The sequence below is a fragment of the Flexivirga sp. genome, from assembly GCF_051955415.1.
GTDB lineage: Bacteria > Actinomycetota > Actinomycetes > Actinomycetales > Dermatophilaceae > Flexivirga.
In genome coordinates this window covers 1-51,182 of record NZ_JBQCGS010000077.1, presented here as the reverse complement: position 1 = coordinate 51,182, position 51,182 = coordinate 1, and the positions used below count along the sequence as shown (strand labels likewise).

Sequence of the window (51,182 nt, the reverse complement as noted above, 5' to 3'; positions counted from 1 at the left end):
CACGATCGCGATGTTGTGACCGCCGAAACCGAAAGCGTTGCTCATGCCGGCCAGGTCACCCTCGGGCAACTCGCGGTTGGCGTCGATCACCAGGTCGGCATCGATCTGCGGGTCGACCTCGGTGGTGTTGATCGTCCGCGGCACCTTCCGGTAGTGCAGTGTCTGGGCCAGAATGACCGCCTCGATCGCACCGGCGGCGCCGAGCAGGTGGCCGGTCATCGACTTGGTGCCGGTCAGGCACACGTCGTCCATGGCGGCGCCGAGCGCGCGCTTCAGCGAGATGATCTCCGCGGCGTCACCGACCGGCGTCGACGTCGCATGCGCGTTGACGTGGACGATGTCGGAGGTGCTGAGCCCGGCCGCCTCGATCGCTTCGTTCATGGCACGCGCCTGGCTCGCGCCCTCGGGGTCGCCGGCGGTGATGTGGTAAGCGTCGGCCGACATCCCCAGCCCGGCGAACTCGGCATAGATCGTCGCGCCGCGCGCCGTCGCATGCTCGTAGGACTCCAGGATCACCACACCGGCGCCCTCGCCGAGCAGGAATCCATCCCGGTCCACGGCCCAGGGCCGGGACGCCGCCTGCGGGTCGTCGTTGCGCCGGGACAGCGCCTGGGAGGCGGCGAACCCGGCGATCGGCAGCGGGTGGATGGCCGCTTCGGTGCCGCCGGCGATGGCAACGTCGGCGCGGCCCTCACGGATCATGTTGGCCGCCATACCCATCGACTCGGCGCCGGAGGCGCAGGCCGACACCGCGGTGTGTGCGCCGGCCCGGGCCTTGAACTCCAGGGACACGTTGCCCGACGCCGCGTTGGGCATCAGCATCGGCACGGTCAGCGGGTAGACCCGCCGCGGGCCCTTCTCCTTCAGAACGTCGTACTGCGCGAGCAGCGTGTGAACGCCGCCGATGCCGGTGCCGATGGCGGCCAGCAGCCGCTCGGGTTCGACCTCGGGGGAGCCCGCGTCCGCCCATGCCTCGCGCGCCGCGATCATGGCGTACTGGGCGAACGGGTCGGCCCGGCGGATCTCGACCTTCGAAAGCACCTCGCTCGGGTCCTGCTTCAGGTTGGCGGCGAAGGTGACGGGGAGTTCGTAGCGGTCCAGCCACTCCTGGGGCAGCGGACGGGCGCCGGGCTCACCGGCCAGCAGGGCGTCCCAGGTCTCGGGTGCCGTGCCGCCGACCGGCGTGGTGGCGCCGAGACCGGTGATGACGACGCGCTTGTCTGCGGTCATGAAACTTCTGGCTCCTTGACGAGGCGGGGTGACGAGTGGAGAAGGTATGGCGACAGCGGCCCCACCTGGTGGGTGAGGCCGCTGCCGTCATGCGCAGCAGGCCTCAGGCCTGCGCCTTCTGGATGTAGGAGACGGCGTCGCCGACGGTCGAGAGGTTCTTGACGTCGTCGTCGGGGATGCGCACGCCGAACTTCTCCTCGGCGTTGACGACGATCGTCATCATGGACAGCGAGTCGATGTCGAGGTCCTCGGTGAACGACTTGTCCAGCTGCACGTCGGCAGCGTCGACACCGGTCTCCTCGTTCACGATGTCGGCAAGGCCCTGCAGGATCTCCTGCTCGCTCTGCGCCATGTCTGGTCTCCTTCTTGCGTTGCTGATGGTGGTTTTCACCTTCGGGCTGACCCGGATTGCCCGCCGGATCGCGGGAATTCTCTGGCTTCGACCTTAGCGGGGCGGCTCAGGGAAGTTCGACAACCTGGGCGGCATACACCAGGCCGGCGCCGAAGCCGATCTGCAGCGCGAGTCCGCCGTGCGGCGCCTCTCCCTCGCGCAGCATGCGCTCGGTGGCCAGCGGGATGGACGCCGCGGAGGTGTTGCCGGTCTCGGCGATGTCGCGGGCGACCGGGATGTCCTCGGGCAATTTCAACTGCTTGATCATCGCGTCGATGATCCGCATGTTGGCTTGGTGCGGGATGAACGCGTCGAGGTCGGCGGCGGTGATGCCGGCCTTGTCCAGCGCCTGCTGGGCGACCGGCGCCATACCCCACACGGCCCACCGGAAGACCGACTGGCCGGCCATCGCCATGGTGGAGGCCTCCGCGATGTTCTCGACCTCGAATTTGCTGTAGTCCGGCTCCTCGCCGGTCGCCTCGACGTGCTCCCAGATGCGCCGGATCTCGTCCCAGCCGACGCGCTGCTGGATCGTCGACCACTTGTCGCCCTCCGAACCCCACACGGTCGGGCCGATCCGCGGCACGTCCGACGGGCCGACGACGGCGGCTCCGGCACCGTCGGCCAGGATGAACGAGGTGCCGCGGTCGTGCCGGTAGGTCCACTGCGACAACTTCTCGACGCCGACCACCAGCACGTAGTCGGCGCTGCCGGCACGCACCATGTCGCTGGCCACCGAGATGGCGTAGCAGTAGCCGGCGCACGCCGCGGAGATGTCGAACGCCGGCACGTTGCCCGCACCCAGCCGGGTCGCCAGCAGCGGCGCCGCCGCCGGGGTCTGGAAGGGGTGGCTGATCGTGGCCATCACGATGGCGCCGATCTGGTCGGGCGTGATACCGGCCATCTCCAGCGCCGGACGAGCGGCCTCCTCGGACATGTCCACCACGGACTCGTCCTCGCGGGCGAAGCGGCGGGTCACGATGCCGGACCGCTCGCGGATCCACTGGTCGGAGGAGTCGATCCAGGTGCAGACCTCTTCGTTGGTCACCACGCGCTCGGGGCGGTAACCACCGACGCCGAGGATGCGTGAGTGCCGGTCACCGCCGATGGCGGCGATGGTGCCGGTGTTCTTCGGCTGGACGGTCATAAATCAGCTCCCTTGGGACGTGCCGGTGGTGTGGTTGCTGGGCGCGGGGTCAGCCCGCGTGCTCTCGGATCAGCTCGCGCGCCGCGTCGAGGTCGTCGGGCGTCTTGAGGGCGACCGCCGCGACACCGCGCATGCCGCGCTTGGCCAGGCCGACCAGCGTGCCGGCCGGGGAGAGCTCGATCAGGCCGGTGACACCGAGGTCCAGCATGGTCTGCATGGTGGTGTCCCAGCGCACCGGTCCGGCGACCTGCGTCACCAGCCGGTCGACGAACTCGTTGCCGCTGTCCACCGCGGCACCGTCCCGGTTGGACAGTAGGGTCACCTGCGGGTCCTGCGGGCTGAGCTTCTCGGCCTCGGTGCGCAGGCCGTCGACCGCTCCGGCCATGTGCATGGTGTGGAAGGCGCCGGCGACCTGCAGCGGTATGACGCGGGCCTTCGCCGGCGGGTTGTCCTGCAGAGTGGCCAGTTGCTCCAGGGTGCCGGCAGCGACGATCTGCCCGGCACAGTTGCGGTTGGCCGGGGTCAGCTCGTGCTCGGCGAGGACGGCCAGGACGTCGTCCTCGGATCCGCCCAGCACCGCGTACATGCCGGTGCGCTTGGCGGCTGCGGCGCGCGCCATACCCCGTCCGCGCTCGCGGACGAAGGCCAGCGCGTCGGTCTCGGACAGGACGCCCGCCGCGGCAGCGGCAGTGATCTCACCGACGGAGTGACCGGCCAGCACACCCGCGCTGTCGCCGATCGGCGCGCCGTCGGTCAGCACGCGCAGCGTCGCCAGGCCGGCACCGACGATCAGCGGCTGTGCGACGGCGGTGTCCTTGATGGTCTCGGCGTCGGAGGTGGTGCCGTGTGCGACCAGGTCGGAGTCGGCCGCCTCCGACAGGCTGCGCAGGTGGTCGGCGAACCCGGGCACCTCCATCCACGGCTGTAGGAATCCGGGGGCCTGGGAGCCCTGTCCAGGGCAGACGATCGCTAGCACAGGTCCACTGTGACGGATCGGAGGATGGAATGGCGTCACCGAATCCGACGAAGCTGCTGCTCGTGCTTTGGAGGAAACCTCCAAAGCCGGCGTCGGTGGGGTCAGACGCGGGAGAGCGCGAGAGCCAGCCGCACGGTGAACGCGTCGCGGCTGTCGGTCAGGTCGAAGCCGGTCAACTCGGCGATGCGTCCGAGGCGGTAACGGACGGTGTTGGGGTGGACGAACAGCACCCGCGCCGCGGCCTCCAGGCCGCCCTCGTCGAGGTATGCCGGGACGGTGTCCCGCAGCGCCGGACGGTCCCGCAGCGGCCGGGTGACCTTGTCGACCAGTGCGCGCCGCGCGCGGGTGTCGCCGGTCAGCGCCCGCTCGGGCAGTAACTCGCTCGCCGGGCACGGCCGCGGTGCCTGCGGCCAGGCCGGTGCCGAGGTGTAGCCGGACAACGCTGCCCGGGCGCTGCGGCCGGCGGCATACAGGTGGGGGACCCGTGGACCGACCACGACCGGACCCTCGCCCCACAGGTGCTCGAAGTCCGCGGCGACTGCCGGACCGTCGTCCACACCACCGAGGACGGCGATCAGCAGACTGCGCTGGACGGAGCCGAGGGCGACCAGGCCAGCGTGAGTCGCCTTGCGGCGCAACGCATCCAGCGCCTCGGTGCCCGGTCCGGGCGGAGCGGCGCCGGCGATCACGACCACGCCGCGCACCTCGTCCCAGCCCAGCGCGGCGACCCGGGAGCTGAGCGCTTCGTCGGCCTCTGCACGCAGCACCGCGTCCACGACCAGCGCCTCCAGACGGGCGTCCCAAGCACCGCGCGACTCGGCCGCCTGGGCGTAGACGTGCGCGGCGGCGAAGGCGATCTCCCGCGAATAGGTCAGCACCGCCTCGCGCAGGTGGTGTTCGTCGCCGGCAGCGGCCAGCTGCGGCACGTGCTCCTCGACGACGTCGATGGCGGTGCGCACCATCTGCAGCGTCTGCTGCAGGGCGATCGTGCGGGTCAGCTCCCGGGGCGCGGTGGCGAACACGTCGATCGGCATCGGCGGGCTGGTCCGCGGGTCGCGGTACCAGGCGATGAACGCGCCGATCCCGGCCTGGGCGACCAGGCCGACCCAGGACCGCTCGTCCGCCGACAGCCGGCCGTACCACTCGTAGCTGGTCTCCAGCCGGGTGATCGCGGCGGTCGAGAGCAGGTCGGCGCTGCGTTCCAGCTGCTGGCCGGTGGTGGTCGACATACGGCCAGCCTATTTGTATGGCGCCACAGTGCCGACCGCGGAGAAGCACGTCGTTCCATGCGAACGACCGAACGACCGAACGACCGAACGGCCGGACCCGAGAGCCCGGCCGTTCCGTCGTGAGGTGGTGCCGCTGCCGTCAGGCGTCCCCGCCGGCGTTGCCGCTGGTGCCGGCCTGCGGGTTGAGCAGGTCGTACTTGGCGGCCGCATCGACGGCAGCCTGCGGGTCGATCTCGCCCCGGGCTGCCAGCTGCTGCAGCGTGCGCACGACCATCGCCGGACCGTCGATGTGGAAGACGCGCCGCGCCGCAGCGCGGGTGTCGCTGAAGCCGAACCCGTCGGCGCCGAGGGTGACGTAATCGCCCGGGACCCAGGGGCGGATCTGCTCCTGCACCGAGCGCATCCAGTCGGACACGGCCACCACGGGACCGGGACGGCCCTGCAGTTGCTGGGTGACGAACGGCACCTGCTGCTCGGCGTCCGGATGCAGGAAGCGCAACTCGTCCGACGCCTCGCCGTCGCGGCGCAGCTCGTTCCACGAGGTCACCGACCACACGTCGGCCACCACGCCCCAGTCGTCCTTGAGCAGGGCCTGCGCCTCGAGCGCCCACGGCACGCCCACGCCGGAGGCGAGCAACTGTGCGCGGGGTGCGTCCGAGGCGTCCGCGGTGTCGCCCTCGGACACCAGGTGCATGCCGCGCAGGATGCCCTCGACATCGACGTTGTCCGGTTCGGCCGGCTGCTGCATCGGCTCGTTGTAGACGGTCAGGTAGTAGATGACGTTCTCGGCGTTGTCGCCGAACATCCGGCGCAGACCGTCCTGGACGATGTGTGCGATCTCGTAGCCGTAGGCCGGGTCGTAAGCAACGACAGCCGGATTCGTCGCGGCGAGCAGCAGCGAGTGTCCGTCCGCGTGTTGCAGGCCCTCACCGGTCAGGGTGGTCCGGCCGGCGGTGGCACCGACCAGGAAGCCGCGGCTCATCTGGTCGGCAGCCGCCCAGATGAAGTCGCCGGTGCGCTGGAAGCCGAACATCGAGTAGAAGATGTAGATCGGCACCATCGGCAGCCCGTGCGTCGCGTAGGACGTGCCGGCCGCGGTGAAGGCCGCGACCGAGCCGCTCTCGTTGATGCCCAGGTGCAGGATCTGCCCGTTGGTCGCTTCCTTGTAGGCGAGCATCAGCTCTGCGTCGACCGAGGTGTACTGCTGGCCGTGCGGGTTGTAGATCTTGGCCGTCGGGAAGAAGGAGTCCATGCCGAACGTGCGCGCCTCGTCGGGGATGACCGGCACCACGTGCTTGCCGAACTCCTTGTCGCGCATCATGTCCTTCAGGATGCGCACGAACGCCATGGTGGTGGCGATCTCCTGCTTACCGGAGCCCTTCTTGGCTGCTGCGTAGGCCTTGTCGTCCGGCAGTTTGAGCGCGCTGGCGGTGTGCCGGCGGTCCGGCAGGCCGCCGCCCAGCTTGCTGCGGCGCTCGCGCATGTACTCGATCGCCGGGTCGTCCTCGCCGGGGTGGTAGTACGGCGGCAGGTAGGGGTTGTCCTCCAGCACCGCGTCACTGATCGGGATCCGCAGCGAGTCGCGGAAGTCCTTCAAATCCTGCAGCGTCAGCTTCTTCATCTGGTGGGTCGCGTTGCGGCCGGCGAAGTGGGTGCCGAGGCTGTAGCCCTTGATGGTCTTGACCAGGATCACGGTGGGCTGACCGGTGTGCTCGGTGGCCGCCTGGTAAGCCGCATAGACCTTGCGGTAGTCGTGACCGCCGCGCTTGAGCTTCCACCAGATGTCGTCGTCGGACCAGTTCTTGACCATCTCGCGGGTGCGCGGGTCGCGGCCGAAGAAGTGCTCGCGGACGTAGGCGCCGTCGTTCGCGCGGAACGTCTGATAGTCGCCGTCACGAGTGGAGTTCATGATGTTGACCAGGGCGCCGTCCCGGTCGGCCGCCAGCAGCGGGTCCCAGCCGCGGCCCCAGATGCACTTGATGACGTTCCAGCCGGCACCGCGGAAGAAGCTCTCCAGCTCCTGGATGATCTTGCCGTTGCCGCGCACCGGCCCGTCGAGCCGCTGCAGGTTGCAGTTGACCACGAAGGTGAGGTTGTCCAGCTCCTCGTTGGCCGCCAACTGCAAAAGGCCGCGCGACTCCGGCTCGTCCATCTCGCCGTCGCCCAGGAAGGCCCATACGTGCTGCTGGCTGGTGTCCTTCAGCCCTCGGCCGTGCAGGTATTTGTTGAACTGCGCCTGGTAGATCGCGTTCATCGGGCCGATGCCCATCGACACCGTCGGGAACTCCCAGAAGTCGGGCATGTTCCGCGGGTGCGGGTAGGACGGCAGCCCGAGCCGCTGGCCCTGCACGATGTGCGAGTGCTCTTGGCGGAAACCGTCGAGCTGGTCCTCGGACAACCGGCCCTCGAGGAAGGCGCGGGCGTACATGCCCGGCGAGGCGTGGCCCTGGAAGAAGACCTGGTCACCGCCGCCGGGGTGCGACTTGCCGCGGAAGAAGTGGTTGAAGCCGACCTCGTAGAGCGTCGCGGCGGACGCATAGGTGGAGATGTGGCCGCCGACACCGACGCCGGGCCGCTGCGCCCGGTGCACCATCATCGCGGCGTTCCACCGCATCCAGGCGCGGTAGCGGCGCTCGACCTCCTCGTCACCGGGGAACCACGGCTCGGCCTCCGGGCTGATGGTGTTGATGTAGTCGGTCGCCGTCAGCGACGGCACACCGATACGGCGCTCGCGGGAGCGCTCGAGCAGCTTGAGCATGATGTAGCGAGCACGGCTCTGGCCGACCTCGTCGATGAGCCCGTCGAGGGAGTCCATCCACTCCTGGGTCTCCTCGGGGTCGATGTCAGGCAGCTGGCTGGGTATGCCGTTGAGGATCGGTCCTGCGTCCTCGCGCGCCATGAGTGGCTCCTCTCATGAGCCGTCGCGGTTTTCGCGACTGCGATGTCGTTCTCGGGGGTGTCCGGATGAATCCATTTTCTACCTGCGGCGGGCGGACTCCTGACGCGGGTCTCGGCTACTGGTCAGTAGCTTTCGGGGGTGTGACGTCCGTCTCAGGGAAGGCGACGAAGCGTCGCGAGGAGTCGACGTCACAGAGTCAACGGGGCGTGCCGATGAACGTCTTTGTAGAGCAGGTAGCGGAACCGCCCGGGCCCGCCGGCGTAACAGGCCTGGGGGCAGAAGGCGCGCAACCACATGAAGTCGCCCTCCTGCACCTCCACCCAGTCCTTGTTGAGCAGGTAGACCGCCTTCCCCTCCAGCACGTAGAGACCGTGCTCCATGACGTGCGTCTCGGGGAACGGGATCGCGCCGCCCGGCTCGAAGGTGACGATGTTGACGTGCATGTCGTGTCGGACATCATCGGGGTCGGCGAACCGTTGCGTGCCCCAGGCGTCGTCGGTGTCGGGCATCATGCCGATCTCGACGTCGTCCTCGTGGGTCACGAACGACTCCGGTGCGTCGATGCCGTCGACGGCGGCATACCGCTTGCGGATCCAGTGGAAGGTGGCGGTCTCCGACGAGTCGTTGTGCAGGGTCCACTGCTCGGCGGGGGAGAGGAAGACGTAACTGCCTGCGCGCAGGGCGTGGTCGGCGCCGGCGAGGTGGAGTCGCAACTCTCCGTCGACCACGAACAGCACGCTCTCGGCGGCGGGATCGGTCTCCGGCCGGTTGCTGCCGCCGCCCGGGCCGACCTCCACGATGTACTGCGAGAAGGTCTCGCTGAAGCCCGTCAACGGCCGGGCCAGCACCCACAGGCGGGTGTCGTCCCAGAACGGCAGGCGGCTCGTGGTGATGTCGCTCATCGTGCGGCGCGGCAGCACGGCATACGCCTCGGTGAAGACCGAGCGGTCGGTGGTCAGCTCGGTCTGCGCCGGCAGCCCGCCGCGCGGGGTGTAGTAGCGGGTGGTCATCGGTGGGGCTCCTGACATTCAGCGGGTGAGTTCGGTGAGCTCGGGAACGGTGAGCCCACAAGCGGATTCGATTTCGTCGGCTCCCACGGCGCCGCAGTGGACGCCGCGTAGCAGGGCGTCGGCCAGCATCTTGGCGGTGGCGGGTTCGTCCATCACGTCGCCGCCTGCGGTCTGCTGCACGTATGCCGCCAGCCGTGCCGCGGCGCTGGGCAGCGCGCGCCGGAAGAAGAGGTAGTTGGCCAGGTAACGGGAGATCAGGTGGCCCGGATGCATGTCCCAGCCCTGGTAGATGCCGCGCACCAGCGACCGGGTCACCAGGCCGCTGTGCAGTCGCCAGGTGGCGTGTGCCGACTCGCGGTCCCCGAAGGCGACGACGTTGGTCGAGCCGTCGCAGATCCGGGTGCCGGTCTGCGCGGCGGCGACCTGCATGACCGCCTTGGCGTGGTCGGCGGCCGGGTGGTCCAGCGCCTGGTACGCCGCGGCGATGCCGAGGCCCGCGCTGTAGTCGAACGTGCCGTAGACCAGGGAGCTGACCCGGCCGGGCGCCGCGTGCACCATGCGTGCGACCGCGGCCGTGCCGTCCGCTGCCAGGATCGCCTGCGGCGTCTCCACCTGGACCTCGAAAGTGACGCTGCCCGAGGGCAGTCCGAGCTCCTGCTCCAGCGCGGCACACGCGGTGTCCATCGCTGCCACCTGGGCGACGCTGGTCACCTTGGGCAGCGTCAGCACGTTGCCGTCCAGCAGGCCGGCCTGCGCCATACCGCCCAGGTAGTCGACCAGGGTGCGGATGCCGCGCGCGCGGGTCGGCGCCTCGAAGGACTTGAACCGCACGCCGTGCCAGGCCGGCAGTCGGTCCTGCGCGGCCAGGTCGGTGAAAGCGTGCAGCACGCCGGCTAGGTGCTCGTCCTCGATGTCGTCGGGGCGGATGCCGTATCCGTCCTCGAAGTCGGCGCGCAGATCCTCGATCGGGTCGCGTTCGAGCTTGGCCAGCAGCCGCTCGTGCACGGCCGCGACATCGGCGACGGGTTCGCCTGTGGCACGGGCCAATTCGTCCGGGTCCGGGGCGAAGGTCGTCAGCAGGTCGAGTGCCGTCGCGGCGAACTGCCGCACGTCGGCGGCGGTGCAGCGGTCGGCGGGCAGATAGACCGTGTGCACCGGGAAGCGGCCGGTGGGCGCGCCCGGGTAGTCGGTGCCCAGCGCGGTGTCGGCATCGGCCAGCGCGACGTCGAGTCGATCGGTGAGTACGGTGCGGAAGTCGGGCACGGTGGCTCCTCTCGGTCCGAGTTCCCGTATTTCGTATCATGGAGTGTAAATTCCATGTTGTCGAATGTCAGCAAGTGGAGGAGTCCGTCATGACCCAGCAGGCCAAGCCCGGTGGTGTGCAGTCCGTCGGGCGTGCGCTCGACATACTCGAACTCATCGATCGGGCCGGCGGCGAGATGGCGCTGGTGGAGATGAGCGCTGCCTCCGGACTGCCGATGCCGACGATCCACCGCATCGTGCGCACGCTGGTCGACCGCAATTATCTGCGGCAGCTGCCGGACCGGCGCTACGCGCTCGGCTCCCGGCTGATCCCGCTGGGCAACTCCGCCCTGGAGGCCTTCGGCTCGCGCAGCAGTTCCACCCTCGCCGATGTCGTGCACCGGCTGGGGGAGAGCGTCAATCTCGCGGCCCTGGACGGCGACATGCTGGTGTATGTCGGGCAGGCGCCCTCGCCGCGGGCGATGCGGATGTTCACCCAGCTGGGCCAGCACGTGCACCCGCACTGTCGCGCCGCCGGCAAGGCCCTGCTGGCGCAGCTGGACGACGACGAGGTGCGCGGGATCCTCGACCGGGTCGGCATGCCGGCGGTGACCGCCGCCACCATCACCGATCCCGACGAGTTCATCGATCAACTGGCGCTGGTCCGGAAGGAGGGCGTGGCGCACGAGAACGGTGAGATGGAGGACGGTGTCGTCTGCCTGGCCATCCCGGTGATCGGCGCGGTCACCCGGCTGGCGCTGTCGATCTCCGGTCCGGCGGCCCGGATGACCGAGGAGTTGCAGCAGCGCGCCATACCGGTGCTGCAGGACGTGTCCAGCGAACTGGCCCGTCAGCTGGCCGGCTGACCCGATCCGCGCAGAACCGGCCGTCAGCCCTTGACAGCGGGCACTTCATTGCCCACCATTCCTTTATGCGGAATCAAAGTTCCATTCAGCGAAATGCGCTGACGGAGTTCGCCGAGGCTCCGGCCGCGGACGCCGTCCGCATGCTGCTGCCCCTGTGCGCGAGCCCGGCGTGGGCCCGCGCGCTCGTCGAGCGCCGCCCGTATGACGACACCGCCGCGCTGCTGACTGCGTCCGACCGGATCTTCGACGACCTCACCGAGACCGACCTCGCCGCGGCGTTGGCCGGGCACCCGCGCATCGGCGAGCGCATGCGCGGCGAGGACGCCGCCGCGCAACTGTCCCGCTCGGAGCAGTCCGCCATGCAGTCCGCGGACGAGGACGTGGCTGCGCAGATCCTGCAGGGGAACAGGGACTACGAGCAGCGTTTCGACCGGGTCTTCCTGATCCGCGCCGCCGGCCGCAGCCCGCGCGAGATCCTGGCGGAACTGCAGCGCCGGCTCGGCAACGACGACGACGCCGAGCGCGCCGAGGTGCGCGAGCAGTTGCGGCAGATCACCCGGCTACGCCTGGAGGGGACCTTCGACCCCCAGGCCGCGGACGATGGAAGGTAGTTCGATGAGCTGCAGCCTGTCCACCCATGTTCTCGACGCCGTTCACGGAACGCCGGCCGCCGGCATCCGGGTCACGGTGTTCGCACAGACCGGTGCCGGATCCGATGGGACGCCCGTCGGATCCGGCACCACCGACGATGACGGCCGGATCGCCGGGCTGATGCCCGACGGTATGCCGCACGGCACCTACCGCATCGTCTTCGCCACCGGCAGCTTCTTCGAGGCTGCCGGGGTCCGGGCCTTCTATCCCGAGGTGGCGATCACCTTCGTCGTCGACGAAGAGCGGCACTACCACGTGCCGTTGCTACTGAGTCCGTTCGCGTACTCCACCTACAGAGGGAGCTGATCCGCAATGTCCTATGTGCTCGGGCACAACCAGTACGGCAAGGCCGAGGTGCACGTCGTCCGCGTCTTCCGCGACGACCCGCAGGCACCGCACGACCTGGTCGACTACAACGTCTCGGTCTCCCTGACGGGCGACTTCGAGGACGCGCACATCCGTGGCGACCAGGCCAAGGTGCTCACCACCGACGCGTGCAAGAACACCGTCAACTCGTTCGCCAAGGAAGCCGGCGACGCGGTCCGCGAGCCCGAGTCGTTCGCCGTCGCGCTCGCCGACCACTTCATCGAGGTGCCGCAGGTCGCGGGCGTCCGGATCAACGTCGAGGCGGTGCCGTGGCAGCGATCCCACGACAACCCGCACGCCTTCGTCAAGAACGGCGACTATGTGCGCACCGTCACGGTCACCCGCACCGCCGAGGGGACGAGCGTCGTCAGCGGTCTGAAGGAGCTGACGGTCCTGAAGACCACCGACTCGGAGTTCCACGGCTTCTACCAGGACAAGTACACGACACTGCAGCCCACCGACGACCGGATCATGGCGACCGCGGTCACGGCCCAGTGGGTGCACGACGGGACCGACGTCGACTGGGGCAAGGCGTTCGATTCGGTGCTGGACGCGATCACCGGCAGCTTCGCGGCGGCATACAGCTATGCCCTGCAACACACGCTGTGGGAGATGGGCACCGCCGTGTTGGACGCCGTGCCGAGCGTGGAGGAGGTGCGCTTCAGCTGCCCGAACAAGCACCACTTCGTGGTCGACCTGAGCCCGTTCGGCGTCGAGAACAACTGCGAGGTGCACTACGCGGCCGACCGGCCCTACGGCCTGATCGAAGCCACGATCAAGCGCAGCGAGGACGTCGACAGGTCCTCGGCATACGACCCCGGCCAGGCCTGGTAGGCGGGTTCTGCACGGAGCGACCGGGCGTCCGACCGAGCGGTGGAACAGCACGATCCACTCTCGATCAGGGGCGCCCGGTTGCAAACCGGCGCAGTTCCTAGTGAACTACGGCCATGGCAATTGGGGCCCAGAAATCCGCACTGGCCGAGAAACTCGGCTTCGAAAAAGACCAGGTGGTACAAGAACTCGGTTGGGACGACGACGTCGACGACGCCGTGCGCGAACAGATCGAGGAGCTCATCGGTTCCGGCCTGGAGGACGAGGACTACGACGGTGTCGTGGACGCCGTACTCCTGTGGTGGCGCGACGGTGACGGCGATCTGATCGACGACTGCGTCGATGCGCTGACCAACCTGGCCGACAAGGGTTTCGTCGTCCTGCTCGTGCCCGGGGCGGGCCACCCCGACCACGTCGACGCCAGCGACATCGCCGAGGCCGCGCAGACCGCCGGCCTCAACGCCGGCACCTCGACCCGGGCCGGCAGCGAGTGGATCGCGACCAAACTGGTGCAGGGCGGAGTGGCCAAGCAGCGATGACCTCCAGCCCTCCCGCCGTCGGCGCCACGGCCCCCGACTTCACCGTGCAGAACCAGCACGGGGAGTCGTGGTCGCTGCGGGAACGGGTCGCCGACCGGCCCGTGCTCCTGGTCTTCTACCCGTTCGCCTGGTCCAGGGTGTGCACCGGTGAACTCTGCGGGATCCGCGACGACTTCGACGGATTCACCGCGGCAGGTGCCGCCGACGTCGCCGCGATCTCGTGCGACCCGATGTTCACGCTGCGCGCCTGGGCCGACGCCGAGCGCTACGACTTCGACCTGCTGTCCGACTTCTGGCCGCACGGAGCGGTGGCGACGGCATACGACGTCTTCAACGCCGACGCCGGTATGGCGATCCGTGGCACCTTCCTGGTCGACACCACGGGAGTCGTGCGCTGGACGCAGCTCAACGGCCCGGGCAAGGCCCGCGACTTCGCCGGCTACCGGGAGGCGCTGGCCGCGCTCTGAGGGTCCGGCTGGCAGAATGGCCGTCGCCGCGGCCTGCCGCGGACGCACGCAACGCGCGAGGGCCTGTAGCTCAGTTGGTAGAGCACCGCGTTTACACCGCGGCTGTCGTCGGTTCGAGCCCGGCCGGGCCCACTCGTCATGGTGTTTTTTCGCCGGCCTTCGGTCGGCGGGCTGACACAACCTGGCACCACGGACCAAGTGCACAGCTGCATCGACCAGAGAGGCGTCACGTGACAAGTCCCACCCTCGCGGACGCGGTCCGGGCGCTCGACGGGTTCTACCCGCCGCAGACCGCCGCCGGATGGGACCGCGTCGGGCTGGTCACCGGCGACCTGCAGCAGACCGTCAGCCGTATCCACTTCGCCGTGGACCCGACGCTGTGGGTGATCACCGAGGCGCGCGAGCTGGGAGCCGACCTGCTGGTCACCCACCACCCGCTGCTGCTGCGCGGCGTGCACTCCGTGGCGACGACCACCGCCAAGGGGGCCGCCATCACGACCCTGGTGGTCGCCGACGTCGCCCTCTACTGCGCGCACACCAACGCCGACGTGGCCGACCCGGGGGTCAATGACGCGCTCGCCACCGCGTGCGGCTTGTCGGCCACGGACCCGTTGGACGAGGAGGACGGGCAACCGATCGGCCGGGTCGGGGACCTGCCGTCGCCCACCACGTTGGGTGCCTTCTGCCGTGCGCTGGCCGACGCACTGCCGGCCGCACCCGCGGGGTTGCGGGTCAGCGGGGATCCGGAGGCGAGCGTGCGGCGGGTCGCCGTGCAGGGCGGCGCCGGCGACGACCGTTTCGACGCCGTCCGGCGCAGCGGTGCCGACGTCTACGTCACCGCGGACCTGCGGCACCATCCGGCGCTGGAGGCACGCGAAGAGGCGCGCGGCGGTGCGCCATACCTGATCGATGCCGGGCACTGGGCCACCGAATCCCTGTGGCTGACCGGGGCGGCCGACCGGCTGCGCACCGCGCTGGTCGCGCAGGGGTATGACGTGCAGACCACGGTGTCGCGCCTGCGCACCGATCCCTGGGACTTCGTCGTGCCGACCGGGCACGGGGAACCGACCGACCGACCGAAGGAGCATGACGCCCTGTGAAGGCTGATCTCACCCGCCAGTGGCGACTGCTGGACCTGCAGAAGCTCGACACCCGCCTCGACCAGTTGGGCCACCGCGAACGCACGTTGCCGGTGCAGACGCAGCTGGACGAGGCCACCGCCCGGGCCGGCACCCTCGCCGAGGAGGTCGTGCTCGCGCGCACGGCGTTGCAGGACAACGCCCGCGCCGTCAGCAAGGCCGACGCCGACGTGCAACTGGTCCGCGACCGGGCGGAGCGGGATCGCCGGCGCCTCGAGAGCGGCACGGGCACGGCCAAGGAACTGCAGAACCTGCAGCACGAGTTGGAGACGCTCGCGCGCCGGCAGTCCGAGCTGGAGGACGTGGAGTTGGAGGTGATGGAGCGCGCCGAGAGCCTGCAGTCCGACCTGACGGCCAAGGAGGCGGCCCAGCAGGAGGCACAGCAGCGTGTCGAGGAGTTGCAGTCCGCCAAGGACAAGGCCCTCGCCGAGATCGTCGCCGAGCGCGAGACGGTCGAGCGCGACCGTGCCAACGTGGCGCCGGGTGTGGGCGCCGACCTGCTCGCGCTCTACGACAAGCTGCGTGACCAGATGGGCGGTGTCGCAGCCGCGGCGTTGCAGCAGAAGCGCTGCAGCGGTTGCGGCCTGGAGCTCGGCCAGGCGGATCTGGCGCGCATCCGCGCGGCCGCCGAGGACGAGGTGGTGCGGTGCGAGGAGTGCCGCCGGATCCTGATCCGCACGGCCGAGTCGGGTCTGTAGACAGATGGGGCGTTCTCTCATCGTCGAAGCCGACGGTGGCTCTCGCGGCAACCCCGGTGTCGCCGGCTACGGCGCTCTGGTGCGCGATGCGCGAGACCGGTCACTGCTCGCCGAACGCGCGGCGCCGCTGGGCAAGGCGAGCAACAACGTCGCCGAGTACCAGGGCCTGATCGCCGGCCTGCGGGCGGCCGAGGCGATCGACGAGGGCGCCGACATCGCCGTCCGGATGGACTCGCGGCTGGTCATCGAGCAGATGGCCGGCCGGTGGAAGATCAAGCACGAGGACATGCGGCGGTTGGCCGCCGAGGCGCAGGAGGTGTTACGCCGGATCCGGGCCGCCGGGGGGTCGGTGGAGTGGACGTGGATCCCGCGTGCGCAGAACAAGGCGGCCGACAAGCTGTCCAACGACGGGATGGACGGCCGGACCGTCGAACGCGATCTGTGGCGCGAGGAGCCGGACGGCCCGGTTGAGCCGGCGGACACCTCGACCGAGGAGTCCCGGCCGTCGCTGCCCGCCCGGACGGTCGCCACCCGGCTGATCCTGCTGCGGCACGGCGTCACCGACTTCACCGTCGGTGGCCGGCTCGACGGGCGCGGGGGAGCGGACCCGTCGCTCAACGCGACCGGTCTGGAGCAGGCCGAGAAGGCCGGTGCGGCGCTGGCCGAGCTGGTCAGCGGCCCGGTGACCGTGCTGACCTCCTCACTGGCGCGAGCGCGCCAGACCGGGGCGGCCGCGGCGCGTGCCCTGGGCGTCACGCCGGTGGTCGACGAGGACTGGGACGAGCAGGCATTCGGCGCCTGGGACGGTCTGAGCTATGCGGAGATCGGCGAACGCTATCCCGGCGACCCGGCCAGGATGCGGGTCGAGGAGGACTTCCGCGTCGACGGCGGGGAGACCCATCTGGAGCTGACCGAGCGCATCAACGCCGCGCGTGAGCGTGCGCTGGAGCACGGTGGCACCGTCGTCGTGGCGACACACCGGATGCCGATCCTGGTGGTGCTGCGCTCCTTGCTGGGACTCAGCTTCGGGCACGCCTGGCTGTTGGCCGCCGACCCCGCGTCGTTGACCGAGATTGACGTGTATGCCGACGGCAGCGCGAGCGTCGCCTACACCAACGACACCCACCACCTGAGGTAGTCCGGATCCCGCGGTCGTAGTGCGGACGCGACGTATGGCGCGCGACGTCGTGTGGGAAGGTGCCTTTCATGACGTCGTCGCCATCCCATGACTGGTCCCCGGACACCGTTGCCGTGCGGGGCGGACTGTCCCGCAGCGGTTTCGAGGAGACGTCCGAGGCGCTCTATCTGACGTCCGGGTTCGTCTACCGGACGGCGGAGGACGCCGAAGCGGCCTTCACCGGCGCGGCCGACCGGTTCGTCTACAGCCGGTACGGAAATCCGACGGTCGCCGTGTTCGAGGAGCGGCTGCGGCAGCTGGAGGGCGCGCAGGCCTGCTACGCCACCGGGTCGGGCATGGGTGCGGTCTTCACCGCCCTGGCGGCTCTGCTCGGTGCCGGTGACCGGGTCGTGGCGGCCCGTGGGTTGTTCGGCTCGTGCTTCGTGATCCTGAACGAGATCCTGCCGCGCTGGGGCGTGCAGACGGTCTTCGTCGACGGTCCGGACAACGAGCAGTGGCGGGCGGCGCTCGCCGAACCGACCACCGCGGTCTTCTTCGAGACTCCGAGCAACCCGATGCAGGAGCTCGTCGACATCGAGTTCGTGACCGAGCACGCGCACGCCGCCGGGGCGCAGGTCGTGGTCGACAACGTCTTCGGCACTCCGGTCTTCTCCCGCCCGCTGGAGCACGGCGCGGATGTCGTGGTCTATTCGGCCACCAAGCACATCGACGGCCAGGGTCGGGTGCTCGGCGGCGCGATCCTGGGCAGCGAGGACTACATCCACGGCCCGGTCGAGAACCTGCTGCGACACACGGGCCCGTCGATGTCGGCGTTCAACGCCTGGGTGCTGCTCAAGGGTCTGGAGACGATGCGGCTGCGCGTCGAGGCGCAGGCGCGGACTGCGTTGCAGGTCGCGGGCGCTCTGCAGCAACATCCGGCGATCCGTCAGGTCTGGTATCCGTTCCTGGACTCACATGCGCAGTTCGCACTCGCGCAACGGCAGATGAGCGGTGGCGGCACGGTCGTGACGTTCGAGCTCGACGGGGGCAAGGCGGAGGCATTCGCATTGATGAATTCGCTTGGCATCATTGATATCTCGAACAATCTGGGCGACTCCAAATCACTGATCACCCACCCGGCGACCACCACCCACCGCCGGATGGGTGCCGAGGCGCGCGCGGCGATCGGCATCACCGACGGTGTGCTGCGCCTGTCGGTCGGCCTGGAGGACGCCGACGACCTGGTCCGGGACCTCACCGGCGGGCTGGCCGCGCTGTCCTGATCCGCGCCCGCTACGGTGGGCTGGACAACCCGCGGGAGCTCGGAACGACCGGGCTGAGAGGGCGACTGAGGCGTCGCCGACCGCTACGACCTGAGCCGGACAATGCCGGCGGAGGAAGGGATCTGCGATGTCCGCAGTGGAAACCAGATCGTCATACACCTGGTGGCCGGTGCTCGGAACACCGATGGAGGACGGCCTCAAACGGGTGCTCGCCCACGACTTCCTGAGCGGTCTCGCAGCGGGCACCCTGCCCCGAGACGCCTTCGGCTACTTCATCGTGCAGGACACGCTCTATCTGCGCGAATACGCCAGGGCCCTCGCGCTGCTCGCCGCCAAGGCGCCGTCCGACGCCGCCGGGACCCTCGCCGCGCACGCCGGCTCCGCGGTCGCCACCGAGCTCGGGCTGCACCCGGCCCTGCTCGAGCAGGCCGGCCTGGACCCTCGGTTGCTGCACACCACGCCCACGTCGCCCCCCACCACGGCATACACCAGCTACCTGCTGGCGACCTGCGCGCAGCGGCCGTTCCACGAGGGGCTCGCTGCCGTGTTGCCCTGCTACTGGATCTATCAGCAGGTCGGTGCGGCGCTGGCGGCGTCCGGGTCATCCGACCCGGTCTGTGCGCGGTGGATCGAGTCGTATGCCGCCCCTGACTTCGCGCGCAGCGTCGCCGAGATGCTGGCGATCGTCGACCGGACCACCGTCTCGTGCAGCGACGGCATGCTCGCCGGCATGGCGCCACACGTCGAGACCGCGACCCGCTACGAGTGGATGTTCTGGGACGCGGCGGTCCGCGAGGAGCGGTGGCCCTGGTGAACCATCACGACGTGGCCGATCTGCTGGCCGAACTGCGCCGCACCGCACCCTTGGTCCAGTGCATCACCAACTCGGTGGTGACCGGCTTCACCGCCAATACGCTCCTGGCGCTCGGCGCCGCGCCCGCGATGGTCGACAACCTCGAGGAGGCAACGGTTTTCGCCGGTGTCGCCGACGCGCTGCTGATCAATGTCGGCACCATCTCGCCGGCGGCGGCGGAGACCATGGTCGCCACCGCGCAGGCCGCCGGACAGGCGGGCACCCCGTGGGTGCTCGATCCGGTCGCCGTGGGCGGCCTGCCGTTGCGGGACCGGGTCGCCGCGGAGCTGGTGCCGCTGCGGCCGTGCGTCGTCCGCGGCAATGCCTCGGAGGTGATGAGCCTGGCCGGCGCGGACGGCGGCGGACGAGGCGTCGACAGCACCGCCGGCACCGACGCGGCCCTGGAGTCGGCGCACGCCCTACGGTCCAGGACCGGGGGAGCGGTCGCGGTCAGCGGCCCGGTCGACCACATCGTGGGCGACACCGTGCGCACCGTCTCCAACGGCACGCCGATGATGACCAAGGTGACCGGCGTGGGCTGTGCACTCGGCGCGATCACCGCGGCCTTCGCCGCGTGCGCTCCACCGGCCGACGCCGCGTTCGCGGCCACGGCCGTCTGGACGATCGCCGCCGAGCTGGCGGTCGAGCGATCGAGCGGCCCCGGCTCGTTCGCCGTGGAGCTGCTGGACGCCCTGCACGGCATCGGTCCGGATCAGCTGGCAAGGCTCAGGTCGTGAGGTCCTTCGATGCCGGATGGTTGCGGCTCTACCTGGTAACCGACCGTGCGCTCTGTGGTGAGCGCGGTGTCGTGGAGACCGTGCGACAGGCGCTCGTGGGCGGGGTGACGCTCGTGCAGCTGCGCGACCACGACGCCACGACCCGTGAACTGCTGGACACGGCAAGGCAATTGCGGCAGGTGACCGCGGACGCCGGCGTGCCGTTCATCGTCGACGACCGGCTCGACGTCGCGCTCGCTGTCGGTGCCGACGGGGTGCACCTCGGCCAGTCCGACCTGCACCCGGTGGACGCGCGCCGCATCGCCGGTCCGGGACTCGTGATCGGGCACTCGGTCTCCTGCCGGGCGGAGATCGACGCGGTCGGCGAGTGGCCCGCCGGCACGGTCGACCACCTGGGTGTGGGCCCGGTCTTCGCCACGCCGACCAAGCCGAGAGCCGCCGCGCCACTCGGGATCGACGGCGTCCGCGAAGCGCTGGCCGGCTGTCCGTGGCCGGCCGTGGCGATCGGCGGCATCACGCAGCAACACGTCACGCCGTTGCAGGACGCCGGTGCCGCCGGGGTCGCGGTCGTGTCGGCCCTCTGCGCCGCGCCCGACCCGGCCGGCGCGGCGCGAGATATGTTGGCAGCAGGGCAGATCCGATGACGTCATACATCCCGACAGTGCTGACCATCGCCGGCACCGACCCCAGCGGCGGGGCCGGGATCAGTGCCGACCTGAAGACGTTCTCCGCGCTCGGCGCCTTCGGCACCGTGGTGGTGACGGCGGTGGTCACCCAGAACACCCGCGGCGTCGCTGCGATCCACCAGCTCGACGGGCGCACGGTCGCGGGGCAACTGACCAACCTGCTGGACGATGTGCGGGTCGACGCGGTCAAGATCGGCATGCTGGGCACGGCCGAGGTCACCGAGGCGGTCGCCGACGTGCTCCGCGCGCGCCGGCCCGGGCCGGTCGTGCTCGACCCGGGGATGGTCGCCACGAGCGGTCACCGGCTGCTGCCCGCCGATGCCGTCGCGGCGTTGCGGGACGAGATGGTGCCGCTCGCCGACCTGATCACACCCAACCTCCCGGAGGCGGCCGATCTGCTCGGTGTCGCGGAAGCCACGAGCGTGTGCGAGATGGACCGGCAGTTGAGGGCACTGGCGCAGCTGACCTCCGGGGTGCTGCTCAAGGGCGGTCACCTCGACGGCCCCGAGAGCACGGACCTGTTGCTGGTCGACGGCCGGATGACCGAGTTCGACACCCCGCGCGTGGACACCCGCAACACGCACGGGACCGGCTGCACGCTGTCGTCGGCGATCGCGGCGCTGCGGCCGCAGCGTGACTCGTGGGCCGACGCGGTCCGGGATGCCAAAACCTATCTGACCGGTGCGCTGCGCGCAGCGGACACCCTGTCGATCGGCAGCGGTCACGGGCCGGTGCACCACTTCTGGGACGCCTGGCCGGTCGCCCCCGATCAGACCTGACCGAGCGCCACGGTGGCTGCCACCACGGTGACCACAGCCACCAGTGAGGACTCGATGGTGAAGCGCCGCAACGGGATCGACAGTCCGGCGCGTCGGCAGCGACCGAGCCAGAGCAGCGTGGCCAGGGAACCCCAGACGGTGACGATGGGTCCGGCGTTGACACCGACCAACAACGCCATCAGCCGGTGGGCGGAACCGCTCGCGGCGGACTCGGCGGCCAGGTAGGCGGGCAGGTTGTTGATCAGGTTGGCGCCGACGGCACCGAGACCGGACACGCGCAACAGATCCACCGTGGACTCACCCGTGCCCATGACGCGGGCCAGTACCGTGTCGAGGCCGTGCGTGCGCAGGAAGTCCACCAGCGCGAAGAGCACGGTCACCGCGACGACCATCAGCCACGGGACCGCGACGTTGCGCAGCGCCGCGCGTTCACGCACCGCCAACGTCACCAGCAGGACCAGCGCCCCGGCTGCAGCAGGTATGGCGGGCGTGACACCCGTGACGAACAGCGGTCCCAGCGCCACACAGACGGCAGCGCACACCCGCAGCAGCACCACGTCGTGCGGCCGCGGCATCTCGGGCACGGCGTACCGGCCGCGCAACCGGCGGTGATGCAGCAGCGCGATCACCGCCACCGTCGACGCCATCGCCACCAGTGCGGGTGCCCAGGCCACCCGCACGTATGCCGAGAAACCGCCCCAGTGGTCGAATTCGTGCAACGCCAGCAGGTTGCTGAGGTTGGACACCGGTAGCAGCAGCGACGCGGTGTTCGCCAGCCACACCGTGGTGAAGGCGAAGGGCAAGGGCGGCAGTTGCGCCTGACGGGCCGTGGTGATGACGACCGGGGTGAGCAGCACCGCGGTGGTGTCCAGGCTGAGGACCGTCGTCGCCACACAGGACAGCGCCACCACGATCAGCCACAGACCGAGCGTGCGCCCCTTCGCCATCCGCGCTGCCCAGTGTCCGGCGACATCGAAAACGCCCGCGTGGTCGGAGATCTCGGCGACGACGGTGATGCAGACGAGGAAGGCAAGGACCGGGCCGACGCGGTCGACCAGTTGACCGGCGAAGTCGGTCACGCCGCGCTCTGTGTCATGCGGCACTCACGGCGAGCTCCCACGGCGTTCCGGGGCGCCGCGGCTCGTGCAGCTCGACGGCGAACGCGGAGCCGACAACGTCACGCAGCGCCGCCGGCGTCCGTGGCGAGATGCCCGCTTCGGCGAGGTGCCGGGTCACCAGGCCACGGGTGTGCTTGGCATGGTGGGTGGCGCCCGGCACCTGGATGCGCACCCAACGCTCGGCGGTCGCCCCGGTCGGTGTCCACGCGGCGGCATACGTGCTCGACCGGCAGTCGACCACGACGCCGCTGCCGGCGAGTGCGGTCATGGGCGCCGCCAGTTCACCGCGCCAGTAGGCCGCCAGCGGTCCGGCGCCCGGCAGATGGGTGCCCATCGACAGCCGGTATGCCGGCACGCGATCCGTCAGCCGGAGCGCGCCGAAGAGTGCGGACTGCACGACGATCCAGCGACGGGCGCGGCGGAGCGCGGCCGTGTCGAGGCCGGGCAGGTCCAGGGCGTCATACAGTACGCCGGTGTAGAGATCGGCGACGTGCTGGGCGGGCGCGGTGCGCAGCTGCAGGTTGCGGGCGACGTCACCGGCGAGACTCGCCCCCACCCCGAGGACCTGCAGGGCGTCCGGGCGGGCACTCGCCGCGGCCAGCTCGTGCAGCAGCTTGTCCCGCGCCGGGGTCAGGTCCGGCAGTGCCAGCCGGGACAGGTCCAACGCCTTGCCGCGCGCTCGTGGAGTCTTGGTCTCGGAGGGCGGCAGCAGGATCAGCACGCGCACAGGCTACGACGCGGACGCGCACCGTTGCGGAACGGACCGCTGCGACCCGCCCGATGCCTATGGTTGGCGCATGAACCCACGGCACCTGATCGCCCCGAAGGCCGACCCGAAGGCCGGAGCCGACGCCGGCCCGTTGGAGCGGGCTTTCGAAACTCTGCGCGAGCAACTCGACCTGTCGCTGGACTACCCGCAGGCGGCGCTCACCGAAGCCGAACAGGCGGCGACGGCCGTGCCGCTGCCGGACCGCGACGAGACGGCGGTGCCCTTCTTCACCATCGACCCGTTCGGATCGATGGACCTGGACCAGGCCATGTGCCTGGAACGCGACGGTGACGGCTACCGGGTGCGCTACGCCATCGCGGACGTCCCCGCCTACGTCTCACCCGGCGGGCAGCTCGATGCCGAGACCCGCCGTCGTGGCCAGACGATCTACCTGCCCGACGTGCGCGTGCCGCTGCACCCCAAGGTGCTCAGTGAGGACGCCGTCAGCCTGCTGCCGGACCAGGACAGGTCGGCGTACGTGTGGGACATCCGGCTCTCGTCGCTGGGGGAGACGACGTCGAGCGAGGTCTATCGAGCCCGCGTCCGCAGCACCGCCCGGTTGGACTACGAGCACGTGCAGCAACAGCTCGACGACGGGTCCGCACCGGGCGGTCTGAAGCTGCTGCGGGAGATCGGGCAGTTGCGGGTCGCGTTGGAGGCCAAGCGCGGTGGTGCCAATCTGCCGATGCCGGAGCAGGAGATCAGCAAGGCCGAGGACGGCAGCTACCACCTGACCTTCCGGCCGCAGCTGCCCGCGGAGGAGTGGAACGCCCAGATCTCGCTGCTGACCGGTTTGGCGGCCGCCGTGTTTTTGGTGCAGGCGATGGTCGTCATCCTGCGTACCTTGCCCGCGCCGGAGCAGAATGCGATCGTCCGGCTGCGACGGCAGGCCAAGGCGCTGGGGGTCGCCTGGCCCGGGGACCAGGAGTACGGCGATTTCATCCGCGGCCTCGACCGGTCCGATCCCAAGCATCTGGCGTTGGTCCACGACGCCACGAGCCTGTTCCGCGGAGCCGGTTACACGCCGTTCGACGGACAGCAACCGGAGGAGACCATTCAGGCGGCGGTCGCGGCGCCCTACGCCCACGTCACGGCGCCGCTGCGCCGGCTGGTCGACCGCTTCGGGCTCGTCGTCTGCGAGGCGGTCAGCCAGGGCGCACCGGTGCCCGACTGGGTCCGCACCGCACTGCCGACGTTGCCGGAGATCATGCGCACGACCGACCAGAAGGCGAGCCAGGCCGAGCACGCCTGCACCGACGCCGTCGAGGCGGCCCTGCTGGTGCACCGCGTCGGGGAGACCTTCGCGGCATACGTGGTGGACACCGATGAGAAGGGGCTGACCGTGCAACTGGTCGACCTGGCCGTCACCGCCAAGGCCGACGGGCGCGCCGAGGCGGGTGCCGAGGTCCGGGTCAAGCTCACCGAGGCGAACATCGAGGAACACCGGGTCCGCTTCGATCTGGTGTAGGGCGGCGTAGGGCGCTGCGCCGGCCTTGCCCCATGCCAAGCCTGAGCCATACCGCCCGGTTGGCATGGGTGAAACGGTGGCACGGATAGAATGGCCCGCGGATGAGTCGGCCGGGCGGTCGCGGCCCGAGCGATCGGGGCGAGGAAAGTCCGGACTCCGAAGGGCAAGGTGGTGGCTAACGGCCACCCGGGGTGACCCGCGGGAAAGTGCCACAGAGAACAGACCGCCTCCGGTTCGCCGGGGGTAAGGGTGAAACGGTGGTGTAAGAGACCACCAGCACGCCAGGCGACTGGCGTGGCTGGGTAAACCCCACCTGGAGCAAGATCAGACAGCGTGTGACCGAGGGCGGCCCGTCCGAGCACGCGGGTAGATCGCTGGAGGCCACCGGCAACGGTGGTCCTAGATGGATGATCGCCACGTGTCCGCCGCGTGCGGCGGGCGCCATACAAAATCCGGCTTACAGGCCGGCTCATCCACCCACCGTGCCGTGGGGCGGCGCGGAGCGACCCACCGGGACGCCGTGGACACCGAGGCGAAGGCGGTCACGAGCCGTTGATCCTGGCGCCGATCCACCAGATCGCGCCGGCGAACGTCCCGGTCGCCCCGAGAAGGATCGCGCGGAACGCGAACCTCACCGCGTGCCGGCCACTACGCGTGCGGCCGTTGATGCTCAGGACCGCGCCCAGCGCGAAGCTGAGGTAGCCGAGCAGGAGGACAGCCAGGGAGGAGCACCACGCCCACGTCAACATCTGGTTCGGGTTCCTCTTCCATGGTCGGTGGCGTGGGTCCCCTGTGGTCGTGCTGACTGGCGCCTCGATCAGTGCCGGGAATGGACAGTAGTCGACGTCGTCGTGGCTACGTGCGAGTAGGGGCGAACAGCACCTGAAACGTTGCGCGGATCAACGGTGTACGAACCGGACGCCGTGTCCAGCGGCCGTCCGGTCGCGGATCTGCGGCATGCAAGGATGTGACGCATGTTGGCATTCATCGGGCTGCTGCTCGTCATCTGGATCGTCCTTGCCGTCCTCGGTTTCGTGATCAAGGGCTTGTTGTGGCTGGCCTTCGTGGGGATCATCCTGTTCCTCGCGACGGCCGCATACGGCTGGATCAAGCGCAAGGTCTGACGACTACGGAGCAGCGCCCCACCTGGCCGATTCCGGTCGGGTGGGGCGCTTCGCTGTCCCGGCCCGGTCGGGTGCCGGCGCTGCTCGGGAGATCGGTACGTGGCGGGTTCGGAGGCAGTTCCCAGCCGGTGTTCCTAGCATCCGGCCATGGGGCTGTTCCGACATCACGCGCCGGCGCCGGACGTGTGTGACCGGTGCGGTCACATCGCGGGCATGCACGTGAACACCGTGCTGGGCTGTCGGCAGTGCGACTGCCCGCGCAGCCCCGGGCAGGTGCTGCGGCACATCGACCCGGACGGGACGGTGGGGGGACCGACGCCGCACGGCCGGTAGCGCCGAACGCTCCGCCATGATGGGCCGTATGACGCCTCGCGACCGCTCCTCGCTCTGGCGACAGGTCGCGGCCACGACGTCCGTGCCGCACGCCCATGCCCACGCCGACTCCCGGCATCGCCGACCGTTGTGGGATGCGCTGACGGCCGGCTTCACCAGTCTCGAGGTGGACGTCTGGGTGGTCGGTGGCCGGATCCTCGTCGGGCACAGCGCGCCGAGCCCGCTGCGGAGCCTGCGCCGGCTCTACCTCGACCCGCTGGCCGCGATGATCCGCGAAACCGGTTGCGTGCACAGCGATTCCAGTGAGCCGATCACGCTGCTGCTCGACGTCAAGAGCAATCCGCGCAGGGCGCGGCCGGTCATCGAGGCGACGCTGCGGCGCTACTCCGACCTGGTCAGTTCCTGGCAGGACGGGCGGTTCGCGGCCGCCGGCGTCACGGTGATCGTCAGCGGAACCCTCTCCGAGCAGCTGTATGACGCCCCACACCGCTGGACCGGTGTCGACGGTCGGGTTCGACGCACCGGTCTCGATGTCACGGCGGACCTGATGCCGTTGCGCAGCGACTGCTGGCCCGAGCTCTTCTCCTGGCGGGGCGTCGGGCAGATGCCGGCCGATCAGCGTGTGCGGCTGGACCGGATGGTCGCCGACGCACACTCCCGCGGCCAGCGGGTGCGCTTCTGGGACACCCCCGACCGGCCGGGACCTGCCCGGGACACACTCTGGGCGACGCTGCTGGATGCCGGTGTGGACCATCTCGACACCGACGACCTCAGCGGCGCGCGCGACTTCCTGAGGGCCCGTGCGCCCCGACGACGTGGCTAGGTGGGAAAGTCACCAGGATGTCTCGCGCGGCCGGCCCTCGTCGTACCCGCTGGCACTCTGCACGCCGACCAGTGCGCGCTCGCGGAACTGCGCGATGCTGCGGGCGCCGGCGTAGGTGAAGCTGGACCGCACCCCGGCAATGATCGAGTCGATCAGGTCCTCGACACCCGGACGTGCCGGGTCCAGGAACATCCGCGAGGAGGAGATGCCCTCCTCGAACAGCGCGGACCGTGCGCGGTCGAACGCGCTGCGCGCCTGCGTCCGCCCACTGACGGCACGCGCACTCGCCATACCGAACGACTCCTTGAACAGGCGCCCGTCGGCGTCGGTGTTGAGGTCGCCCGGGCTCTCCCAGGTGCCGGCGAACCACGAGCCGATCATCACCGACCCGGCACCGGCAGCCAGCGCGAGGGCCACGTCCCGCGGGTACTTCACACCGCCGTCGGCCCACACGGACGCGCCGAGTTCCGTTGCCGCGGCGGCGCATTCGAGCACTGCGGAGAACTGCGGGCGGCCGACTCCGGTCATCATCCGGGTGGTGCACATGGCACCCGGTCCGACGCCGACCTTGATGATGTCGGCGCCCGCGGTGGCCAGATCGCGCGCCCCGTCGGCGGTCACCACGTTGCCTGCGGCGACCGGGACGCGGTTGCCGACCTGGGCTGCGTGCTCGTCGCGGACGGCCCGGACGACGGCGAGTGCGTCGATCATCTTGTCCTGGTGGCCGTGCGCGGTGTCGACCACCAGCACGTCGGCGCCGGCGTCGAGCGCGGCGGCCGCCTTGGCCCGCACGTCGCCGTTGATGCCGATGGCGACGCCGATGCGCAGCCGGCCGTCGGCGTCCACTGCCGGCCGGTAGATCGTCGAGCGCAGGATGACCTGCCGGGTGAGCACCCCGGCGAGTTCGCCGTCGCGCACGACCGGCGCGAGCTCGAAGTGGTGCTCGGTGAGGGAGTCGAAGACCGCACCGAGGTCGTCGCCGTCCTTGACGGTGAACAGGTCGCGGGTCATCACCTCGCCGACGGTGGCGAAGCGGTCGACCCGCCGGGAATGCCGCTCGGTCACCAGCCCGACCGGTGCCCGCAGGTCATCCACCACGACGGCGGTGCGGTGTGCGCGCTTGCCGATGAGCGCCAGCACATTGCCGACCGGTTCGTCGGGGCGCACGGTCACCGGCGTCTCGTAGACCGTGTGACGCGACTTCACATACCCGACCGTCTCGCGCATCGCGTGCTCCGGGATGTCCTGCGGCAGCACCGCGATCGCGCCGCGCCGCGCGATGGTCTCGGCCATCCGGCGCCCGGAGATCGCGGTCATGTTCGCCACGACGAGCGGAATGGTGGTGCCGACCCCGTCCGGGGTGGTCAGGTCGACGTCGAGGCGGCTGCTCACCGAGGAACGGGAGGGCGCCATGAAGACGTCGTTGTAGGTCAGGTCGTATGCCGGGCGGTCGCCGAGGAACTTCACGTTCGGCCATGCTACGTGTGATCGTCCCGCGCGTCATACCGTGAGAGGCATGCAGATCACACATCTTGGTCATTCCTGCCTGCTCGTCGAGGTCGCCGGACGCCGGGTCCTGCTCGATCCGGGCACGTTCTCCTCGTTCGAGGGCGTCGAGGGCCTGGACGCGGTGCTGATCACCCACCAGCACTTCGACCATCTCGACCCGGATCGCGTGCCGGTGTTGCTGGAGCGCAACCCGCACGCCGTGGTGCACGCGGACCCGGAGTCGGTGCGACTGCTCGCCGACAAGGACATCCCGGCCCGTCCGACGGTGGACGGTGAGCCGTTCTCGTTCGGGGACCTCACGGTGACGCCGGTCGGCGCGCAACACGCGGTGATCACCGAGTACGTCCCGCGCATCGCCAACGTCGGGCTGGTGTTGCGCGCGCCGGGCGAGCCCTCGCTGTTCCACCCCGGCGACGCGCTGGACGCGGAGGTCCCGGCGGTCGACCTGCTGGCCGTGCCGGTCAGTGCACCGTGGTGTGCGGTGAAGGAGACCGTCGAGTTCGTCCGACGCATCGCACCGACAGCGGTCGTGCCGATCCACGATGGCCTGCTGACCGATCCCGGCCGTGGCGTCTACCTGCACCACATCACCGAATTCGGGCGCGACGGCGGCGTACCCGTGCGGGACCTGCGCGGCGCCGGTGCCGTGACGGTCTGAGCGAAGCAGGCCGTCCGGCCCCGGGTACCTTGGTGGCCGTGAAGCTGCGAGTGACCACCTGCCATGACCGTGACACCTGGGACCGCGCCGTTCTGTCCGCTGGGGGTCACCCGCTGCAGCTGTGGGGATGGGGCGAGGTCAAGTCACGTTACGCGTGGACGGCCGACCGGCTGTTCGTCCAGGACGCGCAGGGCCGCCAGGTCGGGGCGGCCCAGGTGCTCCACCGCCGGTTGCCGCCGCCGTTCAGGTCCCTCGCCTACATCCCGCGCGGCCCGGTCGCCGTCGAGGGCGACCGGGCGGCCGTGCTCACCGCGCTGGCCGACCACGTCAAGGGCACCCGAGGCTCGATCGCGCTGAGCATCGAGCCGGATTGGGCCGATCCGCAGTCGCCGCTGCCCAAGGGCGTCGACGACGAGGAGATCGCCCGCATTCAGCAGTCACCCCCGACCGGCTGGCTGGCGTCGGTCGCCGGTGCTGGATTCCGCCGCAGCGCCAACACCGGCCTGATCCCGCGCACCCTGGTCGTCGACCTGACACCGGACGAGGACGACATCCGGGGGGCCTTCAACTCCAGCACCCGGCAGAACGTCCGCAAGTCGTTCCGCGCCGAGGGTGTCCGCTTCGGCCTGGTCACCTCCGATGCCGACCTGGAGCAGGTGCTGGCGATCAACAAGGAGACCGGCCGGCGCGCCGGCTTCGCGGTGCACGACGACAGCTACCATCGCGCGATCCGTGACCTGATGGGGGAGCGCTCCCAACTCCTCGCCGCCTGGGAGGGCGACGACCTCGTGGCGTTCGTCTGGCTGGTCGTCTCCGACACCACGGCCTTCGAGCTGTATGGCGGGGTCTCCCCGCGCGGCATGAAGCTGCGGCTCAACTACGGCCTGAAGTTCCACGCGATGCAACACGTGAAGGCGCAAGGCGTGGCGCGGTACGACTTCAACGGCCTGCTCAATGACGGCATCTCCGACTTCAAGCGACAGTTCAGCAAGCACGAGGACCTGCTGATCGGCACCTGGGACAAGCCGCTGTCGCCGCTCTACCCGGCGTTCGCGACGGCGCTGCCGACGGTGCGGCACGCGCTCAAGCGCGGTCTGCCGGCCCTGCGCGCGACGGCCCGTGACCCGAAATCGGCACTCGACCGGGTGGCCGGCACCGTCCGCCGGCGGGGCGACACCAAGCCCTGAGCCGGCAGTCCTGAGCTACAGCCGCTGCTGCTTGAGGGTCGCCGCGTGATCGGCCAGCCACGCCGCACCGACGATGCCGGCCGCGTTGCGCAACTGCGCCGCGACGATCGGCGCGCGCAGGTGCAGCAACGGCAGGAACTTGTCGGCCTTCTTCGAGATGCCACCGCCCACGACGATCAGGTCCGGCCAGAGCAGGTCCTCGATGTGGCTGTAGTAGCGCTGCAGGCGCTGGGCCCATTGCTCCCAGGACAGGTCCTCCAGGACGTGAGCGCTCTCGGCGGCCTTGGTCTCGGCGTCGTGGCCGTCGATCTCCAGGTGGCCCAGCTCGGAATTGGGCAGCAACTGCCCGTCGACCAGGAGCGCGGAGCCGATGCCGGTGCCGAGGGTCGACACCAGCACAGTGCCCTCGGTGTTGCGTGCCGCACCGAAGCGCAACTCGCCGACACCGGCTGCGTCCGCATCGTTGACGACCGTCACGTACCTGCCCAGCCGTCTGCTCAGCAGGTCCTCGACGTTGGTGCCGATCCACGAACTGTCAATGTTCGCAGCGGTCCTCACCACGCCGTGAGTCACCACACAGGGCAGGGTGATGCCGATCGGCTGGCCGTCGATGTCGTCGGCGAACTTGTCGGCGATCTGCTCGATCACCTCGGCCACCGCGTCCGGCGTGGACTCCTTGGGGGTGTCGATGCGCAACCGGTCCTTGGCGAAGGCACCCTTGTCCAGATCGACCGGAGCTCCCTTGATGCCGGTGCCGCCCACATCGATGCCCAGCGGGTAGGTGGTGGTCATTTCTTTCCAGGCTCCTTCGCGACTGCTGCTGTGACCAAGACCTTATGGCACGGTCAGGATCTCCGGCCCGCTGTCGGTGATCAGCACGGTGTGCTCGAACTGCGCGGACCGTCGCAGGTCCCGGGTGGCGACGGTCCATCCGTCGTCCCACAGGGTCCAGTCCGCGGTGCCCAGATTGAGCATCGGCTCGACGGTGAACGTCATACCCGGCTCGATCACGTCCGCGTGCGCCGGCGCGGCGTCGTAATGGGGGATGACCAGTCCGGAGTGGAAGACCGGGCCGACACCATGTCCGGTGTAGTCGCGCACCACGCCGTACCCGAACCGCTGGGCGTACTTCTCGATGACCCGGCCGATGACGTTGACGGCCCGCCCGGGCAGCGCCGCCTTGATGCCGCGCAGCATCGCCTGCTCGGTGCGTTCGACCAGCAGCCGTGACTCCTCGTCGACGTCCCCGACCAGGAAGGTCGCGCAGTTGTCGCCGTGGGCGCCGTCCTTGTATGCCGTGACGTCGATCTTGACGATGTCGCCGTCCGCCAGCGGCCGGTCGTCGGGTATGCCGTGACAGACGATCTCGTTGACGCTGGTGCACAAGGATTTGGGGAACCCGCGATATCCGAGCGTCGACGGATAGGCACCGTGGTCGAGCATGAACTCGTGACCGATCCGGTCGAGCTCGTCGGTCGTGACCCCGGGACGGACGGCGGCACCGGCGGCCTGCAGCGCCTGCGCAGCGATGCGGGCGGCCACCCGGATCCGGTGGATCAGCTCCGGGTCCCGGACCTCCGGGCGGGTGAACGGCGCCGGCGCCGGCCGACCGACGTATTCGGGCCGGTCGATGATGGCGGGGACGGCACGGCGCGGGCCGATGCGACCGGCTCGCACCGGTGGGCTGGTGACGGACATAGGGTGCAGTCTAAGGAGCGAAGACCCGACCATCACGACGACGGAGCCGCACCGTGGCCTACTGGTACAACGTGGACAGCAACAAGGTCGAGCAGGACGGCGAGACCGACCCCAAGGCCAACCTGCTGGGTCCCTACGAGACCGAGGCCGAAGCCCGCAACGCGATCCAGCACGCGGCCGAGCGCACGGCCGCCTGGGACGCCGAGGACAAGGAATGGAACGGCGACAACTGACCGAGCGACGCGTGCGCGTCATACCCCGTTGCTGAAGCCCTACCGCGCGCTGCTCGCCACCCCGGAGGCCGCGCGCTTCCTCGTCGGGTCGTTGATCGCCCGTCTCGGCGGGGCGATGTTCGGTGTGGCCGTGGTGGCGATGGTTGCCGGGCGCAGCGGCTCCTACTCGCTCGCCGGGGCCGTCTCCGCGGTCGGCCTGATCATGCTGGCCGCCACTGCCGCCGGCGTCGGCCGGATGGTCGACCGATTCGGGCAGCGCCGGGTGACCGTGCCGCTCGCCCTGTGGGGCGTGTGCTGGGACGCGGTCCTGGTCGTCGTGTCCATGTCCGGTGCGCCGCACTGGATGCTGTTCGTGGCCTACCCCCTGTCGGCGGTCGTGGCCGCCCCCGACGCGATGAGCCGGGCCCGCTGGGTCCACCTGCTGGCCGGCCAGCCGGAGCGGTTGCACACCGCCATGTCGCTGGAGCAAGTGCTCGACGAGTTCGCGTTCGTCGTGGGGCCGGCGGTCGCGGTGCTGCTGGCGACGACCGTGACGCCGGAGGCCGGCTTCATCGCCGCGGCCGTCCTCTACGCCGTCGGGTCGCTGCTGTTCGTCAGTGCGCGTGCCAGTGAACCCCCGGTCCAGCCGCCGGGGAGCGGGGTGGCGGCAGGCGTCATACGCAATCTGCCGGTGCTGGTGGTGGCGCTCATCATGGTGCTGACCGGCGGCATCCTCGGCGCGAACGACGTGGTCACCCTGGCGTTCTCCGCGGAGCGCGGGCACAAGGACCTCGCCGGGCTGATCCTCGCGCTGTTCGCTCTCGGATCCGGTTGCGCCGCAATAGTTTTCGGCGCACGGGAGATGAAGGGTTCGCTGTCGCGGACCCTGCTGCTCGGCACCGTGGCGATGTGCGTCCTGGAGGCGCCGATCCTGCTGGTGGACAACCTCGTGGCGCTCGCGGTGGTGCTGCTGATCGCGGGCGCTGCCACCGCGCCCACGCTGATCACCTCGATGAAGCTGGCCCAGACGCTCGTGCGGCCCGGGCAGGTCAACGAGTCGATGGGGGTCGTTTTCACCGGGCTGCTCATCGGCGTCGCGGCCGGATCGGCGATCAGCGGCGCGGTCATCGAGCGGTGGAACGCTCACGTCGCGTATGCCGTGCCCGTGCTGTCCGGGGTCGGCGCGATCGCACTGGCCGCGTTGGCGTTCCGTCTGTTGCAGCGGACCGCCCCGCCGGCACCTCCGGCCGAGATTCAGCTGTCCGGCTGACCCGCGAGCGGTCCGGTGGTCTTGCGCACGATCAGATGCGTCTCCAGCTGGAACGGGTGCGAGAACGCGTCGGGGTCGTCGGCGAGCGTCAGCACCCGCTCGACCGCGACCTTGCCCATCTCGACCAGCGGCTGATAGACGGTGGTCAGCGGGATCGGCGCCCAACGGGCCATCAGGGTGTCGTCGAAGCCGACCACCGACAGGTCGCCCGGGACCGTCATACCGCGTTCCATCGCTGCGCGCAGGGTACCCAACGCACTGGCGTCGCTGGAGGCGAAGATCGCCGTCGGGGGATCGGGCAACGCCAGCATGGCGTGTGCGGCGTGCAGGCTCGGCTCGACGGCATACACGTCGCCGAGGACGAGTGCGGGGTCGAAGTCGATCCCGGCATCGGTCAGCGCGCTGGTGTAGCCGTGCAGTCGCTCGCGGGCCGGTTGCGAGGTCGGTGGGCCGTTGAGGAAGCCGATGCGGCGGTGCCCGAGGTCGAGCAGGTGCTGGGTCGCCTCCCGGCCGCCGGCCCAGTTGGTCGCCGCGACGGTCACCACCGACCGGGTGGTGGTGCCGATCGGGTCGACCACCACCAGCGCGATGCCGGCGTCGGCACACCACTGCAGCTCCAGGTCGGTCATCGGCGTCGTCACCGTCACCAGGGCGCCGATGCCGCGGGCGGCGACCGAGTCGAACCATCGCTTGGTGAGCCCCCGCGGTTGCTCGTCGGTCAGCATCCGCTCGATGACCAGCGACTGCCCCAGCCGCATGGCGGCTTCGGTGGCGCCGCTGAGCACCGACAGCGAGTAGGGGCTGATCAGGTCGTCGAAGAGGATCAGCACCGAATTGGCGCGCTGCCGGGCTCGGTGGCGTGCGTGATAGCCGAGATTGGCGGCCGACCGCAGCACCTTCTCGGAGGTCTTCGGGCTCACGTCCGGGCGGCCGTTGAGCACCTTCGACGCGGTGGACATCGACACGCCGGCGTCCTCGGCAACGGCCCGCAGCGTCGTCATGATGCGGCTCGTTCGATGTGCATGTCGCTCCCTGCTGTGCGTGGACGTTCTGGCCGAACGTTCGTCGAAACTGCTTGACCGGTGGCCCGGGCGGACTTAGATTAACCCGAACCGAAACGTTTCCGAAAGTTTCGAAGACCTGCTGAGGAGTCCGTTCATGTCCGTGTCACGTCGTCAGCTTCTGATGGGTGCGGTGGCGTTCGCACCCCTGTTCGCGCTCACAGCCTGCGGTAGCGGCGGTGGCAAGCCGGGCGGAGCGGGTTCGTCCGGTCTGTCCGCCTGGGCGCTCACCGGTGGGCCCGAGCAGGTCTTCAAGGACACCTTCGCCGCCTGGAACAAGGACAACCCGGACCACAAGTTCACCGTCCAGTACTTCGCGAACGACTCCTACAAGCAGAAGATCCGCACCAGCGTCGGGTCCGGCAACGGCCCGACGCTGATCTATTCCTGGGCGGGCGGCACGCTGCGCGACTACGTCGCCAGCAAGGACGTCGTCGACATCACCGACAAGATCCCCACGTTGACCAAGCGCGCGATCCCCTCCGTGCTCGATGTCGGCAAGGTCGACGGCAAGGTGTATGCCGTCCCGATCAACAACTCGCAGCCCGAGTTGATCTACTACAACAAGAAGCTGTTCAAGCAGGCCGGCGTCGAGGTGCCCAAGACCTTCGACGAGCTGCTCACCGCGGTCCAGAAGCTGAAGGCCAAGGGCATCCTGCCGATCGCGCTCGCCGGCCAGAGCCAGTGGCCGGAGCTGATGTGGATCGAGTTCCTGGTCGACCGGATCGGTGGCCCGGCGCCGTTCAACAAGGCGTACCAGCAGGAGAAGGGCGCCTGGTCGGACCCGGCCTTCGAGAAGGCGTTCGGCAAGCTGAAGCAACTCATCGACGCCGGGGCGTTCGGCAACAAGTTCGGCTCGGTGGTCGCCGACAACAACGCCGACGCGGCCCTGGTCTACACCGACAAGGCGGCGATGTTGCTGCAGGGCAACTGGGTCTACACGACCTTCACCACCGATGCCAAGAAGTGGGTCGAGGACGGCAACCTGGGCTGGTTCGCCTTCCCGTCGGTGGAAGGTGGCGTCGGCGACCCGAGCAACGTCTACGGCAACCCGGCCAACTACTTCTCGGTGTCCGCCAAGGCGTCCAAGGCGGACCAGGACCTGGCCGCCAAATTCCTCGACAAGTACAACCTGGACGACAAGGCGTGTCAGGAACTCATCGACATGGGCCTCATCCCCGCTGTCCAGAACATCGAGAGCAAGCTCGAGGCCAGCAAGGACAAGGACTTCCTGCTGTTCACCTACAACCAGACCAAGAATGCCAAGAGCTTCCAGCTGTCCTGGGACCAGGCACTCTCCGACGAGCAGGCACAGACCGTACTCACCAAGTTGTCCGCGTTCTTCCTCGGCCAGGCGACCGCCATGGACTTCATCACGGCGATGAACGGCACGATCAAATGAGTTCGGACGGGACTGCCGCAGCCGCGGCGGACCGTCCACGCAACGCGAGTCGGATCGCCGGCCGGAACGCCCGTCGCGGAGCCGGCCGCGGTACGGGACGAGGTCCGAGTCTGTGGATGCTGGCCCCGGCCATGGCGTTCTTCGCGTTCTTCGGACTGGTGCCGCTGGTCGGCACCCTGGTGCTGTCCTTCTTCGACTGGAACGGCCTGGGCACCCCGGCCTTCTCCGGGCTGGACAACTGGACGTCGGTGCTGCAGCAGAGCTCGATGTACCACGCGCTCTGGCTGACGATCCTGATGTGCATCGCGACCTTCGTCGTGCAGTTCCCGCTGAGTCTGTTGATCGGCGTCTTCATGGCCGGCCGGCAGCGCTATCGGGCGGTGCTGGCGGTGCTCTACTTCCTGCCGCTGCTGTTCTCCGCGACCGCCATCGGCATTGCGTTCAAGAACCTGCTCGATCCCAACTTCGGGCTGTCGAACGCGCTGCATTTTGGTCTGCTGCAACAGGATTGGCTCGGTTCGCCGACGCTGGCGTTCTGGGTCGTGATCGCCGTGGTGTCGTGGTGCTTCATCCCGTTCCACTCACTGCTCTACCAGGCCGGGGCGCGGCAGATCCCGCAGTCGCTCTACGAGGCCGCCCAGCTGGACGGTGCCGGCCGGGTCCGCTGCTTCTTCAGCATCACCCTGCCGCAGCTGAAGTACACGATCGTAACCAGTACGACGCTGATGATCGTGGGCACGTTGACGGCCTTCGACCTCATCTACGTGATGACCAACGGCGGCCCCGGGGACGCAACGCGCATCCTGCCGGTCGACATGTACCTGCAGGGTTTCAAGAGCAATGACATGGGAGTCGCCAGTGTGATCGCGGTGATCCTGATCGTCCTCGGACTGACCTTCTCGCTGGTGCTGAACCGGTTGAGCGGATCGGACCGCATGGAGAGCCAGATGGAGGGCATGTGATGGCGCGCGCGGTCACGACACGGCAGCGGCCCAACGTCTTCGGCGGTGTGCTCGGATTCGTCTGGCTGATCCTCACGATCGGCCCGATCTACTACGTGGTGATCACCAGCCTGAAGTCACAGGCCGATTACTACAGCTCCAACGCCCTGGGCATCCCGACCGATCCGACGCTGCGTGCCTACCGGACGGTGCTGCACAACGACTTCCTGCGCTACTTCGTCAACAGCCTGCTCGTGGCCGTGGTCACAGTGGTCGTGGTGGTGGCGATCTCGCTGATGGCCAGCTACGTCATCGTGCGCCGCTCCTCGCTCATCGCCCGTATGTCGCAACGCGTCTTCCTGCTCGGGATCGCCATCCCGATCCAGGCGACGATCGTGCCGGTCTACTACCTGATCGTGCAGCTCGATCTCTACGACACCCTGCCGGCGCTGATGCTGCCGGGCATCGCATTCGCGATCCCGATCACCGTGCTGATCCTGGTCAACTACCTGCGCGACATACCCGCCGAACTCTACGACTCGATGCACGCGGACGGCGCGAGCGACTGGCGCACTTTCGTCAGCCTGGTGCTGCCCCTGTCGAAGCCCGCGATCACGACGGTCGCGATCTACGACGCGCTCAACTGCTGGAACGGATTCCTCTTCCCGTTGATCCTCACCCAGAGCGAGAACGTGCGCACCTTGCCGTTGTCGCTATGGAGCTACCAGGGCGAGTTCAACTCGGACATCCCCGCCGTGCTCGCGGCGATCGTGTTGTCCTGCCTGCCGATCCTGGCGGCATACATCATCGGGCGTCGCCAACTGGTCGCCGGCCTCACCGCCGGCTTCGGAAAGTGAACCATGACTTCAGAACAGACGGTGGGGATGGCCTCCCTGCCCTGGAACGACACGACACTGCCGGTCGAGGACCGCGTCGCGGCGCTGCTCGGCGAGCTGACAGTCGCTGAGAAGGCGGCCCAACTCGGCTCCTACTGGCCACGACCGCAAGAGGATTCGGCAGACGGTGACGTCGCGCCGATGCAGTCGGCCTTCGAGGAGGGGCGCCGCGATCTGGCCGGGACGGCGCGGGACGGCCTCGGCCACCTGACGCGCGTCTTCGGCTCCGGACCGGTGGACCCGGCCACGGGCGCACAACGGTTGCGTGAGCTGCAGCGGTACGTCGTCGACCATCAGCGGCTGGGCATCCCGGCGATCGCCCACGAGGAGTGCCTCACCGGGTTCACCACGCTCGGGGCCACCTGCTATCCCGCCGCCATCGCCTGGGGCGCATCCTTCGAACCCGAGCTGGTGGCGGCGATGGCGACGCGAATCGGCAATGACATGAAGGCTGTCGGGGTGCACCACGGCCTGTCCCCGGTGCTGGACGTGGTGCGTGACTACCGCTGGGGGCGGGTCGAGGAGACGATGGGGGAGGACCCGTATCTGACCGGCACCCTGGGCGTGTCCTACGTGCGTGGACTGCAGGACGCCGGAGTCATCGCCACCCTCAAGCACTTCGCCGGGTATGCCGCCTCCCGCGCCGGGCGCAACCACGCACCGGTGTCGATCGGGCCGCGTGAGTTCGAGGACGTCATCCTGGTGCCGTTCGAGATGGCGGTCCGGCTCGGCGGCGTGGAGTCGGTCATGAACTCCTATGCCGACGTGGACGGCGAACCACCCGCGGCGTCATACCGCTTGTTGACCCAGATCCTGCGCGATCGTTGGGGATTCGAGGGCACCGTGGTGTCCGATTACTGGGCGGTGACCTTCCTGCAGTCGATGCACCGCGTGGCGGAGACCAGGGACGACGCCGGCGTCCTGGCACTGAGCGCCGGGATGGACGTCGAGCTGCCCGAGACCAGTGCCTTCTTCGGCCTGGCCGACGCGGTGCGGTCCGGCCGTCTCGCCGAAGACGTGCTGGACCGGGCCGTGGCGCGGGTGATGCGGCACAAGATCACCCTCGGCCTGCTCGACCCCGACTGGGTCGCGGCGCCGCCGACGGCCGACCGGGTGGAGCTCGACAGCGCCGGCAACCGGGCACTGGCCCGCACCCTGGCGGAGCGGTCGATCGTCCTGGTGCGCAACGAGAATCACGCGCTGCCACTGACGGCCGGCGCCCAGCGAGTCGGTGTGATCGGACCCTCCGCGGTGCAGGCCCGCACCTACCTCGGGTGTTACACCTTTCCCAACCACGTGTTGTCCCGCTTCGAGGAGCACGGCGCCGGCATCGACCTGCAGACGTTGGTCGACGCCCTGGATGCCGAGCTGCCGCAGGCGACGCTGCGGCACGCACGCGGTGTCGACTTCACCGACCTCGATCTGTCCGGTGTGCCGGAGGCGCTCGAGGTCGTCCGCGACAGCGACGTGGTCGTGCTGGCCGTCGGCGATCTGGCGGGGCTGTTCGGCAGGGGCACGTCGGGCGAGGGCTGCGACGTGGTCGATCTCGCCCTGCCCGGTGCGCAGCCGCAGTTGGTCGATGCGGTGCTCACCGAGGCGCAGCGGCTGGGTGTCCCGGTCGTCCTGGTCCTGATCACCGGACGTCCTTACGCGGTGGGCGATTTCGTCGACCGGACGGCCGCGATCGTGCAAGCCTTCATGCCCGGTGAGGAGGGTGGTGCTGCCATCGCCGGCGTGCTCTCCGGACGAGTCAACCCGAGCGGCAAGCTCTCGGTCGGACTTCCGGCGCTCCGCGGCGGGCAGCCCGGCACCTATCTGGGACCGCCGTTGGCGATCAGCGACGACGGCGTCTCCAACCTCGACCCGCAGCCGGCGTACCCCTTCGGTCACGGACTGAGCTACACCACCTTCGAGGTCGCCGACCTCGGCGTGTCCGCAGACTCCATGCCGGCGGACGGCACCGTGCTGGTGAGTGCGACCGTTCGCAACACCGGTGATCGGGCCGGTGCGGAGGTGGTCCAGCTCTATCTGTCGGATCCGGTGGCGCAGGTGGTCCGGCCGACCCGCTGGCTCAGCGGGTTCGCCAAAGTCGACCTCGCGCCCGGTGCGGCAGCGCGCGTCACCTTCGAGGTGCACGCCGACCGCACATCCTTCATCGGCCTGGCCGGCCACCGCATCGTCGAGCCGGGCGACGTCGAGATCGCGCTCGGCACGGCCAGCGACGCGTTGCCGCTCACCGGACGGTTCCGCATCGACGGCGCGGTCCGGGAGGTCGGCGAGGGACGGGTGCTGCACACCCCGGCGACCGTCGTCCCGGCACCGCACTGACGTCATACACACTTGTTCTGATCACTCACCAGGAAGCAGGCATCCCCATGGCACTCACCCCGACCCCCGACGACAAGTTCTCCTTCGGCCTGTGGACGGTCGGCTGGACCGGCGTGGACCCGTTCGGCACGGCGTCCCGCGAGCCCCTCGAACCGTGGGACTACGTCAAGCACTTGGCCGACCTGGGCGTCTGGGGCATCACCTTCCACGACAACGACGTCTTCGCGTTCGACGCCGACGAGGCGAGCAAGCGCTCCCGGATCGAGCAGTTGAAGAAGTCCAGCGACGCGGCCGGCATTACCATCGAGAAGGTCACGACCAACAAGTTCACCCACCCGGACTTCATGGACTGCGGGCGTACCCGCAACGACCGCGGCGTCCGCCGGTTCGGACTGCGCAAGATCCTCGGCGCGGTCGACATCGCGGCCGAGTGCGGCGCGCAGACGTTCGTCATGTGGGGCGGCCGGGAAGGTGCCGAGTACGACGGCAGCAAGAACGTGTATGCCGCCCTCGAGCGCTACAAGGAGGGCATCGACACGGTCGCGGCATACATCAAGGACAAGGGCTACGACCTGCGAATCGCCTTGGAGCCCAAGCCGAACGAGCCGCGTGGTGACATCTTCCTGCCCACCGTCGGGCACGCGCTGGCGTTCATCGCCGAGCTCGACAACGGCGACATCGTCGGGCTCAACCCGGAGACCGGTCACGAGCAGATGGCCAACCTCAACTACAGCCACCAGCTCGCGCAGGCACTGTGGAGCGGCAAGCTGTTCCACCTCGACCTCAACGGTCAGCGCGGCCTGAAGTACGACCAGGACCTGGTCTTCGGGCACGGCGACCTGCTGTCGGCGTTCTTCACCGTCGACCTGTTGGAGAACGGCTTCCCGGGCCAGCCGGACGCGCCGCGGTACACCGGCCCCCGGCACTTCGACTACAAGCCGTCACGCACCGAGAACATGCAGGGCGTATGGGATTCGGCCGCGGCCTGCATGTCGACCTACCTGCACCTGGCGGAGAAGGCTCGGGCGTTCCGGGCGGACCCGCGGGTCGCGGAGGCGATGGAGTATGCCGGCGTGACCGCGTTGCAGGAGCCGACGCTGGCGGCAGGTGAATCGCTCGCCGACTTCCTGGCGGCGGACGACGACTTCGACGTCCAGCAGGCGGCGGAGCGTGACTACGGCTTCGTGAAGCTGAACCAGCTCGCGGTCGAGCACCTCACCGGTCGCTGAGGTCGTGCCGACGGCGCCGTTCGTCGACAGAATGACGCGGCGTCGTCGGGCCCGCTGGGGCAGCTCGCGGGGCTATGCCGTGGCCGCGGACCGGTCCCGCCGCGTCGGATGGACCGCTCGACCGCGCAGGGCGACCACCGAGGCGACGACCACGACGGACTCGCTGATCACGGACACCACGCCCAGCGGCTCGAACCAGTTGCCGACATCGTCGGCGAGCATCGGGAACGCCACGATCCGGGTGGCGGCATACCCGATCACGGCCAGGCCGCACGTCAGGACCGACAGCGCGTAGACACGCGGCGCGTCGTGCACCAGCAGGGTTGCGGCCAGCACGACGCACGCGACCGTCAGCACGATGAACAAGGCGCCCATGTAGGGCGCCTCGTCCAGGTGCGGCGCGATTACCGGCACGTGCGCGCACGCGGCGACGAGCGCGGCCGCCACGACCAGCAGGCGCAGCGGGGACCGCAGCGGCCTGCCCAGGAAACGGTCGATCATGACGAACCCCTTGTGTTCGGTGAGTGGAGCGAAGTCACCGGTGATTCGTCGCCGACGACGATCCGGATGGGCACGGACGCGGGTGGCACTCGGTCGCGGAGACGGCCGAAGTCATTAGACTGGCTAACAATGAGTGAGATGCCGGAGTTCGACCTGAAACGACTGGCGATCCCGGCATACGCTCCGTCGCTGCTCTTCGGAGTGGCCGAGGGCGCCATGCTCCCCGTGGTCCCGTTGTCGGCGCGCGAGCTGGGCGGCTCGGTGGCGACCGCCGCGCTGATGGTCACCCTGCTGAACATCGGCTCGCTGCTCTTCAATGTCCCGAGCTCGATGATCACCGCCAAGTACGGCGAACGCCACGCGATCATCGGCGCCTCGATCGTCGGTGTGCTGGCGGCTGCCCTGTGCATGACCGCGAACACCGTGTGGCTCTTCGGTGCCGGCGCCTTCCTCATGGGCGTCAGCGGCTCCGTCTTCATGCTCGCGCGGCAGAGCTACCTGACCGAGGCGGTGCCGGCGCGCTATCGCGCCCGAGCGCTGTCGACGCTCGGGGGAGTGATGCGCGTCGGCATGTTCCTCGGTCCGTTCGTGGGCGCGGCCGCGATGGGGCTGTGGCGCCTGCACGGCGCGTATGCCGTCTGTGTCGTGGCGCTCGCCGTCGCCGGCCTGGCGGGGGCCACCCTGCAGGATCTGCCGGCCGCCGCCGGCGCGGAGGGGACGACGGCGGCCAGCGCCACCGTGCGCGGGGTGGCCCGGGACTACAAGCACATCTTCCTGACCGTCGGCATGGGCATCCTGCTGGTCGCGATGATCCGTGCCACCCGGCAGGCGGTGATCCCGCTGTGGGCGGAGCACCTCGGGTTGTCGCCGCAGACCATCTCGGTGATCGCCGGCATCGCCGGGGGCGTCGACATGCTGGTGTTCTACCCGGCGGGGAAGGTCATGGACCTGTTCGGCCGACGCTGGGTGACCGTGCCCTCGATGCTGGTGATGGGGTTGTCCATGATGGCCATCCCGCTCACCCACGGCGCCGTCCTGCTCTGCGTCGTCGCGTGCGTCCTCGGCTTCGGCAACGGCATCGGATCCGGCATGGTGATGACGCTCGGGGCGGACTTCTCACCATCCGTGGGGCGGGCGCAGTTCCTCGGGATCTGGCGGGAACTCTCCGACGCCGGCGCAACGGTCGGGCCGGCCGTGCTGTCTGTGGTCACCGCGGCGGCCGCGCTGGCCGCCGGGATCGTGGTCTCCGGTGCGTTCGGCCTGCTCGCCGCCGCGGTCATGTGGTGGTCGGTCCCCACCAAGGGAGCCGGACCACAAACCCGTCAGGACTCGAAACTCTGCTCCGCGGAGGGGAACTCGCCGGACGCGACCTCGCGAGCGTAGTCCTGTGCGGCACGGCCGAGTTCGCCGCGCAGGTCGGCATACTTCTTGACGAACCGCGGTGCCTTCCCGCCGCGCAGGCCGGCCATGTCCTGCCAGACGAGCACCTGTGCATCGCAATCCGGACCGGCGCCGATGCCAATGGTGGGGATGGCGAGCGCCTCGGTGACCTTCCGTGCGGCCGGGGCCGGAACCATCTCCAGCACGATTGCGAAGCAGCCGGCGTCCTGCAGCGCCAGCGCGTCCTCCAGCAGGCGTTCGGCGCCCTCGCCGCGGCCCTGGACGCGGTAGCCGCCCAGCACGTGCTCGCTCTGCGGGGTGAACCCGATGTGGCCCATGACCGGGATACCGGCGCGGACGAGGAGTTCGACCTCGGGCACCATCGGTTTGCCACCCTCGAGCTTGACGGCGTGCGCCAGCCCCTCCTTCATGAAGCGGGCAGCGGTCTCCAGCGCCTGCTGCGGACTGGCCTGGTAGGAGCCGAACGGAAGGTCCGCCACCACCATCGCGTGCGAGGTCGCCGTGCTCACCGCCCGCACGAGCGGCAGCAGGTGGTCGACGGTGACCGGCACGGTGGTCTCGAAGCCGAAGACGTTGTTGCCGGCCGAGTCGCCGACCAGCAGCACCGGGATGCCGGCCTCGTCGAAGATCTCGGCGGCATACATGTCGTATGCCGTCAGCATCGCCCACTTCTCGCCCCGGGCCTTCTTCGCCTGCAGGTGAGGGACGCGGACCCGGCGCTGCGGGGCGGCCTGTGCGCCGGTGCCGTAGGGCGCGCTGACTTCTGAGGATGTGTCGGTCATGGCGTCGACCCTATCGGCGCGCGAATCCTCAACGGCAGGTAAAGCGCATGCATGGAAACATTAAAAGAACCTGGAGATGGCCCGCAAATACGCCCAGAAATGGGCAGGCTGACTGCGGCCCGCCGCACACCCCGTTCGCGGCGGCCGTTTCACATCGAGGTCCGGGCACGTAGCTCGCTGAGTGCCGTCCACCTCGCAGGAGAGCCTCACAGGAGGAACAAGTGACCACACGCGTCTTCAAGGCGGTCGCCGGAACGACGGCATTCGCCGCCACCGCGTCGTTCGCCATCGTCGGCCTGACCCAGCCGGCTCATGCACAGGTGGTGCCCCCGGCCGGACCCGGCCTCAGCCACCGCGCGGACAACCTGCCCAACCCCCGGGCAGAACAACAGGCGGCCGAGCGCACGGCTGCGGTCAACAAGCTCGTCAAGGGCGAGGCCGAGGTCAAGACGATCGACGGCAAGAAGGTCATCGAGCTGCAGGCGCCGGAGTCGGCCGCCCACGCCAAGAAACGCGGCAAGGGCACCACACCCAAGAAGGGCAAGTACGTCCAGTACGACCCCAACCAGTCGACCAAGATCTTCACCACGCTGGCCGAATTCGGCACCCAGACCAAGCCGCAGACCGGTGGTGCCGCGGGTCCGCTGCACAACCAGATCCCCAAGCCGGACCGCAGCACCAACAACTCGACCTACTGGGTCGACGACTTCAACCAGGCGCACTACAACGACCTGTTCAACGGTGACGGCGAGTCGTTCCGCAACTTCTACAAGGATCAGTCGCAGGGCCGGTTCGAGGTCGACACGACCGTGAGCGACTGGGTGCAGGTGCCCTACAACGAGGCGCGCTACGGCCACAACCCGGTCAAGGGTGACGGCACCAGCGAGGCCGAGGGCTACTGGGCGTTCGTGAAGGATTCGCTGACCGCTTGGTACAACAAGCAGATCGAGTCCGGTAAGACCAAGGCGCAGATCACCGAGGAACTCAAGCAGTTCGACACCTGGGACCGTTACGACTACGACGGTGACGGCGACTTCAACGAGCCCGACGGTTACATCGACCACTACGAGGCACTGCACGCCGGCGAGGGCGAGGAAGCCGGCGGCGGCGCCGAGGGCGCCGACGCCATCTGGTCGCACCGCTGGGCGGTGCAGACCGGCTACGGCACCTCGGGCCCGGCCGGCAACAAGTCCGGCGGTGTCCAGATCGGCGACACCGGCATCTGGGTGCAGGACTACACCACCGAGCCGGAGAACGGCGGCCTGGGCGTGTTCACCCACGAGTTCGGTCACGACCTGGGACTGCCCGACCTCTACGACACCACCAACAAGGGTGACAACACCGTCGGCTTCTGGAGTCTGATGAGCAGCGGCTCATGGCTCAACCACGGCAAGGACGCGATCGGCACCACGCCCGGTTACATGGACGCCTGGTCCAAGGTCCAGCTCGGCTGGAGCGACCTGCAGACCGTGCAGTACGGCAAGGACACCGAGGTCCACCTCGGCCCGGCCGACCTGGACAACCGCAAGGAGCCGCAGGCGGTCGCGGTCAGCCTGCCGGACAAGAAGATCACCACCGACTACAACACCCCGAAGTCCGGCACACATGAGTGGTGGAGCGGCAGCGCCGACAACCTCAACACCACGTTGTCCCGCCAGATCGACCTGACCGGTGCCAAGTCGGCTTCGGTGTCCGCCGCGGCGTGGTACGACATCGAGCAGGACTACGACTTCCTCTACGGCCAGGTCTCCACCGACGGCGGGTCCACCTGGACCACCGTCGGCGACGGAGTCACCGGCTCCCACAAGTCGTGGACCTCGGTGAGCTTCGACCTGACTCCGTATGCCGGCAAGAAGGTCCTCTTCCGGTTCGCATACCAGACCGACGGTGGGGTCCACTACGACGGCGCCTTCCTGGACGACCTCGCGGTGACGGTCGACGGTGTGACCACCACCGACGACGTGGAGTCGGCCGACTCCGCGTGGACGGCCGACGGGTTCACCCGGATGACCGGCAGCAACACCGTCACCAAGTCGCACTACTACCTCGCCGAGTCCCGTCGTTACTCCGGTTACGACGACACGCTGAAGACCGGTCCGTACAACTTCGGTTTCAGCGACAAGCCGGACTGGGTCGAGCACTACCCCTACCAGGACGGTCTGCTGGTCTGGTATGTCGACAACGAGTACGAGAACAACAACACCACGGTCCACCCGGGCCGCGGTCTCGTGCTGCCGGTCGACGCGCACCCGGTCCCCGTCGTCTGGAAGACCGGTGAGGTCGCCTCCAACCGGATCCAGAGCTACGACTCGACATTCGGCCTGCACAAGACCGACAAGTTCACGTTGCACCGCAAGGGCACGTCGCTGGACATGCCCAAGCAGGCAGGCAACCGGATGTTCGACGACAGCCGGACCGACGCCTACTGGTCCAGCCAGAACCCCACCGGTTCGGTGAAGGTCGCCGGCAGTGGCACGCAGATCATCGTCAAGCACAAGCAGGGTGACGGTCTGCTGCTGAACGTGAAGTTCCGCAAGTAGGGCCCGGACGAACCCACAGCACGCTGGTCGAGTGGCCCCTGCGCCGCTCGACCAGCGTGCTTTCGTATGTGCGGGTGGCAAGACCTCCGGCGCGTTGATGAGGCAGGATTCTGTTCATGGATCGACAGCAGGAATACGTGCTTCGCACGATCGAGGAACGCGACATCCGGTTCATCCGCCTGTGGTTCACCGACGTGCTGGGCACGCTGAAGTCGGTGGCGGTCGCGCCCGCCGAGTTGGACGGTGCGTTCGCCGAGGGCATCGGCTTCGACGGCAGTGCCATCGAGGGTCTGGCACGGGTCTACGAGTCCGACATGCTCGTCCTGCCGGACGCCGACACGTTCCAGGTGCTGCCCTGGCGCGGTGAGAACCCCGGCACCGCCCGGATGTTCTGCGACATCCGGCTGCCCGACGGGTCGGCCAGCATGGCCGACCCGCGCTACGTGCTGCAGCGCGCACTGGCCAAGGCCGCCGACAAGGGGCTGACCTTCTACACCCATCCGGAGATCGAGTTCTACCTCTTCGAGAAGGACCTCCAACCCGGCCGGCCGCCGGTGCCGGTCGACAATTCCGGCTTCTTCGACCACGTGCCGCACGGCACCGGGCACGACTTCCGCCGGTCGGCCATCTCGCTGCTGGAGCAGATGGGGATCTCGGTGGAGTTCTCCCACCACGAGGCCGGGCCCGGTCAGAACGAGATCGACCTGCGCTACGCCGATGCGCTCACCACGGCCGACAACATCATGACGTTCCGCACCGTCATCAAGGAGGTCGCGCTCGAGCAGGGCGTCTTCGCCTCGTTCATGCCCAAGCCGTTGGCCGATGCGCCGGGCTCGGGCATGCATACCCACGTGTCGCTCTTCGAAGGCGACCGCAACGCCTTCTTCGAGGCCGGCGCGCCATACCAACTGTCCACGACCGCAAGACGTTTCATCGCAGGGATCCTGCGGCATGCGGGTGAGATCAGCGCGGTCACCAACCAGTGGGTCAACTCCTACAAGCGGATCTGGAGCGGGGCGGAGGCGCCGCCCTACGTCTGCTGGGGGCACAACAACCGCAGCGCGATGGTGCGGGTGCCGATGTACAAGCCGTCCAAGGGGCAGAGCTCACGGATCGAGGTCCGCTCACTGGATTCGGCCGCCAACCCCTACCTCGCGTACGCCGTGGTGCTCGCCGCCGGCATGAAGGGCGTCGACGAGGGTTACGAACTGCCCCCGGAGGCCGAGGACAACGTGTGGGCGCTGACCGACCGAGAGCTGCGCGCCATGGGGATCGACCCGTTGCCGGCGTCCCTGGACCACGCGATCCACCTGATGGAGCACAGCGAACTCGTCGCGGACACCCTCGGCGAGCACGTCTTCGACTTCTTCCTGCGCAACAAGCGCGCCGAGTGGGCCGCCTACCGCGACCAGGTGACGCAGTACGAACTGGATCGCTATCTGGGCACGCTGTGAGGGAGACGGGAGTCGGCTCCCGACCCGTGCTCGCCCGCGCCGGTTTCACCGAACCCGAACGTGCGCAAGCGATGGTGGCCGAGTTGCGGGTCGCACCGGCTCTGGTCGAAGCGGCTGTCGCCTCCCTGGCGCAGGCCGCCTCGCCCGACCATGCCCTGCTGGGGCTGGTGCGTCTGGGTGAAGTGCTTCCCGACTCCGAGACCGACACGTTCGCAACGCTGTTCGCCGATGATCGGGACGGCTGGGACCGGCTGGTCCGGCTGCTCGGCGCCTCCACGGCACTGACCGACCACGTCGTCCGGCACCCCGAGCACTGGCGGGACGTGCTGGCCGCTCAGGTGCGCGATCGGGACGCCCTCTACGCCGCTCTGTCCGACGCGGTCGCAGACGCCACCGGCCTGCAGGCGTATGACGCGCTGCGCGTCGCCTACTACCGGCAGCTGCTGCAGATCGCGGCGATCGACCTGACCGGCGATCCGATCGAACACTTCCCGCGGATCTCCGAGGCCCTCTCGGAACTGGCCGGGGCCGCTGTCGCAGCGGCGCTGCGCATCGCGCGCACCACGGTCGAGGACGCGGACAGGTGCCGGTTGACGGTCATCGGAATGGGCAAGTGCGGCGGCCGGGAACTCAACTACATCAGCGACGTCGACGTGATCTTCGTGGCCGAGCCCGCCGATGGTGTCGAGGAGGCCGACGCGCTCACGGTCGGCAACAGGCTGGCCACCGAGGTGATGCGCGCCTGTTCGGAGCCGACGGGGGAGGGGGCGCTGTGGCCGGTCGACCCGGCGCTGCGTCCGGAGGGCAAGCAGGGTCCGCTGGTGCGCACCGTCGAGTCGCATCGTGCCTACTACGAGCGCTGGGCCAAGACCTGGGAGTTCCAGGCGCTGCTCAAGGCACGACCCATCGCCGGAGACGAGCAGACCGGTGCGGCATACCTGTCCGCGATCCGGCCGCTGATCTGGCGCGCCGCCGACCGCGACCACTTCGTCGAGGACGTGCAGGCCATGCGCCGGCGGGTGGAAGACCATGTGCCGCACGGAGAGTCCGGCCGGCAGCTCAAGCTCGGTCCCGGCGGCCTGCGGGACATCGAGTTCAGCGTGCAGCGGCTGCAGTTGGTGCACGGACGCACCGACGACCGGCTGCGGGACCGCGGCACCCTGGCCGCGATCGCCGCACTGTCGGCCGGCGGATACATCGGGCGGGTGGACGCTCGCGAGCTGGACCAGGCCTACCGCCAGCTGCGCGTGCTCGAGCACCGCATCCAGTTGTCCCGGATGCGCCGCACACATTTGATCCCGACGAGTTCCACCGAGTTGCGCATCCTCGGACGATCCGTCGGGCTGCGCGCCAACCCCGAGACCGACGTGGTCAAGCAGTGGCGCGAACGTGCCGCGCAGGTGCGCCGGCTGCACGAGCGGATCTTCTACCGGCCGTTGCTCTCCGCGGTCGCCAACCTCTCCCGCGACGACGCCCGGCTGACCCCGGAGAGTGCGCAGGATCGCTTCGCGGCGCTGGGTTTTCGCGATGCGAAGGGCGCTGTGCGGCACCTCGAGGCGCTGACGGCGGGGGTGAGCCGCCGGGCCGCCATACAACGCACGTTGCTGCCGGTGATGCTGCAGTGGTTCGCCGAGGAGGTCGACCCCGACCTCGGACTGCTGGCCTTCCGCAAGCTGAGTGATGCGCTGGGCACGACGCACTGGTTCCTGAAGATGCTGCGCGACGAGGGTCGTGCCGCCGAGACCCTCGCCAAGTCCCTGGCCAGCAGCCGGTATGTCGGTCAGCTGCTGGAGAACGCCCCGTCCGCCGTGCGCGTCTTCGGGTCCACGCACGCGCAACAGCCGCTGACCAGGGATCAGCTGCTGACCGCGATGCGGGCAGCGGTCGACCGCCAACCGGACGACGACGACGCAGCACTGTTGGCGATCCGGTCGGCCCGACGCACCGAACTCATCCGGATCGCCGTCGCGGACCTGACCGGCAACCTCGAGCTCGACGCCGTCGAGCGGGCGCTGACCGACCTGGCCGCCGCCACCCTGCAAGGAACACTCGAGCTCGCCGTCCGGCATGTCGAGAAGGAAAGCGGCGCAACGCTTTCCACTCGCATCACGATCATCGGGATGGGCCGGCTCGGTGGCGCCGAGATGGGCTATTCGTCGGACGCGGACGTCATGTTCGTGCACGACCCGCTGCCGGACGCCGACCCGCAACTGGCGCAGAACCAGGCCGAGGAAGTCGTCACCTACCTGAAGAACGGCCTGAGCGCCGGCGGACCGGACCCCGCCCTCGTGGTCGACGCCGACCTGCGACCGGAGGGCAAGGCCGGGCCGATCGTGCGCACTCTCGCCTCGTATGCGGCCTACTACGAGCGGTGGTCCGAGGGATGGGAGGCCCAGGCGCTGCTGCGTGCCTCGCCGATCGCCGGTGACGAGGAGCTGGGGGTGCGCTTCACCGGGCTCATCGACCCGCTGCGCTGGCCGGAGGGCGGCATCGACGAGAAGGCGGTGCGCGCCATACGCATGCTGAAGGCGCGGATGGAAGCCGAACGCCTGCCGCGCGGCGGCGACCTGCGCACCCACTTCAAGCTGGGCCGCGGCGGCCTCTCCGACGTCGAGTGGACCGTCCAGCTCGCGCAACTGCAGCACGCCCACGAGATCCCGCAGCTGCGGCACACCGGCACCACGACGCCGCTGCGCGCGATGGCGCAACACGGCCTGATCGACGTGCCGGACGCGGCGTTGCTGCGCGAGTCCTGGACCTTGGCCAGCCGGTTGCGCAACGCGTCGGTCCTGTGGCGGGGGCGTCCGGTCGACTCGCTTCCGGGTTCGCTGGCCGACGCGGACGGCATTGCTCGGATCCTCGGCTCACCCGTCGGCTCGGGTTCCGAGCTCTCCGAACGCTATCTGCGCGTGTCCCGCCGGGCGCGCGACGTCGTGGAGCGGGAGTTCTACGGTACCGATCCCGACGCCGACCGGGACGTGGACCCCACCCGCTGACGGCCGCCGATCGGGCCGAGGCGCCCGTGAATGGTCAGCTCGGTGGTGAGCAGGACCGAGATCGCCTGCGCCACGAGCAGCGCCACCAGCACCAGCAACTGGACCGCGGCCGCCTCCCACGCGCTGGCCCCGCCGAGCAGGGCGCCGACGAACGCTCCTGGCAGCGTCACCAGGCCGACGGTCCGCGTCTGGTCCATGCCCGGGATCAGCGCCAGTGCCGCGGGGGGGGGGGGGGCGGCGGCCGCCGCCCCCCCCGGGGGGGGCCCGAGGGGCGAACCCGCCGCGAACACGCCCGAGCGGGGGCGCCACCCCGCCAGGGTCCGCGTGCCGGCCCACCACGGCCCCG

The 51,182-nt window shown here is 69.4% G+C and carries 49 protein-coding genes, 1 tRNA gene, 1 other RNA gene and 1 riboswitch; of the genes, 33 read left to right on the top strand and 18 right to left on the bottom strand.

Going from position 1 to position 51,182, the window contains the following annotated elements; all coding sequences use genetic code 11:
• The 8 genes from ACTHL4_RS13080 to ACTHL4_RS13045 all read right to left on the bottom strand — a co-directional run.
• Positions 1-1,230: beta-ketoacyl-[acyl-carrier-protein] synthase family protein (locus ACTHL4_RS13080; RefSeq protein ID WP_440283205.1), on the bottom strand; the 1,230-nt coding region annotated here is incomplete at its 3' end.
• A 103-nt stretch (positions 1,231-1,333) separates the two neighbouring features.
• Entirely contained in the window at positions 1,334-1,582 is a 249-nt protein-coding gene (locus ACTHL4_RS13075; protein ID WP_440283204.1) for an acyl carrier protein, read from the bottom strand.
• A gap of 106 nt (positions 1,583-1,688) precedes the next feature.
• Positions 1,689-2,768 (bottom strand): beta-ketoacyl-ACP synthase III, encoded by a 1,080-nt coding sequence (locus tag ACTHL4_RS13070; protein ID WP_440283203.1) that lies wholly within the window; start codon positions 2,766-2,768, stop codon positions 1,689-1,691.
• 49 nt (positions 2,769-2,817) lie between these two features.
• On the bottom strand, positions 2,818-3,744 hold the full coding sequence (locus ACTHL4_RS13065; protein WP_440283202.1) for an ACP S-malonyltransferase: 927 nt from the start codon (positions 3,742-3,744) through the stop codon (positions 2,818-2,820).
• A 101-nt stretch (positions 3,745-3,845) separates the two neighbouring features.
• Complete coding sequence (locus ACTHL4_RS13060; protein ID WP_440283201.1) at positions 3,846-4,973, bottom strand: PucR family transcriptional regulator; 1,128 nt, start codon at positions 4,971-4,973, stop codon at positions 3,846-3,848.
• A gap of 139 nt (positions 4,974-5,112) precedes the next feature.
• A complete protein-coding gene (gene aceE, locus ACTHL4_RS13055) occupies positions 5,113-7,872 on the bottom strand; it encodes a pyruvate dehydrogenase (acetyl-transferring), homodimeric type (protein ID WP_440283200.1) in 2,760 nt (919 codons plus the stop codon).
• Between the two features lie 188 nt (positions 7,873-8,060).
• Positions 8,061-8,882, bottom strand: a complete 822-nt coding sequence (locus ACTHL4_RS13050; RefSeq protein ID WP_440283199.1) for a bifunctional allantoicase/(S)-ureidoglycine aminohydrolase — start codon at positions 8,880-8,882, stop codon at positions 8,061-8,063.
• Positions 8,883-8,900: 18 nt separating this feature from the next.
• Complete coding sequence (locus ACTHL4_RS13045) at positions 8,901-10,145, bottom strand: DUF6986 family protein (protein WP_440283198.1); 1,245 nt, start codon at positions 10,143-10,145, stop codon at positions 8,901-8,903.
• An 89-nt stretch (positions 10,146-10,234) separates the two neighbouring features.
• Here ACTHL4_RS13045 and ACTHL4_RS13040 point away from each other — a divergent pair, with 89 nt between their 5' ends.
• The 15 genes from ACTHL4_RS13040 (at position 10,235) to thiD (ending at position 21,136) form a co-directional block, all read left to right on the top strand.
• Positions 10,235-10,990 (top strand): IclR family transcriptional regulator, encoded by a 756-nt coding sequence (locus ACTHL4_RS13040; protein WP_440283197.1) that lies wholly within the window; start codon positions 10,235-10,237, stop codon positions 10,988-10,990.
• 65 nt (positions 10,991-11,055) lie between these two features.
• Entirely contained in the window at positions 11,056-11,601 is a 546-nt protein-coding gene (gene uraD / locus ACTHL4_RS13035; protein ID WP_440283196.1) for a 2-oxo-4-hydroxy-4-carboxy-5-ureidoimidazoline decarboxylase, read from the top strand.
• A 4-nt stretch (positions 11,602-11,605) separates the two neighbouring features.
• Entirely contained in the window at positions 11,606-11,947 is a 342-nt protein-coding gene (gene uraH, locus ACTHL4_RS13030; RefSeq protein WP_440283195.1) for a hydroxyisourate hydrolase, read from the top strand.
• Positions 11,948-11,953: 6 nt separating this feature from the next.
• Entirely contained in the window at positions 11,954-12,841 is an 888-nt protein-coding gene (gene pucL, locus ACTHL4_RS13025) for a factor-independent urate hydroxylase (RefSeq protein ID WP_440283194.1), read from the top strand.
• A 113-nt stretch (positions 12,842-12,954) separates the two neighbouring features.
• The gene (locus tag ACTHL4_RS13020; RefSeq protein WP_440283193.1) at positions 12,955-13,377 is read left to right on the top strand and encodes a DUF3052 domain-containing protein; all 423 of its coding nucleotides are present in this window, start codon (positions 12,955-12,957) and stop codon (positions 13,375-13,377) included.
• Positions 13,374-13,844 carry a peroxiredoxin gene (locus tag ACTHL4_RS13015; RefSeq protein ID WP_440283192.1) on the top strand — a complete coding sequence of 157 codons (471 nt, stop codon included), beginning with the start codon at positions 13,374-13,376 and terminating at the stop codon, positions 13,842-13,844. Before ACTHL4_RS13020 ends, ACTHL4_RS13015 begins: the two co-directional genes overlap by 4 nt.
• Before the next feature lie 59 nt (positions 13,845-13,903).
• Positions 13,904-13,976, top strand: a tRNA-Val gene (locus ACTHL4_RS13010).
• Positions 13,977-14,074: 98 nt separating this feature from the next.
• Positions 14,075-14,944, top strand: a complete 870-nt coding sequence (locus ACTHL4_RS13005; RefSeq protein ID WP_440283191.1) for a Nif3-like dinuclear metal center hexameric protein — start codon at positions 14,075-14,077, stop codon at positions 14,942-14,944.
• Complete coding sequence (locus ACTHL4_RS13000) at positions 14,941-15,681, top strand: zinc ribbon domain-containing protein (protein ID WP_440283190.1); 741 nt, start codon at positions 14,941-14,943, stop codon at positions 15,679-15,681. Before ACTHL4_RS13005 ends, ACTHL4_RS13000 begins: the two co-directional genes overlap by 4 nt.
• A 4-nt stretch (positions 15,682-15,685) precedes the next feature.
• A complete protein-coding gene (locus ACTHL4_RS12995) occupies positions 15,686-16,819 on the top strand; it encodes a bifunctional RNase H/acid phosphatase (protein ID WP_440283189.1) in 1,134 nt (377 codons plus the stop codon).
• Between the two features lie 68 nt (positions 16,820-16,887).
• A complete protein-coding gene (locus tag ACTHL4_RS12990; protein WP_440283188.1) occupies positions 16,888-18,081 on the top strand; it encodes an O-succinylhomoserine sulfhydrylase in 1,194 nt (397 codons plus the stop codon).
• Positions 18,082-18,102: 21 nt separating this feature from the next.
• Positions 18,103-18,215: riboswitch (TPP riboswitch) on the top strand.
• Positions 18,209-18,895, top strand: a complete 687-nt coding sequence (locus tag ACTHL4_RS12985; RefSeq protein ID WP_440283187.1) for a TenA family protein — start codon at positions 18,209-18,211, stop codon at positions 18,893-18,895. It overlaps the preceding riboswitch by 7 nt.
• The gene (thiM, locus tag ACTHL4_RS12980) at positions 18,892-19,671 is read left to right on the top strand and encodes a hydroxyethylthiazole kinase (RefSeq protein ID WP_440283186.1); all 780 of its coding nucleotides are present in this window, start codon (positions 18,892-18,894) and stop codon (positions 19,669-19,671) included. The genes ACTHL4_RS12985 and thiM overlap by 4 nt, the downstream gene beginning before the upstream one ends.
• Positions 19,668-20,315, top strand: a complete 648-nt coding sequence (gene thiE, locus ACTHL4_RS12975) for a thiamine phosphate synthase (protein ID WP_440283185.1) — start codon at positions 19,668-19,670, stop codon at positions 20,313-20,315. The genes thiM and thiE overlap by 4 nt, the downstream gene beginning before the upstream one ends.
• Positions 20,312-21,136, top strand: a complete 825-nt coding sequence (gene thiD / locus ACTHL4_RS12970) for a bifunctional hydroxymethylpyrimidine kinase/phosphomethylpyrimidine kinase (RefSeq protein ID WP_440283184.1) — start codon at positions 20,312-20,314, stop codon at positions 21,134-21,136. Before thiE ends, thiD begins: the two co-directional genes overlap by 4 nt.
• Here thiD and ACTHL4_RS12965 read toward each other — a convergent pair.
• Positions 21,127-22,239, bottom strand: a complete 1,113-nt coding sequence (locus ACTHL4_RS12965) for an SLC13 family permease (RefSeq protein ID WP_440283183.1) — start codon at positions 22,237-22,239, stop codon at positions 21,127-21,129. The two genes, thiD and ACTHL4_RS12965, sit on opposite strands and share 10 nt — an antisense overlap.
• Positions 22,229-22,975 carry a YaaA family protein gene (locus tag ACTHL4_RS12960; RefSeq protein WP_440283182.1) on the bottom strand — a complete coding sequence of 249 codons (747 nt, stop codon included), beginning with the start codon at positions 22,973-22,975 and terminating at the stop codon, positions 22,229-22,231. The genes ACTHL4_RS12965 and ACTHL4_RS12960 overlap by 11 nt, the downstream gene beginning before the upstream one ends.
• A gap of 76 nt (positions 22,976-23,051) precedes the next feature.
• On the opposite strand from ACTHL4_RS12960, the gene ACTHL4_RS12955 reads away from it, so the two are divergent.
• Together ACTHL4_RS12955 and rnpB are read left to right on the top strand one after the other, a co-directional pair.
• Positions 23,052-24,491 (top strand): RNB domain-containing ribonuclease, encoded by a 1,440-nt coding sequence (locus tag ACTHL4_RS12955; protein WP_440283181.1) that lies wholly within the window; start codon positions 23,052-23,054, stop codon positions 24,489-24,491.
• A 102-nt stretch (positions 24,492-24,593) separates the two neighbouring features.
• Positions 24,594-24,967, top strand: an RNA gene (rnpB, locus tag ACTHL4_RS12950) — RNase P RNA component class A.
• Between the two features lie 66 nt (positions 24,968-25,033).
• Here rnpB and ACTHL4_RS12945 read toward each other — a convergent pair.
• On the bottom strand, positions 25,034-25,240 hold the full coding sequence (locus ACTHL4_RS12945; RefSeq protein WP_440283180.1) for a hypothetical protein: 207 nt from the start codon (positions 25,238-25,240) through the stop codon (positions 25,034-25,036).
• 225 nt (positions 25,241-25,465) lie between these two features.
• On the opposite strand from ACTHL4_RS12945, the gene ACTHL4_RS12940 reads away from it, so the two are divergent.
• The 3 genes from ACTHL4_RS12940 to ACTHL4_RS12930 all read left to right on the top strand — a co-directional run bounded on the left by ACTHL4_RS12940 (position 25,466) and on the right by ACTHL4_RS12930 (position 26,771).
• Positions 25,466-25,615, top strand: a complete 150-nt coding sequence (locus ACTHL4_RS12940; protein ID WP_440283179.1) for a hypothetical protein — start codon at positions 25,466-25,468, stop codon at positions 25,613-25,615.
• A gap of 147 nt (positions 25,616-25,762) precedes the next feature.
• Positions 25,763-25,948, top strand: a complete 186-nt coding sequence (locus tag ACTHL4_RS12935) for a hypothetical protein (protein WP_440283178.1) — start codon at positions 25,763-25,765, stop codon at positions 25,946-25,948.
• A 28-nt stretch (positions 25,949-25,976) separates the two neighbouring features.
• The gene (locus ACTHL4_RS12930) at positions 25,977-26,771 is read left to right on the top strand and encodes a hypothetical protein (RefSeq protein WP_440283177.1); all 795 of its coding nucleotides are present in this window, start codon (positions 25,977-25,979) and stop codon (positions 26,769-26,771) included.
• Between the two features lie 9 nt (positions 26,772-26,780).
• On the opposite strand, the gene ACTHL4_RS12925 is transcribed toward ACTHL4_RS12930, so the two are convergent.
• Complete coding sequence (locus ACTHL4_RS12925; protein WP_440283176.1) at positions 26,781-28,238, bottom strand: GuaB1 family IMP dehydrogenase-related protein; 1,458 nt, start codon at positions 28,236-28,238, stop codon at positions 26,781-26,783.
• Positions 28,239-28,287: 49 nt separating this feature from the next.
• Here ACTHL4_RS12925 and ACTHL4_RS12920 point away from each other — a divergent pair, with 49 nt between their 5' ends.
• Positions 28,288-28,938: an MBL fold metallo-hydrolase gene (locus tag ACTHL4_RS12920; protein WP_440283175.1), complete on the top strand. Its 651-nt coding sequence runs from the start codon at positions 28,288-28,290 to the stop codon at positions 28,936-28,938.
• Positions 28,939-28,976: 38 nt separating this feature from the next.
• Positions 28,977-30,125, top strand: coding sequence for a lipid II:glycine glycyltransferase FemX (locus ACTHL4_RS12915; RefSeq protein ID WP_440283174.1), 1,149 nt, complete (start codon positions 28,977-28,979; stop codon positions 30,123-30,125).
• Positions 30,126-30,140: 15 nt separating this feature from the next.
• Here the strand turns inward: ACTHL4_RS12915 and ppgK are convergent, their stop codons facing one another.
• Complete coding sequence (ppgK, locus tag ACTHL4_RS12910) at positions 30,141-30,917, bottom strand: polyphosphate--glucose phosphotransferase (protein WP_440283173.1); 777 nt, start codon at positions 30,915-30,917, stop codon at positions 30,141-30,143.
• A gap of 42 nt (positions 30,918-30,959) precedes the next feature.
• Positions 30,960-31,823, bottom strand: coding sequence for a type I methionyl aminopeptidase (gene map, locus ACTHL4_RS12905; protein ID WP_440283172.1), 864 nt, complete (start codon positions 31,821-31,823; stop codon positions 30,960-30,962).
• Between the two features lie 53 nt (positions 31,824-31,876).
• Between map and ACTHL4_RS12900 the strand changes: the two genes are divergently transcribed.
• Both ACTHL4_RS12900 and ACTHL4_RS12895 read left to right on the top strand, forming a co-directional pair.
• Positions 31,877-32,056 (top strand): methionine aminopeptidase, encoded by a 180-nt coding sequence (locus ACTHL4_RS12900; RefSeq protein WP_440283171.1) that lies wholly within the window; start codon positions 31,877-31,879, stop codon positions 32,054-32,056.
• Positions 32,057-32,084: 28 nt separating this feature from the next.
• Positions 32,085-33,305, top strand: coding sequence for an MFS transporter (locus ACTHL4_RS12895; protein WP_440283170.1), 1,221 nt, complete (start codon positions 32,085-32,087; stop codon positions 33,303-33,305).
• Here ACTHL4_RS12895 and ACTHL4_RS12890 read toward each other — a convergent pair.
• On the bottom strand, positions 33,290-34,306 hold the full coding sequence (locus tag ACTHL4_RS12890; protein WP_440283169.1) for a LacI family DNA-binding transcriptional regulator: 1,017 nt from the start codon (positions 34,304-34,306) through the stop codon (positions 33,290-33,292). The two genes, ACTHL4_RS12895 and ACTHL4_RS12890, sit on opposite strands and share 16 nt — an antisense overlap.
• Positions 34,307-34,463: 157 nt before the next feature.
• Here ACTHL4_RS12890 and ACTHL4_RS12885 point away from each other — a divergent pair, with 157 nt between their 5' ends.
• The 5 genes from ACTHL4_RS12885 to xylA all read left to right on the top strand — a co-directional run bounded on the left by ACTHL4_RS12885 (position 34,464) and on the right by xylA (position 41,162).
• On the top strand, positions 34,464-35,768 hold the full coding sequence (locus ACTHL4_RS12885; protein ID WP_440283168.1) for an extracellular solute-binding protein: 1,305 nt from the start codon (positions 34,464-34,466) through the stop codon (positions 35,766-35,768).
• A gap of 116 nt (positions 35,769-35,884) precedes the next feature.
• Entirely contained in the window at positions 35,885-36,730 is an 846-nt protein-coding gene (locus tag ACTHL4_RS12880) for a carbohydrate ABC transporter permease (RefSeq protein ID WP_440283167.1), read from the top strand.
• Positions 36,730-37,566 (top strand): carbohydrate ABC transporter permease, encoded by an 837-nt coding sequence (locus ACTHL4_RS12875; RefSeq protein WP_440283166.1) that lies wholly within the window; start codon positions 36,730-36,732, stop codon positions 37,564-37,566. Before ACTHL4_RS12880 ends, ACTHL4_RS12875 begins: the two co-directional genes overlap by 1 nt.
• A gap of 3 nt (positions 37,567-37,569) precedes the next feature.
• The gene (locus ACTHL4_RS12870) at positions 37,570-39,933 is read left to right on the top strand and encodes a beta-glucosidase family protein (RefSeq protein WP_440283165.1); all 2,364 of its coding nucleotides are present in this window, start codon (positions 37,570-37,572) and stop codon (positions 39,931-39,933) included.
• A gap of 47 nt (positions 39,934-39,980) precedes the next feature.
• Positions 39,981-41,162: a xylose isomerase gene (xylA, locus tag ACTHL4_RS12865; RefSeq protein WP_440283164.1), complete on the top strand. Its 1,182-nt coding sequence runs from the start codon at positions 39,981-39,983 to the stop codon at positions 41,160-41,162.
• 72 nt (positions 41,163-41,234) lie between these two features.
• Here xylA and ACTHL4_RS12860 read toward each other — a convergent pair whose 3' ends face one another.
• Positions 41,235-41,663: a hypothetical protein gene (locus ACTHL4_RS12860; protein ID WP_440283163.1), complete on the bottom strand. Its 429-nt coding sequence runs from the start codon at positions 41,661-41,663 to the stop codon at positions 41,235-41,237.
• A 129-nt stretch (positions 41,664-41,792) separates the two neighbouring features.
• On the opposite strand from ACTHL4_RS12860, the gene ACTHL4_RS12855 reads away from it, so the two are divergent.
• Positions 41,793-43,046 (top strand): MFS transporter, encoded by a 1,254-nt coding sequence (locus ACTHL4_RS12855; RefSeq protein WP_440283162.1) that lies wholly within the window; start codon positions 41,793-41,795, stop codon positions 43,044-43,046.
• On the opposite strand, the gene panB is transcribed toward ACTHL4_RS12855, so the two are convergent.
• Entirely contained in the window at positions 42,986-43,846 is an 861-nt protein-coding gene (gene panB / locus ACTHL4_RS12850) for a 3-methyl-2-oxobutanoate hydroxymethyltransferase (RefSeq protein WP_440283161.1), read from the bottom strand. The genes ACTHL4_RS12855 and panB overlap by 61 nt on opposite strands.
• Positions 43,847-44,067: 221 nt before the next feature.
• On the opposite strand from panB, the gene ACTHL4_RS12845 reads away from it, so the two are divergent.
• From ACTHL4_RS12845 to ACTHL4_RS12835, 3 genes are all read left to right on the top strand, one after another.
• Positions 44,068-46,386 carry an immune inhibitor A domain-containing protein gene (locus ACTHL4_RS12845; RefSeq protein ID WP_440283160.1) on the top strand — a complete coding sequence of 773 codons (2,319 nt, stop codon included), beginning with the start codon at positions 44,068-44,070 and terminating at the stop codon, positions 46,384-46,386.
• A gap of 116 nt (positions 46,387-46,502) precedes the next feature.
• Positions 46,503-47,840, top strand: a complete 1,338-nt coding sequence (locus ACTHL4_RS12840; protein WP_440283159.1) for a glutamine synthetase family protein — start codon at positions 46,503-46,505, stop codon at positions 47,838-47,840.
• Positions 47,841-47,911: 71 nt separating this feature from the next.
• Entirely contained in the window at positions 47,912-50,836 is a 2,925-nt protein-coding gene (locus ACTHL4_RS12835; RefSeq protein WP_440283207.1) for a bifunctional [glutamine synthetase] adenylyltransferase/[glutamine synthetase]-adenylyl-L-tyrosine phosphorylase, read from the top strand.
• Here ACTHL4_RS12835 and ACTHL4_RS12830 read toward each other — a convergent pair.
• Positions 50,788-51,126, bottom strand: coding sequence for an ABC transporter permease (locus tag ACTHL4_RS12830; protein ID WP_440283206.1), 339 nt, complete (start codon positions 51,124-51,126; stop codon positions 50,788-50,790). The genes ACTHL4_RS12835 and ACTHL4_RS12830 overlap by 49 nt on opposite strands.
• Positions 51,127-51,182: the final 56 nt, after the last annotated feature.

Coding starts and splice junctions, on each gene's coding strand:
- ACTHL4_RS12930 (WP_440283177.1), top strand. CDS start 25,977: ATGACGCCTCGCGACCGCTCCTCGCTCTGGCGACAGGTCGCGGCCACG.
- ppgK (WP_440283173.1), bottom strand. CDS start 30,917: ATGACCACCACCTACCCGCTGGGCATCGATGTGGGCGGCACCGGCATC.
- ACTHL4_RS13020 (WP_440283193.1), top strand. CDS start 12,955: ATGGCAATTGGGGCCCAGAAATCCGCACTGGCCGAGAAACTCGGCTTC.
- ACTHL4_RS13060 (WP_440283201.1), bottom strand. CDS start 4,973: ATGTCGACCACCACCGGCCAGCAGCTGGAACGCAGCGCCGACCTGCTC.
- ACTHL4_RS12860 (WP_440283163.1), bottom strand. CDS start 41,663: ATGATCGACCGTTTCCTGGGCAGGCCGCTGCGGTCCCCGCTGCGCCTG.
- aceE (WP_440283200.1), bottom strand. CDS start 7,872: ATGGCGCGCGAGGACGCAGGACCGATCCTCAACGGCATACCCAGCCAG.
- ACTHL4_RS13050 (WP_440283199.1), bottom strand. CDS start 8,882: ATGACCACCCGCTACTACACCCCGCGCGGCGGGCTGCCGGCGCAGACC.
- ACTHL4_RS12990 (WP_440283188.1), top strand. CDS start 16,888: ATGACGTCGTCGCCATCCCATGACTGGTCCCCGGACACCGTTGCCGTG.
- ACTHL4_RS12935 (WP_440283178.1), top strand. CDS start 25,763: ATGGGGCTGTTCCGACATCACGCGCCGGCGCCGGACGTGTGTGACCGG.
- ACTHL4_RS12840 (WP_440283159.1), top strand. CDS start 46,503: ATGGATCGACAGCAGGAATACGTGCTTCGCACGATCGAGGAACGCGAC.
- uraD (WP_440283196.1), top strand. CDS start 11,056: ATGCGGAATCAAAGTTCCATTCAGCGAAATGCGCTGACGGAGTTCGCC.
- ACTHL4_RS12885 (WP_440283168.1), top strand. CDS start 34,464: ATGTCCGTGTCACGTCGTCAGCTTCTGATGGGTGCGGTGGCGTTCGCA.
- ACTHL4_RS13015 (WP_440283192.1), top strand. CDS start 13,374: ATGACCTCCAGCCCTCCCGCCGTCGGCGCCACGGCCCCCGACTTCACC.
- pucL (WP_440283194.1), top strand. CDS start 11,954: ATGTCCTATGTGCTCGGGCACAACCAGTACGGCAAGGCCGAGGTGCAC.
- ACTHL4_RS12880 (WP_440283167.1), top strand. CDS start 35,885: ATGCTGGCCCCGGCCATGGCGTTCTTCGCGTTCTTCGGACTGGTGCCG.
- ACTHL4_RS12945 (WP_440283180.1), bottom strand. CDS start 25,240: ATGTTGACGTGGGCGTGGTGCTCCTCCCTGGCTGTCCTCCTGCTCGGC.
- map (WP_440283172.1), bottom strand. CDS start 31,823: ATGTCCGTCACCAGCCCACCGGTGCGAGCCGGTCGCATCGGCCCGCGC.
- thiD (WP_440283184.1), top strand. CDS start 20,312: ATGACGTCATACATCCCGACAGTGCTGACCATCGCCGGCACCGACCCC.
- ACTHL4_RS12835 (WP_440283207.1), top strand. CDS start 47,912: ATGGTGGCCGAGTTGCGGGTCGCACCGGCTCTGGTCGAAGCGGCTGTC.
- ACTHL4_RS12985 (WP_440283187.1), top strand. CDS start 18,209: ATGTCCGCAGTGGAAACCAGATCGTCATACACCTGGTGGCCGGTGCTC.
- panB (WP_440283161.1), bottom strand. CDS start 43,846: ATGACCGACACATCCTCAGAAGTCAGCGCGCCCTACGGCACCGGCGCA.
- ACTHL4_RS12890 (WP_440283169.1), bottom strand. CDS start 34,306: ATGACGACGCTGCGGGCCGTTGCCGAGGACGCCGGCGTGTCGATGTCC.
- ACTHL4_RS12875 (WP_440283166.1), top strand. CDS start 36,730: ATGGCGCGCGCGGTCACGACACGGCAGCGGCCCAACGTCTTCGGCGGT.
- ACTHL4_RS13040 (WP_440283197.1), top strand. CDS start 10,235: ATGACCCAGCAGGCCAAGCCCGGTGGTGTGCAGTCCGTCGGGCGTGCG.
- ACTHL4_RS12995 (WP_440283189.1), top strand. CDS start 15,686: ATGGGGCGTTCTCTCATCGTCGAAGCCGACGGTGGCTCTCGCGGCAAC.
- ACTHL4_RS13070 (WP_440283203.1), bottom strand. CDS start 2,768: ATGACCGTCCAGCCGAAGAACACCGGCACCATCGCCGCCATCGGCGGT.
- uraH (WP_440283195.1), top strand. CDS start 11,606: ATGAGCTGCAGCCTGTCCACCCATGTTCTCGACGCCGTTCACGGAACG.
- ACTHL4_RS12940 (WP_440283179.1), top strand. CDS start 25,466: ATGTTGGCATTCATCGGGCTGCTGCTCGTCATCTGGATCGTCCTTGCC.
- ACTHL4_RS13075 (WP_440283204.1), bottom strand. CDS start 1,582: ATGGCGCAGAGCGAGCAGGAGATCCTGCAGGGCCTTGCCGACATCGTG.
- ACTHL4_RS12870 (WP_440283165.1), top strand. CDS start 37,570: ATGACTTCAGAACAGACGGTGGGGATGGCCTCCCTGCCCTGGAACGAC.
- ACTHL4_RS12855 (WP_440283162.1), top strand. CDS start 41,793: ATGAGTGAGATGCCGGAGTTCGACCTGAAACGACTGGCGATCCCGGCA.
- xylA (WP_440283164.1), top strand. CDS start 39,981: ATGGCACTCACCCCGACCCCCGACGACAAGTTCTCCTTCGGCCTGTGG.
- ACTHL4_RS12920 (WP_440283175.1), top strand. CDS start 28,288: ATGCAGATCACACATCTTGGTCATTCCTGCCTGCTCGTCGAGGTCGCC.
- ACTHL4_RS12955 (WP_440283181.1), top strand. CDS start 23,052: ATGAACCCACGGCACCTGATCGCCCCGAAGGCCGACCCGAAGGCCGGA.